Genomic DNA, 57,671 nt, shown 5'->3' on the forward strand with positions numbered 1-57,671 from the left:
ACGAGTTGGCGTGTCATACTCAACGTGTGAAGTTGAGATGGTGATACCACGCTCTTTCTCTTCTGGCGCGTTATCGATGGCTGCGAAGTCTTTCGCCGCACCACCATAGACTTTAGCCAGAACTGTCGTAATAGCAGCGGTTAAGGTAGTTTTACCGTGGTCAACGTGACCGATGGTGCCGACGTTTACGTGCGGCTTCGAACGTTCAAATTTTTCTTTAGACATTGCAGCCTCTCTAACAAAATTCTGTTGGGTGTACCTAGCAACAAAGTTGCATACCGGAAACGGTTAGAGAGTAGCCTATGATGACGTGGTGCTGATAGGCGGATTTGAACCGCCGACCTCACCCTTACCAAGGGTGCGCTCTACCAACTGAGCTATATCAGCACTGGATTGTTTGGAGCGGGTGGCGGGAATCGAACCCGCGTCATCAGCTTGGAAGGCTGAGGTAATAGCCACTATACGACACCCGCTGAAACATTGGGCCACCTCAAAACCAAGAATTGCGTGGTGGAGGGGGCAGGATTCGAACCTGCGAAGGCTGAGCCGTCAGATTTACAGTCTGATCCCTTTGACCGCTCGGGAACCCCTCCCAAAAAGTGCAATTTGAATTGGTGCCGGCAGAGAGAGTCGAACTCCCGACCTACTGATTACAAGTCAGTTGCTCTACCAGCTGAGCTATGCCGGCACCCCGGTTAGGTGGAGCGCATTCTATGGTACTAAATTTGATAGTGCAATAGCTTTGCGCGATTTTTTTTAAGTTTTTGATGCGATTGGTTAGTTTTTGCCTGATTCGGCGATTTTGTAACCAGAACTTAAGAGATTTTGCCTTGTTTCAGTCATTACTGCAACAAGGCAAATCAATTTATTTTGCGAACGGATGACGCAAAATAATCGTTTCTTTACGGTCGGGACCGGTTGAAATAATATCAACGGGCACTCCCGTTAGTGCCTCAATACGTGAAATATACGCAAGCGCTTGCGGTGGCAACTGATTATGTTCAGTAACGCCGACCGTGCTTTCCTGCCAGCCAGGCAATGTTTCATAGACCGGCTCTACCGCTTCATAGTCCTCGGCGGCCATTGGTGGGTATTCACTAATGGTCCCATCGGGTAGTTTGTAGCTGGTACAAATTTTTAATTCATCCAAACCATCTAACACGTCGAGTTTAGTTAGGCAGAATCCACTCACTGAATTGATTTGTACTGCGCGACGCATCGCGACCGCATCTAACCAGCCAGTACGACGCTTACGACCTGTCGTTGCACCAAACTCATGACCTTTAACGCCAAGATGTTGTCCCACGTCACAATCTAATTCAGTTGGAAATGGCCCACTGCCTACACGTGTCGTATAGGCTTTAACAATACCCAGTACGTAGTCAATGTATCGAGGACCAAAGCCAGCGCCTGTCGCAACACCACCCGCTGTCGTGTTGGATGATGTCACGTAAGGGTAAGTACCGTGATCAATATCAAGAAGGGTGCCTTGAGCGCCCTCGAACATAATTTCTTCACCGCTCTTACGCGCTTTATCAAGCAATGCAGGCACGTCTGCGACCATCGGTTTTAGCAACTCGGCAAATTCTTTGCATTGTTTTAAGACAACATCAAAATCAATCGCGGGTTCGTTGTAGAGCTTAGTCAATGCGAAATTATGGAAGTCGGTTAACTCTTTCAGCTTATCTTCTAAACGCGTGGCATTAAAAAGATCGCCGACGCGTAAGCCTCTGCGCGCGACTTTATCTTCATAAGCAGGGCCGATACCTCGACCTGTAGTACCAATTGCTTCTTTACCTAACGCACGCTCACGCGCTTGGTCTAAAGCGATGTGGAAAGGCAAGATTAATGGGCACGCCTCACTGATACGTAGACGTTCTTTTACTGGCACATTCCGCGCCTCTAACATCTCCATTTCTTCCATTAAGGCTTCAGGCGAAAGTACCACACCATTACCAATCACACATTGTACGTTGGTGCGTAGTATGCCCGACGGAATTAAGTGAAGTACGGTTTTTTCACCATCAATAACCAATGTATGACCGGCATTGTGACCCCCCTGATAACGCACCACGAGCGATGCTTTATCTGTCAGTAGATCAACAATTTTACCTTTACCCTCGTCACCCCATTGGGTGCCTAGAATCACGACGTTTTGACTCATGTTTGCCCCGCTTAAAAAAAATCGACGTAATTTTACCCTGTTGCGTTCGGTTTGTATATGGACATAAAAAAGCCCGCGATGACGCGGGCTTCAATTTGTTTGAGCTTACTCTTTCGGCTCGCCTTGAAGATCCTGAAGGTAGCGGAAGAAATCACTCTCCGCATCAAGCACCAGTACATCCGATCCCGAACTGAACGATTCGCTGTATGCTTGCATGCTACGAATGAATGCAAAGAACTCTGGATCTTGTTGATAAGAGTCCGCATAAATCTTCGCAGCTTGCGCATCACCTTCACCTCTTAGTTGGCGAGATTGGCGCTTAGCATCCGCTAACATAACGGTTACGCGTGCATCCACATCAGCACGGATAATTTCCGCCTGCTCACGGCCTTCTGAACGGTGTTCAGTCGCGACAGCTTGACGTTCAGCGCGCATCCGCTGGTAGATAGACTGACTGACTTCATCAGGCAAGTTAATCTGCATCACACGTACATCAATAACTTCGACGCCTAAGTCAGACGCACTCTCAGCACCTTTAATGAGGGCTTCACGCATCAACTCGTCACGCTCACCAGACACGATATCGGAAATGGTGCGGCTACCAAACTCACTACGTAAGCCACTGTTAATCCGTCGAGTCAGCAAGGCCTCAGCCTGCATCTTATTACCACCATTGGTACTCAAGTAGAAAGTAGAAAAGTCATTGATGCGCCACATTACGTAAGTATCAACGATCAAATCCTTTTTCTCACTGGTAACAAAACGGTCAGGGTCACCATCAAGCGTTTGTAAGCGAGCATCTAAGCGTTTTACTTGCTCGATAAATGGTATTTTAAAGTGCAAGCCAGGTTCAAAAACCATCGCCTCGCCAGTCTCAGCATTACGCTCAACCTTACCAAATTGAATAAGAATGGCACGCTCACCCTCTTTAACAACATAAAGAGACGACAAACCCAAAGCGACGAGTACTACTACAATAATTGCGATTAAATTTTTCATAATTATCGACCCCCGCCACGCGTATTTGTACGACCCGAATCAGTCGAATTGCTCGAGCCATTTGCGCTGTTGCGCGATTGATTCATGTTTGAGTCGGTTGGTACACGCAAAGGCGATAGGTCATTGACCTTTCTTCCTTGCTTTTCAAGAATCTTGTCGAGCGGTAGGTACATCATGTTATTGCTACCCTCAACATCGACCAACACTTTCGGTGTTTTTGCGTAGAGGTCTTGCAAGGTATCTAAGTAGATACGCTCACGCGTTACCTGCGGCGCGTTTTCGTACTGCGGTAACAGTTCGTTAAAGCGAGCCACTTCACCTTGAGCCTCTAGGATGATCTGCTCTTTATACGCTTGCGCTTCTTGCAGCATACGACGTACTTGACCACGTGCCAAAGGCTCGACTTCACGTGCATACGCTTCCGCTTCACGGATAAAGCGTTCTTCATCCTCTTGCGCAGCGATTGCGTCATCAAATGCTTCTTTAACCTCTTCTGGCGGACGCGCTGGGAGCAGGTTAATATCTACGATTTGCAGACCCATTGAATACGGGTCGATGGTACGTTCAAGTAAGTCAAGCGTACGCGCACGAACATCCTCACGACCGCGTGTTAAGACTTCATCCATGGTCGTGTGACCCACCACGTAACGTAACGCACTGTCCGTCGCACGCGACAAGACTTGATCCGCGTTATCAACGTTGAACAAGTAGTTACGCGGATCGACGACACGGTACTGCACGTCCAGTTGTACTACCACGACGTTTTCGTCTTGGGTCAACATAAAGCCTTCGGTGCTATCAGAGCGAATGTTGTTAACGTCCACATGCTCGACTGTATCAACGAACACAGGGCGCCAATGCAGACCCGACTCGACAAGCGTATGGAAGTTGCCAAAACGCAATACAACGCCTCGATCAGCCTCTTTTACTGTATAAAAACCTGCAATAAACCAGATGATGACAGCGAGTACTGCGATAATGCCGATGCCCTTCGCTGGGATGCCCGACTTACCACCACCACTGCCTTTATTTCCACCAAGACCTAACTTGGCAAAAAATTTTCGCAGCGCCTCATCAAGATCTGGGGGTCCCTGATCGTTCCCCCCTTGGTTTTTCCATGGGTCGCGGTCTTTGTTACCGCCATTCCCCGGTTGGTTCCATGCCATGGATGACTCCGTTAAAGTTAAAAAAATCGTTTACTGAATATAGTTATCGAGTCGATTGTCGTATTCTTTCTGTAATTTATTCCAATCCACTACCGACATTTTAATGTCGAGCTCTAATTCGCCTTGCTCATCTATTCGTTCTGCCGAAACGCTATTGAGTTGATACAGCGTACCACGCAGTTTACCCATAGATGGTGGCAATTTTAAGCTTAAATTGACCATTTGCGGTCCGAGTCGCTCTTTCAGAGCCTCGAAAATAAGCTCGGTGCCGATATTGTCTTGCGCTGAAACCCAGACTCTAACGGGCTTCCCTTCATCGTCTCTATCAATACGCGGCGCAGAGTCCTCCAGTTTATCAATTTTGTTGCAAATCATTAACTGCGGTACTTCACCTGCACCAATTTCACCCAGCACTTCACTCACTTGTTCAATATTGCTTTGTTGATGCTCATCGGCGACATCAACAACATGCAACAGAATATCCGCTTCCTGCGTTTCTTGCAGCGTTGCCTTAAACGCAGCGACTAAGTCGTGCGGTAAATGCCGAATAAAGCCCACAGTGTCAGCAAGAATAATGCGCCCAACATCTTCTACTTCGAGCTTTCGTAACGTTGGATCGAGTGTGGCGAAGAGCTGATCCGCAGCATACACCCCCGACTCTGTCATGGTATTGAACAAAGTCGACTTACCTGCGTTAGTATAGCCAACAAGACTCACGGTTGGAATTTCTGCTCGTTGGCGCGCACGACGCCCCTGCTCTCGCTGCTTTTGTACCTTCTCTAGACGGCGCAAAATATTTTTAATACGCCCTCGGATGAGTCTTCGGTCAGTTTCTAGCTGCGTTTCACCGGGCCCTCTTAGCCCAATGCCACCTTTTTGTCTTTCTAAGTGTGTCCAACCACGTACTAGGCGAGTGGATATATGGCGCAGTTGCGCTAATTCAACCTGCAACTTACCTTCGTGAGTCCGCGCGCGTTGCGCAAAAATATCGAGTATTAAGCCGGTACGGTCTAAGACTCGACACTGACAAATTTTTTCGAGGTTTCGCTCTTGAGTGGGTGATAACGCGTGATTAAAAATGACAATATTGGCGTCCAACGCCTGCACCTGCTCAGCAATTTCTTCCGCTTTACCACTTCCCACGAAGTACTTAGGACTAGGCGCACTGCGAGAGGCCGTCACTACTCCAAGCGGTTCGACACCTGCTGAGCTAGCTAAAAGATGAAGTTCAGAGAGGTCTTCTCTATCGACTTCGGCGGGCAAGTCCATATGGACCAATACGGCATAATCGCCACCTTCATATCTGTCGAACAACGTTTCTAGACCTCCTCAATATTGCTTATTCTTCAATGTCACCTTGGTTGTGCACACCTTGCTGAGGCAAATAGTTTTGCGGAATACGAGCAGGCACAACGGTTGATATTGCATGCTTATAAACCATTTGGCTCACCGTGTTTTTTAATAACACAACAAACTGATCAAACGACTCAATCTGACCTTGCAACTTGATTCCGTTTACAAGGTAAATTGAGACGGGTACTCTCTCGCGACGTAACGCGTTTAAAAACGGATCTTGAAGCGTTTGCCCTTTCGCCATGGCGGATTCCTTTTTTTGTTATTAATATCCAAGTCAATGGGGTGGCCAGTTAAATGGTAGAACCTATTAATCACCCTAGACCAACGGTAAAATTTTGCAACTTAAACATGCCATAACATACGCTGCATTCCCAGTCTTTGATCTTAGGGCGAATCTTTATTTTTCAATCTTTTACCGAAAACTTTTCGGTTGGCTGTTGCAACCGCGATCGTACCTGATCGAGTTTATCATGGGCGAAAGTATCCAGCCAGTGCACATCTGGCCAACCGCGTAGCCACGTTAACTGCCGCTTTGCAAGCTGTCGTGTCGCAATAATCCCGCGCTCTTTCATCGCTTGATAAGTCAATTCACCCGTTAAATAGTGCCACATTTGACGGTAACCCACACTGCGGATAGCGGGTAAATCCGGATGTAAGTCGTTACGCTTAAACAGCGCTTCTACTTCTTGCTGAAAGCCCTCCGCTAGCATTTGATCAAAACGCTGAGCAATGCGCTCGTGTAATAGTGCGCGCTGCTGTGGCGCAACCGCAAATTGGTAAATAGGATAATTTAAGGCACCTTGCCGTTGTTGAACTAGCTGCGTCATTGGTTTGCCAGACAACTGATAGACCTCTAAAGCACGCAATGTACGTTGCGGGTCATTGGGATGAATTCTCGCAGCCGCCTCAGGATCGACTTCGGCTAACCTTTGATGAAGTGTCGCTAAACCATGCGTATCGAGTTCAGACTGCAGTTGCTGGCGAACATTGGCATCGGATTCTGGCAAAGCCGACATGCCTTCCAACAGCGCTTTAAAATAAAGCATCGTGCCACCGACCAAAATAGGAGTGTGACCGCGTGCTAGAATCTTTTCGATTAAGCTCGTCGCATCTCGCTGGAACTCCGACGCTGAGTAAGTTTCTGCGGGATCACAAATATCAAGCAAATGATGTGGGATACCTTGCCTCTCGGCGAGACTGGGCTTTGCTGTGCCAATATCCATCCCGCGATAAATCAACGCTGAATCGACTGAAATAATCTCGCCGTCGAGTTGCTTTGCAAGTTCAATGGATAAGGCCGTCTTACCCGCGGCGGTTGGTCCGTATATGCATATCACGGCTGGACAGGTATTAAGTTTCATTGACTTCTGGCACCTTAATTTGTTGAAGCAATGTCGATGTGCTGTCTAACTGAGTCTGCCACTGCTGACACCAGTAATCCGCTTGTGACTTTGACAACATCGTGTCGACTGCAGCGTCAGCAAGAAACTCGATAATCGCCTGGTCGCTGAGCTTGCACTGTTCGAGTAACGACAGTACGCTGCTTGCAATATGCTTGCGTCGTAACATGGAGGGCACCTGAGTTACGATAAACGACGCGCCTTGCCAGTAGAAACTAACACCTGATTGAGCAAGTTCAGAACTGTACTGTGAGACCTGCTTTTTAGTCCACTCTGTTTCCGATAAGTTGATTTTTTGCTCGACAAGCAGCGGTTGCCCAGCCATGCCCTGCTGATATTGTTGCTTTATCTGTGGCTCGAGTAATCTTCTTTGAACATTAACTAAATCTAGCCAGGCTGGCTGTTCGTCGCGCCTAATGAGCGCAAAACGCCCATGGAATACGTCAACAATTCGCCACTGTCGAGCGTCGACCGTAAGCTCCACCGCATTAGGTAGTATCGACGCGCCTAATCTTGACCGGTTCGCCGTATTGGATTGAGCGTGGGCACTATAGTCTCGAACAGATGGATTTGACGTTACGTGTTTTTTTGAACCACCCGTTTGGTATAAATGGTGCGGTTGCTGAGTTGCGTCTTCCACACGGGTCGACGTGCTATTCGTATCCTCTTGATGTTGACCTAGTAATAATTGTTTGACGGTATTGAGAACGAAGTCATGCACTTGCCGTTGCTGATGAAAGCGAACCTCGTGTTTGGCGGGATGCACATTCACATCGACTTGATCCGCCGGTACCGTCAGATAAATTGCAAATGTGGGTACCCGCTCCGCCGTTAAAAACGAATCATAAGCTTGACGAATCGCATGATTGATAAGCTTATCTTTCATCATCCGCCCGTTTACAAAGCTGTACTGTACGTCGCCTTGATGTCGGCATTGTTCGGGCGCCGCAAGCCAACCCTCGATATGTATATCATGTGCGTGCTGTTGAAAGTACAACGCATCTTGAGCAAAGCCTGAGCCACAGACTTTTGCTAATCGGCGTCGCCAATGCAGTTGATCATGTTCGCTAACCGCAGGATAGTATCGGACACGTTTGCCATTGTGATTGAGAGTAATATCAATATCCCAACGGCTCAATGCGATACGCTTAATGACTTCATCAATATGGCCAAATTCAGTTTTATCTGTACGCAAGAACTTTCGTCGAGCCGGTGTGTTGTAAAAGACATCTTGGATATCGACGGTCGTACCATCAGGGTGTGACGCAGGTTCGATGCGTACCTGCATATCTTTGCCTTCCGACCAGGCTTGCCACGCCGCCGACTGTTCGGCCGGTTTGGATACCAAGCGCAGCCGCGATACCGAGCTAATACTCGCCAATGCTTCACCGCGAAAACCTAAACTCGTAATCGCTTCTAAGTCATCAATGTCAGCTATTTTACTGGTGGCATGCCGACTGAGCGCAAGCGCTAACTCGTCACGCGGAATGCCGAGACCATTATCTCTTATACGAATGCGCTTAGCGCCACCTGACTCAATATCAATGACTAATTCTGACGCCTCTGCATCGAGCGCGTTTTCAACCAGTTCTTTGACGATTGAAGCAGGACGCTCAACCACTTCACCTGCAGCAATTTGGTTGGCTAGTTCAACCGGTAATTGTTTAATTGGCATTAGTCTCTCGGAATCGTCAGCTTCTGCCCAATTCTAACCACGTCACTTCGCAACTGGTTTTCACGCTTGATAGCTTTAACCGTTGTTCCATAACGTTCAGCAATTTCAGATAGGGAGTCACCCGATTTCACGGTGTACTCCATCGATGCTTGCTGAGCCAACAACGTGTTTTCGATTGGGTTATTGATAAAGTAACGTCTAATGCCGTTATAAATTGCACGCGCTAGCTTTTGTTGATGAGCGTTGCTCAGTAGTAACCTTTCTTCACTTGGATTAGAAATGAACCCGGTCTCGACCAAGATGGAAGGTTTATCCGGCGACTTAAGTACTGCAAGGCTAGCGGCTTGAGGGGCTGTTTTGTGCATTTTTGTCACACTACCCATTTCATCAATAATATGGCGAGCCGCACTGTAGGCTCCGGCAATCGACCGGTCCATTGACATATCGAGTAACGTTTGTGCCAAAAAAGGCTCGTGGCTATTACTTTGAATGATGGCCTCAGCGCCGCCGAGCAATTCAGACTGACGCTCTCGCGACTCGAGCCAACGACCGATTTCAGAGTCTGCGCGACGTTTCGATAGCACCCAAACAGAGCCGCCTCTAGGTTGAGGTGTTCGAAACGCATCTGCATGCACCGATACAAAGAAATCCGCTTTTGCATCCCACGCTTTTTGGGGCCTATCGTTTAAACCTAAATAATAGTCCCCCGTTCGCACTAAATAGGCCTGCATACTCGGATCGTCATTAATCATTTTTGCAAGTGCTCGGGCAATTTTTAGCACTACGGTCTTCTCGTAGGTTCCGCTAGGTCCAATAGAGCCGGGATCATCGCCGCCATGTCCAGCATCGACGGCAATCGTAATTTTACGATCTTTAAGTTCCTCAATCGACTTAGCAGGGCCACTGCGCTCTATCGATTTACCTTTAATATCAACCACCAGACGATCGTTATAGCGGTCGTTAGCCGGCAACGGAAAAACCTCAAACTCTGCTTGCTTATTCAGTTCAATGACGATGCGCGTTGACTGCGAGTTTTTAGGGCTACTTGTGCGTACTTTGTCTACCAACAGTGATTCGTTGGCTAAGTTTTCTAACTCAGCATTGAGCTGAGTCGCGTTGAAATCGATCACAATTCGATAAGGTGTGCCCTGGTACAACTTAAAGTAGCTATAATCCGGCGCTTGGCTTAAATCAAATACAATGCGCGTCTTATCCGGAGACGGCCAGACACGGACACTCTCAATTGCATTCTGACTCGCCCAGACCGGGGTTATTAGGCAAAAAAGTAAGACAGCAGTGATCGAACGATATAGCGTTTTTATCATTATTTTAGTTGCTTAACAATGTGTTCACCGATAGGCGTACGAGCAATACATTCAAGCTGGCGGCCCTCGTTTTCATAAGCTACATTAATCACAATATCGGCTTTCGGCAACCATCCCTCGCCACGTTCTGGCCATTCGATAAGACTCATGCTTCGTTGTGAGAAATAATCGCGAATGCCCATAAACTCGAGTTCTTCTGGATCAGCGAGTCGATATAAATCAAAATGATATACCGCAATGTCTCCCAGATCGTAAGGCTCTACCAGTGTGTAAGTCGGGCTTTTCACAGCGCCTGCATGTCCTAATGCTTGAATAAATCCTCGACTCAACGCCGTTTTACCCGCGCCAAGAGGACCATTTAAGTAAATCACCAAAGGCGCTTTCGCCAACTGTGCTAGACGTTTAGCCCACGTTTGCGTAGCGGCTTCATCAGCTAAGTATTGTGTTAATGTTTGATTCATGGTTTACGACTACTCCGGTATCCAACCGTTCACTAATTTACGAATAATTGGCATTAAGTCACTCGCTAAAGTACCCCGTGGCGCTTTTGAGCCAGCCACCTCTCCCGCGACGGCATGCCAGTATACTCCTGCGGTCAGCGCCTGTGCAGGTGCTAAACCTTGTGCGACTAAGGCACCTATTAGTCCAGCCAAACAGTCTCCCATGCCGCCAGAGGCCATTGCCGGCGAGCCGCGGTCGATCAGCCAATTGCCCCGGGTTGAACTGATTAAACTGCCTGCGCCTTTTAATACGATCTGTGCATGATACTGATTATGCAGCGATAACGCATGTTCGAATCGGTTGGCCTCGATATCTCGCGTGTTGCATTTTAGTAAGCGCGCGGCTTCTCCAGGGTGAGGCGTTAGAATCAGCTGCGAACTATGCACAGGGTCTTGCGCCAACCAGTATAGCCCATCGGCATCAATAACTTTGCAGGTATTGACGGCCATGCATGCTTGGTAAATTTTATACGCCCATTCATCACGCCCAAGTCCCGGGCCGACAACCAGCGAGGTTGCTGCGTTTAAAAGGTGGTTAAGTTGCTCTGGCGCTTCAACGCCGTGCACCATTGCTTCCGGTTGTTGACTCGCGATAATACCTACATTACTCGGATGACACGCAACTGACACTTTACCTGCGCCCGCTCGTAACGCCGCAACCATGGCTAGGATAGCCGCACCGGGCATACCAGGGCCGGCACCGACAATCAGCACATGACCATGCGTTCCCTTATGAGAGTGGGCAACACGATCACCTAACCAGCTGTACGGATTTTCTGTCACACGTCGCCACGCTGGCTGCTCTAATCGTTCAAAGTACTTACCAGCCCCCAAATCTGCTAACACAATTCGTCCGACGTGACCTGGGCTGGCGCCCGTAAAGAGCCCTCGTTTGTACGCAATCATTGTGACCGTAACCTGCGCGACAATTGCCTCACCCATAATACAGCCACTATCGGCATTAATGCCTGATGGAACGTCAATCGCAAGTACTGGTACGCGAGACTTGTTAAGTGCTCTGACCCATTCCGCGAGCACTCCTTCAACAGGTCGACTTAAACCAATGCCAAACACCGCATCGACAATCAGGTCGTAATCATTTGCTGTGCAATCAGTTAGCGGTCTTTCCTCAAGTCCCAGCTCACGACACGCGCGTCGCGCTTGCACAGCAGGCTCATGGCTAGTCTGCTTCAGCTCAGCTTTTGCGTTCAATGCATACAGAGACACTTTGTAACCTGCTTGATGGGCTAAACGCGCGACGATATAACCATCACCACCGTTGTTGCCCTCTCCACAGCAGATTGCAATAGAAGCCCCCACGCCCACTATTCGCTCGAGTTCCTCAAACACAGAACGACCTGCCAGAGACATCAACTGCCCTAGGCTGTATCCTGCTAACTCGCCAGCACGCGCTTCACTGCGTTGCAGCTGTTCTGCACAGTATAGATTCTGTGCTAAGCTGATGGACTGTGACGTTTCCATGCTAAAGCTCCCAACATGTCGAATTCTTCAATGTATTCTAGTTTGTCTTACACCGAACTTGAACAATTAGCCCAAAAAATCAAGCAATGGGGCCGAGAACTAGGCTTTCAGAAGGTCGGCATTGCCGATCTTGATTTACAAGAGCACGAGGCCACTCTACAGAACTGGTTAGATAAAGGCTATCACGGAGAAATGGGGTTTATGGAGCGCCACGGGATGCTACGCGCACGACCTGCTGAACTTCACCCAGGTTCGGTCAGAGCCATCTCAGTGCGTATGAACTATTTACCGGCCGAGGCAGGCTTTGCAAAAACACTCAATAATGACCGACTGGGCTATATTTCACGCTACTCACTGGGTCGTGACTATCACAAACTACTACGAAAACGTCTCAAGCAATTAGGCGACAAAATAAAGTCAGAGTTCGCTGACACAGATTTTCGTCCATTTGTCGATTCCGCCCCCATAATGGAGCGCCCTCTCGCCGAAAAGGCGGGATTAGGCTGGACTGGCAAACACACTTTAATACTCGATAAAGACAGCGGTTCTTGGTTTTTCTTGGGGGAGCTATTAATCAACTTACCACTTCCAATTGATAGCCCAGTCGAAGAGGCCTGTGGTAGCTGTTCGGCGTGTATGACCATTTGCCCTACCCAAGCCATTGTCGCCCCTTATGAACTCGATGCTCGACGCTGTATTTCTTATTTAACTATCGAACTAAAAGGTAGCATTCCTGAGGATTTGCGCCCGCTTATGGGAAACCGTATCTACGGTTGTGACGACTGTCAGCTTATCTGCCCATGGAATCGCTACGCACAACTGACTGACGAAGCGGACTTTAATCCACGCCATTATTTGCACACACCGGAACTGCTTGCGCTGTGGCAGTGGGATGAGGAGACCTTTGACCAACGGTTACAGGGGTCTCCGATTCGGCGCATTGGTCACGAGTGTTGGTTACGTAACATTGCGGTTGCGCTGGGTAATGCACAAGCAGACGCTGAAGTTATTGAAGCGCTCGAATGGCGCAGTGGTCAAGTCTCGGAAATGGTACAAGAGCATATTGATTGGGCGCTCGACCGGCAACGCAGCGGCGCAGCGCAAGTGACACAACAACTTAAGCGTTTAGTGCGAGCCGTCAGTAAAGGACTACCTCGCGACGCTTAACTTACTCGGGCTTAAATACACCAATCACTTGATCGAATTCGCGCTCGCTCCCCGTGCCCTGCTGCTTGGGTTCACTAAAGCGGTGTTTACACTTCACGCACTCGACTTGTTCAACATCGTTCTCAATGAACAGCATCAAGGTGTCCATACTGTCGCACTTGGGACAGGTCGCACCGGCAATAAATCGTTTCTTTTGACGTGCCACGACAGCTCCTATGTCATAAACTACTCGGTCAATGTTACCATAGTTAAGTTGGTCAGCCCATGAAATTGGCAGACGCCCATTCACGCTCGCAGTTGAGGATTGAATAGACATTAACCATGATAAAAGCCAATCACATTTCATTAATGCGCGGCGGAAAAACGCTGCTTTCGGATACCAGTTTTACGATCTTTCCCCAACACCGGATCGGTTTGATTGGTAAAAATGGCTGTGGTAAATCCTCGCTATTTGCGCTTTTTCGTGACGAGTTACAACTTGAAGAGGGCGAGTTGCAACTACCCAACGAATGGCGAATCGCTAGCGTTGCTCAGGAAACCCCCGCCCTAGCGCGTTCAGCTATTGATTACGTGATGGACGGCGATCAAGGTTTTCGGGCGGCCGAGCAAGCTCTGCAAGCAGCCGAAACTAAGGGAGATGGTCATGCCATTGCGCATAGTCATGAGCAATTGGCTCAACTCGGCGCGTACGATATTCGTTCGCGCGCAGCGATGTTGCTCGATGGCTTAGGCTTTCTACCAGAGCAGATTGAGCAGCCGGTAAGTGCCTTTTCTGGTGGATGGCGTATGCGTCTTAATTTGGCGCAAGCATTGATTGCCCCATCTGACCTGATGTTGCTGGATGAGCCTACTAACCACTTAGATGTTGATGCTATTTTTTGGCTCGAATCATGGCTAAAAAGCTACTCAGGCACTTTGGTTATCATTTCGCATGATCGTGATTTCTTGGATAATGTCGCCACTGATATTCTGCATGTGGAGAACCAAGGTATCTCGAGCTACACCGGTAACTACTCACAATTTGAGCACCAGCGCGCCGAACACCTCATGCAACAGCAAAGTGCATACGAAAAAGCACAAGCCATTAAAAAACATATGCAGGCTTATGTAGACCGGTTTCGTTATAAAGCGAGTAAAGCCAAGCAAGCACAAAGCCGCTTAAAAGCGATTGAGAAGCTGTCAGTCCAAGCCCCCCTGCAGGCCGAGCGGGGTATCGACTTTGAATTCTTGCCGCCGACTAAATTACCTAACCCGCTCATTAATATGCGTGAAGTAAAAGCGGGCTATGGCGAAACCGTCATTCTTGAGAACATTAAACTCAATCTAGTGCCCGGCACCCGAATGGGGTTGCTTGGGCGTAACGGAGCGGGTAAATCGACGTTAATTAAAACCCTATCTGGCGCGCTCGAACCGCTTGCAGGCGAGCGAACCCTCAGCCAGGGTGTCTCTATCGGCTACTTTGCCCAGCATCAACTCGAAGCACTCGATCCCGAAGCTTCCCCATTGTTACATCTACAACGTTTGGATAGTCATGCCACGGAACAACAGCTACGCGACTTTATTGGTGGCTTCGGTTTTTCAGGTGACCAAGCGCTGGCACCTGTCGCTCCCATGTCTGGAGGCGAAAAAGCAAGATTAGCTCTGGCGCTTATCATTTATCAAAAGCCTAACCTTCTTTTGCTCGATGAGCCCACCAACCATTTAGATATTGGTTTACGCGACGCGCTCGTTAACGCTTTGCAAGCGTTTGAGGGAGCACTTATTGTAGTATCGCATGATCGTCACCTACTCCGCACAACGGTCGACGAATTCTATCGCGTACACGATGGAAGCGTAGAGCCATTTCCAGGCGACTTAGATCAATACCACGAGTGGCTCGAGCAGCAAGCGAAACAACGGCGTGACAAAAGCACGAGTAACACGAGCACACACAGCGATACTAAGCTCGATCGCAAAGAACAAAAGCGACGCGACGCCGAGTTTCGCAAGGAGACAAAGCCCCTCCGAGACACTATCGCCCAATCTGAGACACAGCTAGAAAAAATCGCTGAAGCATTGGCAGAGGTTCATCAGTCACTCTCCGAGAGTACGATTTATGAGACCGAAAATAAGCATAAATTAAATAAGTTACTTGATGAGCAACGTAATTTACAGACCGAACAGGACCGACTCGAATCGCGCTGGATGGAAGCTGAAGAAGCGCTTGCTGAAATGACTGAAAAGTTTGAACAGGACACGCTCGGATGAGCACTATCGAATCATTCAACCCAAGTGCCTGGCTGCGACCGCCACACATTCAAACATTACTTCCTCGCTTGGTTTTCCGTCGCCGCCAATGGTACGGTCAATGGGAGACTTTTGCGCTCAACGATGGTGACTTCATCGAGTTGTGCTGGCATCCCCACGCAACTCCTGATAGCCAACGACCGCTGGTGGTGTTGTTTCACGGTCTCGAAGGGTCTGTAGACTCCCCCTATATTTGGCAAACGATGGAGGAGCTTGCGGAGCACGGCATCGACTCAGTTGTTATGCACTTCCGTGGGTGTGGTAAAACACCGATTAATCGCTTGCCGCGAGCTTATCACTCGGGTGATATCGGCGACCCAACAGCCGTCATCGTGGCATTGAGAGAGCGCTATCCTAACCGGTCAATACATACTATCGGTTTTAGCTTGGGCGGTAACATGCTTGTACAATTGATGAGTACCGAATTGGCTGATGTCCTGACCAGCGCTGCGGTGTGTTGTGCGCCACTTGACTTGATGAGCTGCTCAAAGCGAATTGATCGCGGTTTTTCACGTCTCTACCGAAAGTACCTCCTGACTCCACTTAAACAGAAGTTCACAATTAAACAGCAACGTGGCATGTTCAAGGATTGTACGGAGCTTAATAGCCTAGATGTGAACAAAATGACGAGTTTTCTGGAGTTCGATGATAAGGTGACGGCACCACTGCATGGATTTAATGACGTTGAGGATTATTATCATCGCGCCAGCGGAAAACAGTTTCTTAAACAAGTTAGGAAACCGACATTGATTGTGCATGCCAATGACGATCCGTTTTTAGGTCCCGATGTCGTACCTCATCTAGACGAAATGAACCCGCACGTTACTTATGAAAAACATCCACATGGCGGGCACATGGGATTTATTAATTATCAACATCGGTTTTACAGTTGGCTTCCAACGAGATTAGTGAAGTGGGTGAGTGAGAAAGAGGCAGAACAATTATGATGATACCGTGGCAAGAACTCGACGCCGAAACGCTCAACAATATTATTGAAGCCGTTATTTTGCGAGAAGGCACCGATTATGGTGAGCGCGAGCTTAGCTTAGCAACCAAAGTTGAACAATTGCATTCGCGCCTAAAAGAAGGCCAAGCAGTACTGGTTTATTCAGAGCTTCACGAGACCGTCGACATTGTCGATAAAGACGCTGTCACCGGCGATCTCAACGAAAGTTAGGTGGGTGAGCTATAAACACAGCTTGCCAGTCCACCTCAGGGTCGCCCAAAACATAAAAGTTAGGGTTCAGTAAACTTTCAGTTTCGTTATAAGTAATCGGCTCGAAATTTTCATTTAATAAACTGCCCCCTGCCTCAGTTACAATGACTTGAGACGCAGCAGTATCCCACTCACCGGTGGGTCCTAACCGCAAAAAGCAGTCTGCTTTTCCCTCAGCAATAAAGCAGGCTTTTAATGAACAACTCCCTGTTGGCAAAGGCTGAATATCGCGTTCGGTTTGAACACGCGCCATCACTTTGTGTCGCGGCTGACGGCGGCTTATAGCTAATATCAGGGGATCATGTTGAGGATCGTTCAGCTTTCGGACCGAAATCGCCTGCTTTTGTCCCAGTGCATGCTTGTAGGCACCCTGCTCTCTTATTGCTGAATAGAGTGTTTCACCTGGTGGCCAATAAATAACGCCAATGCTGGGCTGCCTTTCTTCAATGTAGGCAATGTTGACTGCAAAGTCTCCAGACCGAGCAATAAACTCTTGCGTCCCATCAATGGGGTCAATTAAAAAGTAAGAGGACCAGCCTGCCCGTGTACTGAGTTTCTCATGACGACTTTCTTCGGATAACACCGGAATATTTGGAAATGCCTTTTTGAGGGAGGCAACAATGAACTCGCTGGCTTTGATATCAGCAGTGGTAACGGGCGATTCATCGGCCTTTTCAGCCGTTGCAAATGCGCCGCTATCATAGAGTTCCATGACGAGTTTACCAGCATCACGAGCGACTTCGGCGAGTTTTTCAGCAATCTCAGTTAAACTAAATTGCACAGTTCGTACCTTTATTTTTTTAATTGGCGTAAAGTCATCAATAATGCCGCGACACTTCGCGCTTCTGTGAAATCCGGTTGTGCGAGGAGCTCATCTACGTTATCGAGTGACCAAACAATTTGCTCAAGGGGTTCCGGCTCGTCGCCAGCAAGCTGCTCAGGATAAAGTGAGCGTGCAGTAAACAACGTCATCTTAGCGGAAAAAAACTGAGGGGCCATGGTGACTTCGGCAAGTCGATTAAGTTCTTCACAGCCAAAACCAATCTCTTCTTTAAGCTCTCGTTGAGCTGCTTGCTCAGGTGTTTCGCCGGGATCGATGAGTCCCTTCGGAAAGCCAAGTTGGTAATCATGCAGGCCGGCTGCGTATTCCCGAATGAGCATAATGTGCTGGTCGTCAACAAACGGTACAACCATGACAGCGCCACGCCCGCTCCCCTGCATGCGCTCGAATTGTCGCTGCTCACCATTACTGAATTTAAGATCGACGGCTTCGATACGTAGCAAGCGACTTTGCGCAACTACTTCGCGTTTAAGTACTTTAGGAACTTGTCGTGATGCCATGTACTGCTCCTCCTATGCTCCCCCTACTATAACGTCTCAAAACGCTAACGCTAGTATTAAACCTGACAAAAATATTCACATTAGGCGCATAACTGCCGCTAATGTTATGATATAGAAAGCATTTCAAGCAGGATCAGCAGTGAGGTGGAAGGTGACTAAACATAAAGCAACCGAAGCAAATTTTGATGTTGCCGTTATCGGGACAGGTCCCGGCGGCGAAGGCGCTGCTATGCAGCTTGCCAAAAATGGTAAGAAAGTCGCGGTCATTGAACGTCACGATTCTATAGGTGGAGGCTGCACGCACTGGGGAACGATTCCCTCAAAGGCGCTACGGCACTCTGTAAGTCGACTGATTGAATACAATAATAGCCCACTATTTACTGGCGTGGGTTGGCAAAGTGGCATGACATTCTCGCAGATTCTGCATTACGCATCGGGCGTCATTCGCAAACAAGTTAAATTGCGGTCTTCGTTTTACGACCGCAACCATGTCACCGTTATTCACGGTAATGCATCGTTCATCGATCAAAATCGCCTTAAAGTGACCAAAAATGATGGCTCATTCGATTTTCTGAATGTTGACCAAATCGTCATTGCCACAGGCTCACGTCCTTATCATCCAACCGATATCGACTTTGACCATCCACGTATTTACGATTCCGACACTGTTTTAAGCCTTAACCATGATCCTAAAAATATTTTGATTTACGGTGCGGGTGTTATCGGAAGCGAATACGCAAGTATTTTCCGAGGCATGGGCGTTAAAGTTGATCTCATCAACCAACGTGAGCGCTTACTATCATTCTTAGATGCCGAAATATCAGACGCATTAAGCTACCATTTACGGAATAACGGTGTGGTCATTCGTCATAACGAAGAGTATGAAAGTATTCGGGGGTATGACGATAAAGTTATTCTTAAAACAAAATCTGGCAAAGTCATGCAAGCCGACTGTTTGCTGTTTGCTAATGGCCGCTCCGGTAATATTGAGGCGCTCAATTGCGACGCCGTCGGGCTAAAACCGAACTATCGTGGACAACTGGAAGTGGATGAAAATTATCGCACTCAGGTCGATAATATATACGCCGTCGGCGATATAATTGGCTATCCTAGTTTGGCGAGTGCTGCCTATGATCAAGGTCGCATTTGCGCCACCGCGCTATTACACGGTAGCTGTGATAAGGCGTTAATATCGAACATCCCGACCGGCATTTATACGATCCCCGAGATCAGTTCCGTTGGAAAATCTGAAGAAGAACTTACAGAAGCCAAAGTACCTTACGAAGTCGGTAGAGCACAATTCAAACACCTCGCGCGCGCGCAAATATCTGGTAACGATGTCGGTTGTTTGAAAATTCTCTTCCATCGCGAATCCCGTGAGATTCTTGGTTTGCATTGTTTTGGCGAGCGCGCTTCAGAAATCATTCATATCGGTCAAGCCATTATGGAACAGAAGAACGGTGGTAACACTGTTGATTATTTCGTTAATACAACGTTTAACTATCCAACCATGGCAGAAGCATACCGGGTAGCAGCTTTGAATGGTATTAACCGGCTCGGAAACTAACCCGAATGGGCTTTGCGTAGCGGCAAATCGATACGCACGCAGAGCCCGCCTTCATCTTGATTCCGCAGTGTAATACGACCATTGTGGCGGTCGACGATGCGCTTAATGATAGCCAAGCCTAGACCAGATCCCACTCCACCGCGCGCTTTATCACCTTGTGTAAAGGGTTGGAACAAGCTCTGTTGTTGCTCTTCAGGAATGCCCGGACCATCATCAGCGACCGAAAACCACACGGTTTTACTCTGCTTGTCGTATCCCGACCGCACACAGGCTTTGCTGCGCCCATAACGCTCTGCATTTTCTAACAAGTTCACGACCACTCGTTTTATCGATAGCGGACGTACCCAAACAAGAGGGCAATCGCCCAAATCAGCACTGAACGTTTTCTCCCAACTATCGGGCAAGTTTGCCAGCGTTTGCTCGAGCAACTCATTTAAAGATTCACGCGATGCCTTTTCTTGCTGATCAAGCCGCACATAGTCAATAAACTGATCGATGATATCATTCATATCATCGACATCCTCGACGATTCCTCTCGCCAAGTAATCTTCCGATTCGGGCATCATTTCCGCAGCTAAACGAATGCGTGTGAGGGGTGTTCTTAGATCGTGTGAGACCCCTGCCATCAACAGGTTACGATCATTTTCCAGCTCTTTAATCCCACGCGACATCTGGTTAAATGCCTTCGTCACTGACATGATTTCACTGGCGCCTTTCTCACTCAACTGCTCAGGGAACTCACCTCGCCCCACCTGTTGAGCCGCGTTTTCAAGCGCTTTGAGTGGTCGATTGAGCCAATTCGCAAACAGAATCCCGCCCAGAACGCTAAGTACACCAATTACGACAAGGTAGATAACTAGCGGTGAAAATTCGCCAGAGTGAAGACTTTCTAATGGCACTCTTACCCAATATCGCGGCGCTTGCGGTGGCTTTACCCAAATGAAAAATGCTTGCCCCTGCGAGACGCGTACCTCTGCCGGTCCATTTAAATGCTTTGACATTAAACTAGATAAGTAACCGTAATAAGTCGTCTTTTCTAAGCCTTCAACTTCTGCTTGTTCATCTGAAAATACACGAATGCCCGTAGCATTGTAAAACGCTACAGCAAGTGACTCATTTTGACTCGATAGAACGCGATCGCTAATAAACATAGTGCGTATTTGTTTAGCGACCAATTGCGACATTTGCTCAATAGACGGCTTTACAACGTAGTTACTTACCATCAAATACGACACTATTTGATTCAATAACAAAACCAGTGCAAGCAAACCGACCGTACGGGCAAATGCCGATTTAGGAAATAACTTCATTAATTTTTAAGCTTTCCATCGGGTACGAATACATAACCTAAACCCCATACCGTTTGGATGTAGCGGGGTTTAGCTGGATCCGTTTCGAGCATGCGGCGTAGACGAGATACTTGCACATCGATAGAGCGCTCGAGAGCACTGTAGTCTCTTCCGCGAGCTAAGTTCATTAGCTTATCGCGCGAGAGCGGTTCACGAGGATGACTCACGAGCGCTTTGAGTACGGCAAACTCACCACTGGTCAGTGGCATCGGTGTATCACCGTCAAACATTTCGCGAGTGCCGAGATTAAGTCGATAGGTTCCAAAGGTAATTTCTTGGTCATCTTGTGAAGGAGCACCTGGTGCTTCTACACCTCGGCGCCGCAGCACAGCACGAATACGCGCCAGCAATTCGCGCGGATTGAACGGTTTTGCTAAATAATCATCCGCGCCGAGCTCCAGACCAATAATACGATCGACTTCATCACCTTTGGCTGTCAGCATAATCACTGGAATCGTGTTATTCGCCTGACGTAGACGTTTGCAAATTGATAAGCCATCTTCGCCCGGCAGCATTAAATCAAGTACTAATAAATGATAGTTTTCTCGCGTTAACAGGCGATCCATTTGTTCAGCATCCGATGCAACGCGCACCTGAAAACCTTGTTCATTTAAGTAGCGCTCTAAGAGCGAACGTAAACGTGCGTCGTCATCGACAACCAATATTTTAAACGTTTCCTGACCCATGATGTTCCCTGACTTAAACCTTTCTAGACTGTTAAGATAGCGCGAGATCCATCACTAATGAAGCTCGCGTGTGTTAACAAATGTGTCAATCTTGCGCCAAAGAGCGGCTGTCTGCAAGCCAAGGGTAGAGTGCATAATAAAGTAACGGCACGACCACTAATGTCAGTAACGTTGATACAGCAAGACCAAAGATGAGCGATATCGCTAGGCCATTAAAGATAGGGTCACTCAGGATAAAGTAGGCCCCCACCATGGCTGATATCGCTGTTAAAGCAATCGGCTTTAACCTTACAGCTCCTGCGAGCACAACCGCCTTTTCCAACGCCATACCGCGGGCAATACGCTGTCGAATAAAGACCACAATCAGAATTGAATTACGCACAATAATACCTGCTAACGCAATCATGCCAATCATTGATGTGGCGGTGAACTCTTTATCCAGTAACCAGTGACCCGGCAGAATTCCGACTAAAGTCAGTGGTATTGGAGACATGATCACCAAAGGCATCAAATAAGAGCGGAATTGTGCCACGAGCAGAACAAAAATCATAAATATGCCAACACTGTAGGCGATGCCCATGTCGCGAAAGGTTTCATAGGTAATTTGCCATTCACCTTCCCATTTGATGGCGACTGGGCCTTCGGCACTCGGCTCATTAATAAAATATTGCTCGGGCGCGTTCTCCAGCTTAGACACCTGATCGGCGATGGCTAGCATACCGTAAATCGGCGAATCCGTTTCGCCAGCCATATTACCCTGCACATAAGTTACGGGTCGCAAATCTTTGTGGTAGATACTACCTTGCCATTGCTGCTGTTCAAATTGCGCAAAGCTACTCAGGGGAATCGAATCACCTGCTCGGCTGACAATAGGCAGGCTCAACCAGTCGTTTTGACTAGCTCGCATTTCCGATGGTAGTTGCAGCCAAATCGGTACGGCATACTTCGCGTAGGGATCATTTAAATAGCCGGCTGGTTTTCCGCCACTCAGCGTTTCTACCGTTTGCGCTGCGTTCGCTTGTGACAGCCCCGCTTTGGCCGCGGCGTCACGATCAATCGTCAATTGCCATTTAGGAGCCGACTCAGTTATCGAACTATCGACATCAACAACACCCGGTACACCCTGCATCAACTGAGTCAGTTTTTCTGCCAGCGCCGCTTGAGCGGCCATCGTGCCACCATAGATCTCCGCTACAATGGGTGCGAAAACCGGTGGCCCCGGTGGCACTTCGACCACTTTGACACGACCGCCATTATGCTCAGCAATCTCTGTCAACGTATTCCGGATAGCTAAGGCGATGGTATGTGAATCACGTTCACGGTCTGACTTATGCTGTAGCTGAACCTGTATATCACCTTGATAGGGTGCGCTGCGTAAATAATATTGGCGTACCAAACCATTGAAGTTGATAGGACTTGCGGTGCCAGCGTAGCGTTGCCAACCCTCGACTTCATCGACGGTATCTAAAAAATCTGTCATTTCGCCCAGTACTCGCTGAGTCTCAAGCGCTGAGCTTGACTCGGGCATATCTAATACAATCTGAAGTTCAGACTTATTGTCAAAGGGAAGCATCTTAAGGAGCACCGCCTGATTGACAGGCAAAAGAATACTTCCTATTAACAGCCCGAAAATACCTAATCCCAAGAAAAAACGTCGTTTGCGATATTGCGAACCTATAAATGCACCTAACACGCGATTAAACACATTTAAAACTTTATCGGGTGCACCATCCTCTGGGTCGGACGTATTATTGTTGTCATGACGCTGGCTCTTTAACAGACGCAGTGCTAACCATGGTGCAACGATGAATGCCATCAACTGGGAGAAAACCATACCGGCGGATGCATTAATCGGTATCGGACTCATATATGGACCCATCAACCCTGAAACAAACGCCATTGGTAATAACGCTGCAATGATCGTTAACGTTGCCATGATAGTTGGTGAACCCACTTCATCTACAGCTTGTGGAATTAACGTCTTAGCCGGCTGTTTTGAAAGCCCCAAGCGGCGGTGAATATTCTCGGTGATGACAATACCATCATCGACTAAAATGCCGATTGAGAATATCAGTGCGAACAAAGATACCCGGTTAAGAGTGAAGCCCCAAAACCAGCTAAAAACCAGAGTAAACAACAGCGTCACTAGGACGACAACACCAACAATTAACGATTGGCGCCAACCCATGGTCAATAGTACAAGTACAATCACTGAGACGGTTGCCGAAATAAGATCAGTAATCAGCTTAGTGGACTTTTCAGCTGCGGTTTGCCCATAGTTTCGGGTAATTTGTACATCGACATCTGCCGGAATCAGTCGGTTTTGCAACTTATCCAAACTTGATTTAACCGATTCTGCTACATCGATTGCATTTTCGCCCGGTTTTTTGGCAACTGTGATTGTGACTGCGGGTGCATCGACCGACCCTCCTGAGCTCAGTACTGAATGATGGACTTGCACATCCGAGTCACTCACATCTGCAACATCACTCAAATATACGGGCGCATTATCATAAGTGGCGACAACAACCTGTTTTAAGTCTTCGATTGAACTCAGTGGCTGGCCTACTTGTAATGGAATCGACTGCCCGTTGGCTACAATACGTTGCTCTACGCTGACCATATTGCTCTGCTGTAAGGCTTGCTGTAACGACTCAATCGATACCTTGTAGCGCGCTAACGCAGCAGGTTGAATGGTTAAGTTGACTGACCGGGCTACGCTGCCAAGCGTTCTTATGTCGCGAGTGCCAGGGATCTGCTTAAGCGCGATTTCAAGGCGGTGTGCGATCGCTGTTAATGATTGAGCGCTTTTTACCGAATCCTTCCCACGCAAAGTCAGCGTCATAATCGGCACGTCATCAATGCCTTTCGGTTTAATGATAGGTTGTCCAATACCTAACTGCGTAGGAAACCAATCGGCATTTGACTGCACTTTATTATACAAGCGCACTAAAGCTTGCTGTCGCGACAGTCCAACCTCAAATTGAACAGTCAGAATACCCATCCCCGGGCTAGCAACCGAGTAAACATGCTCGACATCGGACATTTCGCTGAGAACTTGTTCTCCAGGAGTGGTAATCAGACTCTCGACTTGCTGTCGACTCGCCCCCGGGAATGCCACCATGACATCCGCCATCGTGACATCAATCTGCGGTTCCTCCTCTTTCGGCGTCACCCAAACAGCGATAACGCCCAATACAACAGCTAATAAGATAATCAGCGGTGTCAACTGAGAATGCTGAAAAATACGGGCTATATGGCCCGACGGACCGAGAGAATCAGCGTTACTCATAATGGATCTGACTCCAATCTTCTAGCACACGTTCGCCCGCCTTGAGCCCGGCTTGAATCTCAACCTGTTGCTGATCCACACGTCCAGTGTACACTTGTCTTAATTGAGGACCTTTTTTGCTGTCCATTACGTAGACCGCTCGCAGCTCGCCGTCGATACGCACGGCCGACCGGGGAACTTCAATAACGGTGCGTTCACCTATTTTTAACCATACATCAACCGCAGAACCGGGTAATACACGCAGGCCTTGTGATGGCATCATCATACGTAGTCTAAAACTATGGCTAGGCAGTTCAGCGTAGGGAAAAAACGTCAATTGATTTGCGTCGATAAACGCGCCGTCGCCCAAGGCAATTTTTGCAGTCGAGAAATTTCTGGCTGTGGCATTAAACTGCTGAGGCACCTCAACCACGACACGGAGTTGTTCGAGTGATAAACCAGTGATCAAACGCTGCCCCGGTTGTACCGACTCGCCCAATTCAACCCAACGATCCGTCACGATGCCGGCATAGGGCGCTTTTACCCGAGTATAAGAGAGTTGTTTTTGCGCTTCTTCAACCGCTGCCTTAGCTTGCTTTACAGCTGATTGAGCTCGATCAAGTGCGGTTTTGGCCTGATCTAACTCCGAGGTGGACGCGACATTCTGCTCAAATAGTTGCTGCACACGTTCATATTGCTTCCGAGTCTGGCTCAGTGTCGCTTCAGCACTGGATAACCCGGCTTCACGTTGTTGCAAGCGCGCTCTTTGTTCTGAGTCCTCTAGTCGTACTATCAGCTCGCCTTGTGGCACCATATCGTCGACATCAAAAGGCAGCTCTACAACAGTTCCCGCTGTTTGTGCAGAAACCGTGGAGCGCTGCGTCGCTTCGACAACGCCATTTAATTTTAGCCACTCGGGCTGCTGTGTTGCCATCGCTTCTATCGATTGCTGCGCAACAGTAGTGAAGCTCAAAAATAGCGTAGACACTATCAAGAGGAAACGTAGGCTGGTCATTTCAACCTCTTACAATATGTTTTTAGATATAATGATAATATCAGTCTTTTCGCCAATGCGCTAGCGGCTCAGGTCGTCCTAGATAATAACCTTGGAGTTGCTTACAGCCCATTGCCACGAGTCTCTGTTGCTGCGCTTTAGTTTCTACGCCTTCAGCAATAGTTTCTAAGCCTAGACCATCTGCCAAAGCAATTACTGTCTTAACAATCGCCTCATCACTGCGATCTGACAAGAGATCTTTGACAAAACCTTGGTCAATTTTCAACCGTCTAAGCGGCAATAACTTGAGATAAATCAGAGAGGAATACCCCGTACCGAAGTCATCAAGAGCAAACTGAATACCGATTGACGATATCTCTCTCATCAATTGAGCAATTCCATCAATATCCTCAATCAATACGCTTTCCGTAACTTCCAGTTCGAGATGACGAGCAAGTCGAGGTTCAGTAGCAACGCGGTGCTTCAGATCGCTTAAGAAATTACTCGCTCTCAACTGGCTTGCGCTCACATTTATCGCCACTATCCAATCATCATGATCAAAGCAAGTCGACAGGTTATCCATATCAGCCATCACTTGGTTCATAACAACAAAATGAAGCTGTGACATTAAGCCATTAGACTCCGCAAGCGGAATAAAATCAGCGGGAGATACTTGCCCATGCTCGTCGTCATACCACCTGAGTAAGGCTTCAAAACCAATACAACGTGCAGGTCCTTCACCGTTATGTAAATATTGGGGTTGGTAATGAAGGGTCAACTGCTCGTGTGTTATTGCGCTTTTTAACGCGTCAAGAAGCAACTGACGCTGATTAAACTCTTGCTGCATATCTTCATTAAAGAATCTAATACACGCCCCACCTGAAACTTTCGCATGCTGAACCGATAAATCAGCGGCCTTCATGGCCTCAATGTAGTCCTTGCAATCGGCCAGGCGAACAACTCCGAAACTAAAAGAGACAAAAAGTTGAGTGTCATCCACTACGAATGGCGCACCGAGTTTAACTTCAAGTTGATTGAGCCACTCATCAAACCCGCTTAGGCGAGATTGATGACCCAGCGTTTGGCTCAGACAATAGAACTCATCGGCTCCTAAGCGACCAACAAATTCCCCAGCGCGGCAGTGAGACCTGATACGTTCACCCACTTGCTTTAATAGTTGGTCACCAATGTCGTGACCGTAACGGTCATTAAATGTCTTAAACTGATCAATATCAATGAACATGAGCCAGTCGGTAGATTTCGAAGAGTGTTTTGAATAACGGTCGGATAAATGCTCGATTAACGTTTGGCGATTGCCTAAATTGGTCAGAGCATCGAACTTCGCAAGCTTATTCACCTGTGATTTTAGCGCCTCGTACTCGGACACGTCGGTAGCGATACCACAAAGACCATTCAAATGTCCGTCAGGTCCGATAAGGGGCACTTTAACCGACCAGAGCAAGCGTTCTTCGCCGGTTTTTGGATCAACATGTTGCTCTTGATACGCGAGCCGTTTGCGTGTGCGAAGAACATGACGGTCCTTTTCAGTTAAAAAGTCTGCCAGCGGTTCTGCAAACAGCTCGTAATCATTGCATCCATAGATTTGCTCGACCGGGATCTGCAATAAATCGGCACAACGTTGGTTTGCGTATTGATATTTAAGATCAAGATCTTTAATAAAGATACAGCCATCAACACTATTGAGAATGACTTCAAGTCGCTTTTCACTCACCGCCAACTGACGTGTTTTGTCAGCGACGCGGCGTGTCAACATACGGTTGAAGATAATAAACCCGACCGTGGATAACAGGAGTGCGGCTATTATATACCATATCCAGTTGGGTAACTTGATAAAGCTTGCCGTAGGCGCGTACTGATCCAGTATCTGATAGTACGCTGATTTACTATTCGCTTTTAACGATTTGAGTCTGCTGTCTATCACCCTCAGTACATCTCGGTGTTGACCTTTAGGTACAGCGTAGTAAAGCTCAGTCGGCATAAATACGATTGGCGTGCTATCGAGCGCCTTATCCATCACATAGTTGTCACCAAAAAATTGGTTGCTCGCCACCGCATCCACTTCTGCATTTAGTACCTGTTCAAAGCCTTTCTCGAAGCTTTCCACGGGTACTAAGATAAGCGGTGTATCAAACCCCGTGGCGATATCTGTCAAATAGCTTTGCTGAACCGAATCTTTTACGACGGCAATCCGTTTATTTTCGAGATCAAAAATATCGCGAATATTGGCACCCGACCGAGTATATATTTTTGACCAACTAAGCAACGCGGGTTCACTATGGGTCGAAATGAATTGATTACGTGAGGGCGTCATCGCCACGTCAGGCAAAATATCAATGTGTCCGGCTTCAAGTAGCGCTAAGCAGTCGGCGAATCGACACCTCACAGGTGTCAATTGCCAGTCCTGTTGCTGACTAATGTGAACGAGTAAGTCACCCAAAATACCTGAGATGTTACCCTCTTCTGTTAGCATAAGCTTGGGCGGATTGTCGTACACCCCAACTTTCAGATGCTTTACGGAATCAGCAAAGACATCACTTGCCGGAACGTATAAACTGAGGCCAATAAGAAACGTGAGTACTCTGCGCAACTGATGGTCCTTTGCTAAAGATTAGGTCGAATGACAACACGCATCTACAGGCAGCGTGCATACTTATTAATCTATATATAACATTCATTAAATAATTATGAAAACCAATCTTATCACTCGACGTGGCTTTGATATGTTGCAACGTGAACTCAACCAACTATGGCGAGTAGAGCGGCGCGAAACTGTGGAAAAAGTGTCGTGGGCGGCAAGCCTTGGCGATCGAAGCGAAAACGCCGATTATAAATACAACAAACAAAAATTACGCCGGATAGACAGTCGTATTCGCTACCTGACAAAACGTCTTGACCAACTCAAAGTGGTTGACTATTCACCTCAACAAGACGGGCAAGTATTTTTTGGCGCATTTGTTGAGATAGAGGACGAGCAAGGTACAATCCGTCGTTTTCAGATCGTTGGTCCGGATGAAATCTATGATTCGAAAGACGTTGTGTCTATCGATGCGCCAATGGCAAGAGCACTTTTAAAAAAACATGTTGATGATGAAGTCACTGTTGTGACCCCGAAAGGCGAACAATGTTGGTTCGTCAACAAAATACAATATCATGCCTTTGATGAGTCGTGCGGCGACAATAAAGCCCCGAACTAATAAAGGTCCGTTGGATTGAGAAGTAGAGCACCTTATGGAACGAATTAGTCTGCAAATCGCGCAAGAACTTAATGTGCAACAAAAGCAAATTGCTGCCGTCATCAAATTACTTGATGAAGGCGCGACCATCCCGTTTATTGCGCGTTATCGGAAAGAGCTTACGGGGGGTCTCGACGACACTCAGTTACGCCAAGCGCATCAAAGGTTGAATTACCTAACAGAGCTTGAGGAACGTCGGGGCGTAATCCTTCGATCAGTCGAAGAGCAAGGAAAGCTCAGTAACGATCTGGCGGCAAAAATTAATGCCGCGGAAACCAAAACTGAACTTGAAGACCTGTATTTACCCTACAAACCGAAGCGTCGAACTAAAGGCCAAATTGCGATTGAAGCAGGCCTAGAGCCTCTAGCCGATAAACTTTGGCAGAATCCCGACTTAACGCCCGATGAGACCGCTACCGAGTTTCTTAATGCAGAACACAAAATTAATGACGCGAAAGACGCCTTAGATGGCGCGAGAGCCATTCTGATGGAACGGTTCTCGGAGCAAGCCGAATTGCTAAAGCAGCTCAGAAACCATCTTTGGACGCACGCTCATTTGCGCGCGCAAGTGGTTAAAGGCAAAGAGACTGAAGGCAGTAAGTTCAGAGACTATTTTGACTTTACTGAAGCCTTTAACCATATACCATCTCATCGCGCCCTTGCGTTATTTCGCGGACGCAATGAGGGTATCTTACAACTATCGTTAGATCCTGCACCCACGCTGGAAACACAAAAAGATGCTGAGGTCGAGCAGATGATTGCCGATTTTGTCGGCTTTTCTGATCAACGTCGCCCCGCTGATGCTTGGCGTGGTCAAGTCGTACAGTGGACATGGAAGGTCAAACTATCACTCCACTTAGAAACCGAACTCATGGCGCGCGTGCGTGAACAGGCCGAAACCGCGGCGATTCAAGTGTTTGCTAATAACTTAGCGGATCTACTCATGGCAGCACCCGCTGGAGCGAAACGCACCATGGGACTCGACCCAGGGGTTAGAACAGGTGTTAAAGTCGCTGTCATCGATGAAACGGGCAAAGTGCTCGATACAAATACGGTGTTTCCTTTCCAGCCACAAAATCAAAAAGATAAAGCAATACGCACACTTGCTGGGCTATGCAAGCAACACAAAGTCGAACTGATCAGTATAGGTAACGGCACTCACTCTCGTGAGACCGATAGCTTAGTCGCAGAGATGCTAAAAGGGAACGCTGACGTGAAAGCGACTAAAGTGATGGTCAATGAGGCGGGCGCTTCCGTTTATTCTGCCTCCGAACTTGCTGCACAAGAGTTTCCTGAGATGGATGTTGCACTGCGTGGCGCTGTCTCGATCGCCCGCCGTTTACAAGACCCTCTTGCAGAGTTAGTAAAAATAGAGCCCAAATCAATTGGTGTTGGTCAGTATCAACATGACGTGAGCCAAGCTCAACTCGCGCAAAGTCTTGATGCCGTTGTAGAGGACTGCGTAAACGCTGTCGGCGTCGACGTTAACCGTGCTTCAGCAGCGTTGCTGCAACGTGTGGCAGGTCTGTCGAAAACGTTAGCGAAAAATATCGTCGAGTTTCGTGACATGCATGGTGCCTTTTCTTCTCGTAAAATTTTAATGGACGTACCTCGCATGGGCCCTAAAGCATTCGAACAGAGTGCCGGCTTCATGCGAATAAATGAAGGCGAGCACCTACTCGACGCCTCGGCTGTCCACCCAGAGTCTTATCACATTGTTGAGGCGATGGCTAACAAAGCAGGCATTGCACTTGACCAGCTCGTTGGTAACAAGTCAGCAATAGAGCAACTCGATCTAAATGCCTTTGTCACCGATACCGTCGGCTTACCAACGTTGCGGGATATCGTGCGTGAACTCGAAAAGCCGGGACGCGATCCTCGCCCTGAATTCAAAACAGCACAGTTCAAAGAAGGGGTTGAAAAGGTTTCAGATCTCGAGCCCGGCATGACGTTAGAGGGTGTTGTAACAAATGTCGCTAATTTTGGTGCGTTTGTTGATATCGGTGTGCATCAGGACGGTCTGGTACATATTTCTGCACTTGCTGATACCTTTGTCAGTGATCCACGAGATATCGTCAAAGCGGGTGACATTGTTACCGTGCGCGTCGTCGAAGTCGATATCGATAGAAAACGTATCGGCTTGAGCATGCGTAAGGATGACCAGCCTGCGCCCGTGAAAAAACCGACTTCAAAGAATAAGTCGGGTGCACCTTCTAAGCCGAAGAAAAAGCCTGTCGACAACGCATCCTCCGCAATGGGCAGTGCGTTTGCAGATGCCTTTGCCAAAGCAAAAAAAGGTTAGGCAACAACTTGAAAGCCCGAGTCTACACTCGGGCTCGTTGCTTTCTGATACTTAGCCTCAACCACACGTTGCGTTGTTTCAGACGCTGCAACTGATTTCTCTTCGTCAGAGTCTTTATCTTCTGCCTCTGTACTCGTCTCTGTTTGACGCGACGATTTAGGTTTTGAGTCTTGTTGATTCAATTCCGCGCGTGCTTGAGCCTCTTTTTGTGAAGCCTCAGCCGCAATAGCCCTATCAGCGCTAGACGGTTGCGCAGGTGCAAGTGCAGCACGCCTTACAACCGCCATTTTTTCGATGGTTGCTTGTGGGTTGCCTTCGACGACGCTGACATCAATCTGAACCTCTCCGGCGACAGCGTAGGACTTTCCATTACTGCCGCGCTCGTATTCATAGCTAGGGGCGCCAGCATAACGACCTCCTATGGCCGCATGCGCCTGCTCGTGCACTCGGACTTCTTGGTCTCGTCGCTCCAGTCGCTGCAGTTCTTCAAGCGCCTGAATCTCCTCATGACTTGAGCGTTGATTTACCCCTTGCTGGACATCATCACGCTTACCCTCAGCCTGTGACTCGGTACCATGCTCACCTTGAGTCGGTTCAGGTTGAGTAACCGCGGGACGCTGTTGGTTGTCTCCTGCTAATTGCTCTCTGGCTGGAGGAGATAAAGGAGGAAACGATGGCAGTGCAGGTGAAATATTCAAAAAATGATCACACCTTAGTGTCTATCATTGTACCCAACATTTCATCAGCGGTTTGCACACTTTTCGTGTTGGCTTCAAAGCTTTGCTGCCCTTGCTTTAGCGAGACCAGGGCATCGGTTGCCGTATTGGCGGGGACACTATTAAGTGTTTCACTCGCGGTTTCCGAACCAGACGCTACATCTGCAGCACTCTGTTGCCACCGCTGATTCGTTTGTTGGGGATCGGCAAGTTCAGCGCTTGCTTCAGTCACTTGCTGACTTGAACGTTGCATGCCTTGCATGCCAGCTGAAAGTACGTTGCTAATTTCCATGAGCACTCCTCGAAAAAACCCAAGCAGTGCTCATTATTGTTTACTTTTTACTCAATATCAAGCGTAACGCTTTATTTCTGATAATAACGAACGCCAATGACGCTGTTGCTCATCAAGATTCTGTTTAAGCTCATCAATACGATCTTGTAAGCCGTCAAAATGTACCTGCTCTTTCAGTTGCTTAGCTTTAGCATCTAGCAACTTTTTGCGAGTTTGATAATACTCGCGTAAACAGGTCGCCATTTGCTGATAATGCTCGTGTGCGCTATCAATCAACACTTGAGGCGCCGACTTCGCCTTTTTCGACGCTCGCGTCAGCTGCATCGTCAATTTCGCCCGCTCAATCTGATACCCCGACGTACGCTTCAAGTCGCTCGTCAGCTTCGCGTAGGATAACCCGCGAATTAACCACTTGGTTGGGTCGAATTGATACCAACGGATGCCATTTCGATAATCTGCCGAAAAAATATGATGGTAGTTATGATAACCCTCGCCAAAGGTCAAGAAGGCGAGCACACCATTATCGCGCGCAGTATTTTTATCAGTATACGGTTGCGAGCCCCAAATGTGGGCAAGCGAATTAATAAAGAACGTCGTATGGTGATTCAGTACAAGACGCAATACGCCGACAACCAATAAGCCACCTAGCACATCGCCCACCATCCAGCCAAATAATAGTGGCCAACCAAAGTTAGTGAGCAAGGTGAGTGACAGATAGTGCTTGTGTTGCCACATGACAATCGGATCTTCTTGTAAATCTTTAACGTTGTTGTAATCGCTATAGCGACTGGCTTGATACTCACGTAGCATCCAGCCAATGTGCGAATACCAAAAACCACGTTTCGCTGAATAGGGGTCTTTGTCATTATCGTCGACATGTGTGTGGTGTACACGATGGTCACTCGACCAGTGCAGCACACTATTTTGCAACGCAACGGCACCACCAATTGCGAACAGGAAACGCACAATAGGGTGCGCTTTATAGGCTTTGTGGGACCATAAGCGGTGATAACCGGCAGTGATCGAGATGCCTGCAAAACAGGCGGTTCCTATCATTGCCCACCAAAGACTGGAATCAATGCCATGTACATAGGCATAAACAGGTACACCGATCGCTGCAATAGCGAAGGTGATTGCGAACACCCAAACGTTTAACCAGATGATTGGGGGTTTTGCATTAATCGAATTCATTCGTAACTCACATTTAGTTAATTCTTACCACGCCAAGCATTTTTTGATCCTTTTGACTGATCAGCTAACACTTGTACGCTGAATTCTACTTCTTTAATAAAAAAACTCAAGCGATGATTGTCTTTTAAGCTATGTTATTATCTTGAATCAGATATAAAGCACAGTTTTGGAAAAAATTTTGGCAAAATCTCAATCGATTGGTGTGCGCGCGCAACAAAAAGAGAAAACAAGGCGTGCTCTCATTAACGCAGCGATGAATCAATTAAGCGCGGAAACTGGTTTTTCGAGTCTGAGTTTGCGTGAGGTTGCACGCGAAGCCGGTATCGCACCGACCTCATTTTATCGGCATTTCCGTAACATGGATGAGCTCGGACTCACCCTGGTCGACGAGTGTGGCTTGACTCTTCGACAACTGCTCCGACAAGCGCGACAACGTATTGATAAGGGTGGCTCGATTATTCGTGTTTCAATCGAGACCTTCATGCAGTTTGTAGCTGATAATACGGCTATTTTTCGACTGCTATTACAAGAGCGAACAGGTCGCTCCCGCGAGTTCCGTAAGGCAGTTGAGCGTGAACTAGAACACTTCAAAGCTGAACTTATCGAGTATTTACGCGATGAACAGGGCTTCAACGCTGCGCTCGCCGATCTGCAATCGGATGCAATCGTAAAAATCGTATTTAGTGCAGGCGCTGACTGTTTCGACGTCGATAATACACAACGCTTACGAATAGCGGAGCAAACAATACAACAAGTGCGTCTTGTCGCTCGCGGTGCAGAAGCCACTCGACGTGCTAGAGTAGAATAAATTACAACAACCTTAACTGGAGAACACCATGATAGCGAGAACGCTCGGAGCTGTCAGCTTGCTTGGCTTAGCCGTCACTGGCCAAGCGCGCGATATGACACTAATGGAAACCGTGACTGCACAATCAGTTGTCGATGTTAATTTGTCACCTAACGGTCAATTCACGGCTATTACCAAGTATTACCCTGCGCACCCGTATACCGATAAAGAAGACAGCGGTAAAACTGAGTTAGTTATTCGCACCGCGAACGGCAAAGAAACGGTTTATTTAAGCAAAGAAGAGTCTTTTTCTGACGTTGAGTTCGGTCCTAACAGCGAATATATTTATTTTACCGCTAAGCGAGACGGCGATGATTACAGCGAACTCTATCGTATCCCGCTCGCAGGTGGTGGCGTCCAATCTGTTTACGAATTCGATGGTTCAATCACAGCCTATGATTTAAGTTCAGATGGCCAGTCATTGATTTTTCTATCAACGGGTAGTCGCGATAAAGACGCCAAAAAAGAGGCTGAGTACGGTTTCAAAGCAGAAGTCTATGAAGAGGATCTTACCTACCGTCATTTATACCAAGTCGACTTGAGCCAAGCCGATGCAGAAGCCAAGCAAGTGACGGCTGATGATGTTCAGGTCATCTCTGCTCAATGGAGTCCAAACGACGAGCAACTGCTGGTGCGTACTGCACCCACACCGTTGATTGATGACTACTACATGAGCAGTCAGTACCACATCATGTCTTTAAATGGTGAGACTGTTGCGAGTATTCCTACTGAAGGAAAGCTGGGCAAAGCTGAATTTTCACCAAACGGTCAGTATGTTGCATTGATCAGTGCCGCTGATTACAACGACCCATCAGCCAGCGTACTCAAGGTATACAATACGCAAAACGCTACCATCCGTCGTGTATTACCTGATTACCAAGGTTCAATTCAAGACTTTACCTGGCGTACTGAGCAGGAGTTAGTTTGGTTAGGTCACCGGGGCACCGAATCAGAAGTCAAAGCGTTAACTCTTCAGTTCCTGGAGAATCGCGACTTGATTGACGCGGGTGAAGCGATCTTTACCGGTTTAGACGGCTCTGCTGGCGTGGATAAAATTGTGTTACGAGGCAACCGCCCTGCCCATCCTAATGAAGCATTTGAGTTGACCTCGCGTGGTTTAGACCGTTTAACCGTTTCTAATCCATGGTTAGAAGAAGTGACGATGCCTAAGCAGGAAACTATCACTTATAAAGCACGCGATGGTCTTGAACTCGAAGGAATCCTTGTTTATCCAACTGACTATCAAGAAGGTGAAAAATACCCTTTGATTATGGTTATTCATGGAGGTCCTGAGTCACATTACTCTAATGGCTGGCTGGATCGTTATTCATCGCCAGTGAAACACGCGGCAGCGCAAGGTTACGCGTTATTCTTCCCTAATTACCGTGGTAGCACAGGCCGTGGTGTTGAGTTCTCTAAACTCAGCCAAAATGACTACGCAGGAAAAGAGTTTGACGATATTGTTGATGGCAAGCAGCATCTGGTCGATATGGGTCTAGCTGACGAGACTCGCGTTGGGATAACGGGTGGCTCTTACGGTGGTTATGCTTCGGCTTGGGGCGCGACCGCTCAAACTGAACACTTTGCCGCAAGCGTTATGTTTGTTGGTATCAGCGATAACCTCTCTAAGTTTGGTACGACCGATATCGCCAAAGAAATGAACGCGGTACACGCTCGCAGCTATCCGTGGGACAAATGGCAGTGGTACCTCGAGCGTTCACCCATTTATCATGCGGAAAAAGCGCGCACGCCTATCCTTATTATGCACGGTAAGGAAGACACCCGTGTGCATCCTTCGCAGTCAATGGAGCTTTATCGTTACCTTAAGACGCATGGCAATGTGCCCGTCCGCTTGGTGTTATACCCAGGAGAAGGACATGGTAACCGTCATATGGCGGCGCAACTCGATTACAGTATTCGTCTGATGCGTTGGATGGACTCATTCTTAGTCGAGCAAGCAGAAGAAAAGCCACCTTTTGCTATCGACCATATTAAGCAAATCAAGTAAGTCTTGAGTCTCATAAAAGACGCCGCATTCTGCGGCGTCTTTTTAGTTTAAGTATTAACCTCGTATAGCATTCCAAATATCTTTCCAACTGGGCTCTTTACCATAGAATTGTATTCCCATCGTAAACAAACGAGCCGCAACGTTCCGCATCCAGATAAGACTGACCACTAACAACGCTAAACTGAGGCCTATTTGCCACCACGCTACATCAGTTTGTGCCAAACGCGCGGGCATCATCATGAATGATGAAACGGGTAAAATACTCATAATTTGTGCGAGCGTACCGTCTGGACTATCGACAACGCTGAAACTTAGGAATATCGGCAATAACGGGATAAGCATAAATGAGCTACGTGATGAATGGTTGGGATCATCAATCGTGGCCGAGAAACCTGCCAGCATTGCATTAATCATCAGTAAGCCGAGCAACACAAACACAAACGATGCGATCACAACAAAGGGATCAAAAGTAAAACTTATGGAACCCTCGCTACTAAAGCTTGCAGCAAGCAGTGCGATAGCGCCAAAGAATAAACCGATGAATACCATCGCCTTCAAACTGTGTAAGGTGATCCCAACAATTTTCCCATCCATCCACTCGCGTGGCGAAATAATCGTTAGTAGTTGCTCAGTCACTCGCTGCTGTTTCTCCGCCGTAATCGACATCATCATCAAACCAAAACCGGTAAATACGCCGACAGAGATGCCAATACCTAAGAACATTCCCAGCTCGCTACTCCCTTCGTCATCAGTTGCCGACTCATCAACGTCGACTTGCGCAATATCAAGCGTTACTTCGGGTTTAGAGTCGAGGACTGTGCGCTGTTCATCGGTAAGCTCTAATCCGGCAACGCGTAACGTTTGTAAGTAGTTTTGTAGTGAGTTGGTTAAATCGCTTTGCCAATCGTCACGTTTATGTACGCGCAGTGTCGCTGTGTTATCAGGATGCACGATCACCACGACGTCGAGCGTCTCTGGTAGCTGCGACTTCCACTTCTCAACCTCCATCGAGCCTGCGTCACGCAAAGTGATATCTTTAGGGGCTTCATAGTCGCCGGGGTTAGCGCGTTGCTCGAAATAAATTGCGCCATTATATTGCTCTTCGAATACTGCGCTGATAGCTCCCCAGCCTGTACTCACTGCCATAATGACAACCAGTAAGCCTATCGAAATGAGCTCTTGCTTCCATTTAAAAAAGCGGCGGAATTCCCACCATGCGATTTTCGATACTTTGCTGCTAAGCAGACTCATGCTGAACATCCTTTGATTTGTTATTGTTTTGCTCAATGGTGTTGAGGTACAACTCATGCAATCCAAGCTGTAGCGGTGAGAAGCTGCGCATGGGTACATGCTGATTTAACTCAGGCCATAAATGCTGAACATCAACATAAGGGTCCACCGTCACATGCGCTAGATCGGTGTCGACCACAGACACATCAACGATTGCCTCGTGCTGACCCCATTGGTTGCGAGCCACTTCAGCGTCACATTCGATACGATAAACCCGCTGAGGCTGAAGTTTGGCGCGAATTTTCGCCAACGTACCCTGCGCTAGCGCGCGACCATGTGACATTAACAACATCTTATCCGCAAGACGTTCCACTAATGCCATTTGATGAGCACTCAGTAATACCGTTTTCCCCCTTTGCTTCAAATCGGTTAACACGTTCATCACATGTTCTTGGTTCACCGGGTCAAGACCTGAAAATGGCTCATCTAAAATGACCAAATCGGGATCGTGTATCAATGTCGCGATCAACTGAACTTTTTGTTGGTTACCTTTAGAAAGCTGTCGCATGGGCTCCTTTTTGCGTTCAGTAAGGTCAAAGTAATCCAACCATTGGTCAATGCGCTGCTGCGCCAATGATTTATCCAGACCTCGTAGTTCGGCAATAAAACCCAGATTATCCACAATCGTTCGATCTTGATATAACCCTCGGTCTTCGGGTAGATAAGCAAAGTCCTCAGGGCTGAGCTGAGGACGATGACCGCTAGCATCGGAAATTTCAATACTGCCCTCGTCAGCTTGGGTCAGCCCCACCAACATACGCACTAAAGATGATTTGCCGGCGCCGTTGGGTCCGAGCAATGCGTATATTTCACCTGAGTTGACCGTAAGCGATATATTGTCAACCGCGGTGACGGTTTTATAACGCTTGGTTAGGTTTGTTATTTGTATATTCATGATTCTCGCAGCGTTTAGATAAATGTAAAAATTAAGTAACCAATTGAGTATATATTACAGAGCAAAAAAAACCCGCAACAGCCGTTGCGGGTTTTTATTTTGTTTCAATTTGTAAGTTGCGTGTTTACTTAACACTCGGTCCTGCAGCGACTAACGCTTTGCCGTTTTCTGTATCAGTGAACTTCTCAAAGTTCGCTACAAAACGCTGCGCGAGATCTTTCGCTTTTAAGTTCCAGTCTTCTGCATCCTCGTAAGTATTACGTGGATCGAGGATAGCGCTATCTTCAACACCCGCCAATTCAGTTGGCATAGCCAAGTTGAAGTATGGCAACTGATGGAATTCAGCATCTTCAATTGAGCCGTCGAGAATGGCATCGATGATCGCGCGCGTCGCTTTAATCGAGATACGTTTACCAGTACCATTCCAGCCGGTATTTACCAAATATGCCTCGGCGCCAGCTGCTTCCATACGTTTTACTAATACTTCAGCGTATTGGGTAGGATGCAATGTCAAAAAAGCCGCGCCAAAACAGCTTGAAAACGTTGGCGTAGGTTCCGTAACACCACGTTCAGTACCCGCCAATTTAGCCGTAAAGCCCGATAAAAAGTGATACTGCGCCTGCTCTTTAGTGAGTTTCGATACTGGCGGCAACACGCCAAACGCATCGGCAGTTAGGAAAATCACTTTCTTCGCGTGGCCCGCTTTTGAAACAGGTTTAACGATATTATCGATGTGATAAATAGGATAAGAAACGCGCGTATTCTCGGTTTTGCTATTGTCATCAAAATCAACGCTGCCATCTTCGCGCACGGTCACGTTTTCTAATAACGCATCGCGACGAATGGCATTATAAATATCAGGTTCCGCTTCTTTCGACAGGTTGATCGTTTTCGCATAACAACCGCCTTCGAAGTTAAATACGCCATCGTCATCCCAACCGTGTTCATCATCACCGATAAGGGCGCGCTTTGGATCCGTCGACAATGTTGTTTTGCCCGTTCCCGATAAACCGAAGAACACTGCCACATCACCGTCTTTGCCCACGTTAGCCGAGCAGTGCATCGAGGCCATACCTTGTAGCGGCAAGAAGTAGTTCATCATCGAGAACATACCTTTCTTCATCTCACCGCCATACCACGTACCGCCGATTAACTGAATTTTTTCGGTCAGGTTAAACGCTACGAAATTTTCTGAGTTAAGACCTTGCTCTTGCCAATCTGGATTAATGCATTTTGCTCCGTTCATCACCACAAAGTCAGGCTCAAACGTTTCTAACTCTTCGCCTGAAGGACGGATAAACATATTCTTCACAAAATGCGCTTGCCACGCCACCTCAGTAATAAAGCGCACCGCTAAGCGTGTATCTTCATTAGCACCACAATACGTATCAACGACGAACAAACGCTTGTTTGATAGCTGGTTAGTCACTAATCCTTTTAAGTGGGTCCAAGTTTCTTGTGACATCGCCTTGTTGTCATTTTTGCCTTGATCTGCCCACCATACAGTGTCCCGTGTCGTGTCATCTTTAACGATGTATTTATCTTTTGGTGAACGACCGGTAAAGATACCCGTGTCGACTGCAACGGCACCGAGCTTGGTCACGGTTCCTTTTTCAAAACCATGCAGGTCATTGCGAGTTTCTTCCTCAAATAACACATCATAAGAGGGGTTATGAACAACTTCTTGGACATCATTGATGCCGTAGCGGCTCAGATCCAAATTTGGCATGACAAGGGCTCCTGAGATACGGTCTTGCATTAAACGAACGTTACTTCTTGCGGCACACGCATTAATCCCTTTACGCACTCGCCACAAGCATAAAATTTGGTCGCGAATGTTACCTTTAATTGACAAAAAAAGATAGGGCAAAATTTTCTCAGTCCGTTAGAATGCCCCCTCTTTTACTTAATATTTAACTAAAGTTGTTTTGTCCTTATGCGTGACTCATTTAAGTCAAGAATCGGATTTGTGCTGGCAGCAGCAGGATCGGCTGTTGGTTTAGGTAACATTTGGGGGTTTCCAACCCAGGTTGCTAACCATGGTGGCGGCGCTTTTTTGCTGGTTTATTTGTGTGTGATTTTTGTCCTTGCTATTCCCGCGCTTTATAGCGAAATGCTGATTGGTCATCATGCCCAAGCCAACCCTGTTCGCTCGCTCAAACAACTTAGCGAAGGACGCATGCGCCCTGTTGGTGGGACGATGGGACTACTCAACGTCATTGGCTCATGTTTAATGTTAAGTTTCTATCACATCGTTGCCGGTTGGATGTTAGTTCACGCACTAGGCTATCTTGCCACAGCCATGGGCTTGTCAGGCGTTGCTGAATTTTTACTTACCGGCAGCATGGTACGCGATTTAGTTTTTACTTCGGTGTTTTTGGTTCTCACCGCATCCGTCGTACTTAAAGGTGTCGAACAAGGTATCGAACTCTGGTCAAAACGCTTGATGCCGCTTCTGGTTGTTCTATTAGTCGGGCTCATCGTTTACATAGCCAGTTTACCGGGTGCGGGTGAAGGTTTTAAAACCTATCTGATCCCAGAGGTTGAACAATTCACTGATCCCGATATCTATATCGCCGCCATGGGTCAGGCATTCTTCTCTTTATCGATTGGCTTGGGTGGCATGATGATTTACGGATCGTATTTGCGCCCCGGAGCACAGTTGGGTCGTTTAAGTTTATCTGTAGCCGCGTTAGATACGTTGGTCGCATTTTTAGCAGGCTTGCTGATTATTCCTGCATTATTTGTGGCTATTAAATTGGGCGTTTCCGTTGAACAAGGTAACCAGTTTATTGGTGAGGGACAGCTGATATTCGCTGTTTTACCGGAGCTGTTCGGCAGTATGGGCTTTGCCGGTTTATGGGTTGGCTTTGGCTTCTTTATTTTACTCAGCATCGCGGCACTCACATCGACTATGGCTCAGGCTGAGGTGCCCGTCTCTTATTTATTAGAAGAGCACGACTTACCTCGCCCAGTCGCCGTTGCCATTGCCATGCTCGTAATCGCGTTGCTCGCACTATCCTTGGTGCTTTGGTTTGAGCCGCTGTTTGGCTGGGTAGTTACCGCTGTAACCCAATTCCAATTACCGCTGTCGGGATTGTTTTACTTGCTGGTTGTTGGGTGGTTCTGGAAACGTAGTAACCATGTTACAGCGCTGGCAGCGCAGGGCTTGCGCTACCGATTACTACGTTGGCACTTACGGTATATTTGCCCAGTCTTAATGGGGCTGGTTTTTTACCAAAGCGCGATTGCTTAGCTGATTAAGGGCGTTGTCCAGCAAATTTTTGTTGCAGCGCCTCAGCCACACGCCCATCCACAAACTCGCCAACGTCGCCGCCATGCAAAGCAACTTCTTTAACTAGAGTCGACGAAATAAAGGAGTTTTCTTCAGCGGGTGTTAAAAACACACTTTCCAGCTCGGGGAATAGTCGTCGATTCATATTGGCAAGTTGGAATTCGTACTCAAAATCCGAGACCGCGCGCAAGCCACGAATCAATACCGATGCATCATGGTCCTTAGCAAAATTAACTAACAGTCCTGAAAAACCCACCACACGCACATTGTCCAACTTCTCAGTCACTTGTTGAGCTAATAGTACCCGTTCTTGCAAGCTAAATAACGGCTTCTTACTTGGACTTTCCGCTACACCGACGATGATCTCACTGAACAGGCTTGCAGCGCGCTCGATAAGGTCGGCGTGGCCATTGGTTATGGGATCAAAAGTGCCAGGGTAAATAGCTCTACGATGCATAGGTTCCTCGTTTTAACGTTGTGCAAACTTTACAGTACATCCTCAAAACTGGCTCATCTTTATAGCTTTTGCAAATTAAGGATGCGGCTTTCAGTGAACATGCGTAAAATACAGGGTAATGTTAAGAAAGCCAAATGACTGAACAGGATTTCGTAATGAACACAAATTTTTATCAGCACCTTAATGAGCAACTCGAACAGACCAAATCAGACGGTCTGTACAAAAAAGAACGTATTATCACTTCTGATCAAAGTTCTGAAATTACCGTTAATGGCCAACAAGTGTTGAACTTTTGTGCCAACAATTACTTAGGCCTTGCCAATCATCCGGACCTAATTAAAGCGGCTAAGCAAGGTCTTGATGAACACGGCTTTGGTACTGCGTCGGTGCGTTTTATTTGTGGTACGCAAGATATTCACAAAACACTGGAAACTAAACTGAGTGACTTTCTGGGTACCGAAGACACGATTCTTTATTCTTCGTGTTTTGACGCCAATGGGGGTCTATTTGAGACCTTGATGGGCCCAGAGGACGCTATTATCAGCGATGAGTTAAACCACGCCAGCATTATTGATGGCATCCGTCTTAGTAAAGCAAAACGCTACCGCTACAAAAACAATAACCTTGATGACCTTGAACAACAACTTAAACAAGCCGATGCTGATGGCGCACGTTTTAAGTTGATTGCGACCGACGGTGTATTCTCGATGGACGGTGTTATTGCCGATCTTAAAGGTATCTGTGACTTAGCAGATAAATATGACGCCTTGGTGATGATGGATGACTGCCACGCAACTGGCTTCTTAGGCGCTAATGGTAAAGGTACCCATGAATACTGCGACGTTTTGGGTCGCGTTGATATCATCACCGGAACGTTGGGTAAAGCTTTAGGCGGTGCTTCCGGTGGTTACACATCGGGCAAAAAGGAAGTGATCGATTGGTTACGTCAGCGTTCGCGTCCTTATTTATTCTCTAACTCGGTAGCACCGGCTATCGTTCAAGCATCCATCAAAGTACTTGAAATGCTTGAACAGGGTAACGAATTACGTGAACGACTCTGGAATAACGCAACCTATTTCAGAACCGAAATGGAAGCGGCGGGCTTTACCCTCAGCGGTGCTGACCATGCGATTATTCCGGTCATGATTGGCGACGCTCGCCTTGCTTCTGAAATGGCTGATCGTTTGCTCGAAGAAGGTATCTATGTCATCGGATTCTCGTTCCCTGTCGTACCTAAGGGCAAAGCGCGTATCCGTACGCAAATGTCTGCGGCACACACACGCGAACAACTTGACCGCACTATTGAAGCATTCACACGTATTGGTAAAGAGCTCGGCGTTATTTAACGCCGAGTCTGGGGACTGATTATGAAAGCACTAGCGAAACTGCATTCAAAGCCGGGTATTTGGATGACCGACGTCGAGAAGCCGGAATTTGGTTATAACGACGTACTCATCAAAATTAAGAAAACCGCGATTTGCGGTACCGATGTTCACATTTATAAATGGGACGATTGGTCACAAAAAACGATTCCAGTGCCTATGGTTGTAGGCCACGAATACGTGGGTGAAGTAGCCGCCATGGGTGATGGCGTGCGCGGCTTTGAAGTCGGTGATCGTGTATCCGGTGAAGGGCATATTACCTGTGGTCACTGCCGCAACTGTCGTGCTGGACGCCGTCATTTGTGCCGCAATACCTATGGTGTTGGGGTCAACCGCCCTGGTGCCTTTGCCGAGTACCTCGTTATCCCGGCTGACAACGCATTTAAGTTGCCGGACGACGTCACCGACGATATGGCGGCCATCATGGATCCTTTGGGTAATGCGGTACATACCGCCCTTGCCTTTGATCTCGTTGGCGAGGATGTTCTGATTACCGGCGCAGGTCCTATCGGTATTATGGCGGCGGCAGTGGCTCGCCATGTCGGGGCACGTCATGTAGTGATCACCGATGTGAATGAGTACCGACTTGAGCTAGCCAAAAAGATGGGTGTAACTCGTGCCGTTAACGTGGCTGAAGAGAGTCTCAAAGACGTTATGTCAGAGCTGGGCATGAAAGAAGGCTTTGACGTTGGGCTAGAGATGTCCGGTGTACCGTCAGCATTCTCGCAAATGCTCGCGACGATGAACCATGGCGGTAAGGTGGCAATGTTAGGAATTCCACCTGAAAACGTTGCCATTGACTGGAACGAAGTTATCTTTAAGGGACTGGTCATTAAAGGTATCTATGGTCGTGAAATGTTTGAAACTTGGTACAAAATGGCCAGTTTGCTGCAATCAGGCTTAGATATTTCACCTATATTGACCCATCAAATGTCAGTTGATGACTACGAGGAAGGGTTCGAAACCATGGTTTCGGGTCAGTCCGGTAAAGTTATTCTTAATTGGGACTAACGATGACTCAGTCTGTTCGTCATATTTCATTGGTAGAAGCCCACCAAGCATGGGCTTCGGATGCCTCTCCTGTGTTCGTTGATATTAGAGATCCGCAATCCTTTCAAGCGGGTCATATCCCCAATGCACAACCACTCAACAACGACAATATCAGTGACTTCTTAGCGAATACCGATAAAGACACGCAGGTCATTGTTGTGTGTTACCACGGTATAAGCAGTCAACAAGCCGCGCTGGTGCTGGAATCGCAAGGCCTCACGCAAGTGAGTAGCATGGATGGCGGCTTTACCGCTTGGCAAACGGCCTACCCAGAAGCGGTCGAGCAGGGCTAAATTAATGAAACGCTTACTCACAACTCAGGATGGTCCTTACCTTCAGCAGTTATATGCGTGGCTTCGTAGCCAAGGTATCCCTGTCAGTGTGAGTGAGCGAAATGGCAAACTAGATTTGTTACTGCATCAAAGCAGTTACGAGGCACGGGCTCGCCAACTTATAGACGAGTTTAAGGCTGACCCAGACATCATTGCGGTTCGTGAACAGACAAAAAATCGTGAATTGCTAAATGACCTGATGAAAAATACAGGTTGGTTAACCCGCATCATTGCCGTGGTTTGCGTGCTTATGTTTATAGGCATTATGGCGGGCGGTGATACTTTTGTTCGTTACTTTATCATTAGTGATAGCTTTTCTCAGCTCCCGCTCGATGCCCCTTGGCGATTTATAACGCCCGCCTTTCTTCACTTTTCCGCTACCCACATCGTTTTTAACTTATTTTGGTGGTGGTATTTAGGTGGTCGGATAGAGGTCTATTTAGGGACACGTTGGTTGTTTGCCTTGTTCGTACTTACCGCTGTCAGTGCTAACGTGATTCAATTTCAGGTAAGTGGTCCTAATTTTGGCGGGATGTCTGGTGTGGTTTACGGTTTATTGGGTTTTTGTTGGCTATATAGTGGGCAGCGCAATACTCCACTTAAACTGCCACCTGCACTCATTCTATTTATGCTGGGTTGGCTGATACTTGGCTACACCAATGTACTCTGGGTCAACGTGGCAAACGAAGCTCACCTAGCTGGGCTGATAGCAGGTTGCATTGCAGGGATCACCGTTCGCAAACTCACGCCCAAACCGCGCTATTGATAAATATATTTCGTGAAAATGACTTGCTTGATCACCGTACTGCCGGTCTCCTTCGCCATCAATCGCTGTGCTTGTTCAAAACACTTAAGTCGCAACTGATCTCTGCCCGTCATTGTTCTGATTTGCTGTTCACTCGCTGTACTTAGGATCTGAATAAAAGCATCTCTCAACAATGGAGCGTGATGCTCTACCACGCTCACATTTTGTGGATTATCGACCATGACCTCTACAGCAACCCGAATAAAGCCAAGTCGATACTCTTCTTTATCCTTAATAAAATTTGTAATGATATCTGGCTCAAATCCATAGTAAGCGACATCCTGAGCTCGCGCGGCGCTTGCCGAGAATAGCGTAAGACTGAAAAGTAACAAAATGCTGAACAACCAACGTTGCAAGGTCATAATTCATTAGCCTTTATAATGTTTAACGGCAGTGGCTTTGGTATGATAGCCAAAGAATATCATGAGCACCAATCACTATGTCTATTGAATTTCTCAGTACCGAACCTTGTTGTTGGCAGCGTGCCTCCGATATCCAACTAGAGCCAACCGTCCGAGATTGGTTACTAGACGAGAGTTCACTTACAGCCAAGTTACGTTCGTTACCAGGCTCTTTTGCGGTGGAACTCATCGGTCAAACTGCGGCATCACCCTTTGCCAATGAACGTTCAAAGTTTCCACAGCAAACTCTTTTTGTTGTTCGGGAAGTACTACTCACTCTAGACGAGCGTCCATTCGTATTCGCTCGTAGCGTTTTTCCTATATCGGCGGCAGACCGGCATAACCTTAATTTGGGTGAGCTCGGGACACAGTCGTTAGGTCAGTCATTATTTAACCAGCCCGATTTAACTCGCTCGACTTTTGAAGTTACTCAACTACCCTTAAACCATGGTATCAACGAAATTAATCAGCACTTTTACCAGCAAAAAGGCCCTCTTTGGGGACGACGGAGCCTGTTCGAAACCCAGGGACAAAGTGTTTTAGTAAGCGAGTTTTTCTTAAGCCCTGTACCGATATACTGAGGTAATCAATGAATAAACTTAACAGCTATTGGCGTTTAATGCGCGCTGACCGTCCTATTGGTACTTATTTGCTCGCATGGCCAACGTTATGGGCACTTCTTATTGCCGGTGACGGTAATCCACCGCTCAAAATCGTGGTCATATTTATGTTAGGTACATTTTTAATGCGCTCAGCAGGCTGTGTGATTAATGACTTCGCAGACCGTAATCTTGATGGTCATGTGGAGCGCACAAAATTACGCCCTCTTGCTGCCGGTGAGGTCAACAGCACCGAGGCCATCCTGTTATTCTTTGGACTTTTGATACTCGCATTTCTGCTGGTGCTTCAGTTTAATACACAAACCATTATGCTGGCTTTTGCCGCAGCCGGTGTGGCATCTCTCTATCCATTTTGCAAACGCTGGACACAACTTCCTCAAGTCGTGTTAGGTATCGCGTTTAGCTTCGGTATTTTGATGGCATTTAGTGCGCTGAATAGCGATCAATGGTGGCTTGCGGGTGGCTTATTTATTGCTAATATCGTTTGGACCATTGCCTACGATACCGAGTACGCTATGGCGGATCGAGCAGATGACCTCAAAGTAGGCATAAAAAGTACAGCCATCCTGTTCGGTCGTTACGATAGACTCATTATCGCTGTCTTGCAGGTTGTGACTTTAATTATTCTCGCCGTGGTTTGGCATCACCTCAATGTGCAGTGGTACGCTTGGCTCGGTCTCATAGCCGCCGCTTGTCTGTTTAGTTATCAACATTGGATGATACGAGAACGAGCACCTAAGGCCTGTTTCCAAGCCTTTCTGCATAATCACTACATTGGAATGGTTATTGGCGTCAGCCTTGCGCTTCACTACTGGTATTAATGAGTCGAGCGGATGGTCAACGCATTTAGTCTGCGCTGACCATCAACTGTTGCACCGATTGACGAATCGTCTGCAAGATTGTCGGATCGAGCAACTCATCTATGTCGTCACTTAATGGACCTATTTCAGGCGCAGCCACTTGATCGCCATCATCGTTGACTTGCAAGAGAGATTGGGCCTTAAGGCTTGCGATAAAACTTGTCATGACTTTCTTATCATAGAACTCTGGCGCATCAATGCCATGAATCGAGCTGAGTCGTTCAGCGAGCGTTATCGACTGACGCTCAAGTTCGGCACGCTTAATCGGCTGCGCTTGCTGCAACAACTCTAAAACGATTGCATAACGCTGTAACGTCTCGCTTGCGCTGCCCGCCAATAATTTAAGTTGTAACCACGCCGCCGTTTCGCGGTTTGCTGCGCGCACCATCTCACCATCAAGGCTAATAAGCTGTTGGCGTTCTAATTCTTCTACGATAGCACGCACCCAAGTATCTAAATCCTTGTCGCTGTGTGACAAAAATAACTCAGCCTGCAACATGGGGTATACCGCGCTACAACGCTCGATAATAGTTGTGACGTTCACTTTTTGCTTGGCATGAATCAAAGATGCAATCACACCGGGTAATATCATTAAGTGAAGTACATTATTTCGGTAATACGTCATTGCAATAGCATTCGCTGCGTGCAAGGAGATGACCTGCCCCATTGAGTCATCTTCTACGTCAAACTTATCGGTGCGTAGCGCCAACGACAACAGCTCTTCTGCTGACTGCTCAGGTACGTTGACGTGATGCGTATATGGCACCTCGCGTAGTAAATTCAGGTAAACATTGATTTGGGCAATCAGTTCTTCTCGCGTTAGCGCATTATGCTCCGAACTTAATAGCGCCAATGCCGTGAGATTAACGCTATTGGCAGCCGCACAATCATTGATACCGCGCATGACTTGCTCGGCTAAGCCATTGACCGTCGGTGTTAACCAACTGGGTCTTTCGGGCTCTTCTGCGCCTCGTGTGACAGAACGCTGCCAGTCATCAACATGGTCATCCATATAGGCTTTTAAATCGATGGGCGAGCCGAAAGTAACAAATCCCTGACCAAAGTTTTTCAGCTTAGTGACGGACTTCAAAACTTGGAACAACGATTCTTTCTCTTTATTTTTACCTTTGAGCTCTTTGAGGTAAGTTGCTACCTCCATTACGTGCTCATAACCTAAGTACACGGGTACAATCGAAATCGGTCTTTGCTGACCTCTCAACATACCTTGCACGGTCATGGCAAACATACCCGTCTTAGGCGGCAATAAACGCCCCGTACGTGAGCGTCCACCCTCGGTAAAGTATTCGACCGGGTAGCCTTTCTGGAACAACCAGCATAGATACTCACGAAATACAGATGAATAGAGCTTGTTGCCGCGAAACGAACGACGAATAAAGAATGCGCCGCCACGGCGGAAAATCGAACCCACAGGGAAAAAGTTTAAATTAACCCCTGCGGCGATATGCGGAGGTACAAGACCTTGCTTATAGATAACGTAACTTAGCAGCAAGTAATCCATATGACTTCGGTGACAAGGTACATAAATGATTTCATGCCCTTGCTGAGCAAGCTTACGCACTTCATCGGCGCCGCGTACATCGATACCGTTATAGATTCGACTCCACATCCATGTCATAAAGCGATCTAATACACGTACCAGGGTTTCGCTGTAGTTTGCGGCAATTTCGTTTAAATAGCCTTTAGCCTTTTTTAAGGCTTGCGCCTCATCCACTTTATTCGAGCGTTGCTCATCTTTTATCGCCTTTTTAAGCGCCGGTGTTTTCAGAAGCTGGTTCAAAAGTTCATTGCGATCGCTCAATTTAGGACCCGCAACCGCATAACGCATGCGCACAAAGTGGACCCGTGCCACACGCGCTAGTTTATGCGCGATACGATAATCGGCGCCACTTTGACGACTCATCTGGCCTAAGCTTACAGGACGCGACATGCGGCATAGAACTTGACGCCCGGAGAACATGATCAACCAGAACTTACGCAAATGCCCCGGGTTATCTAAGTCACCGGTCATGGCATTTCCCGCGTGGGCCTCTTGTCCGGGCTTGCGGCCCCAAAATATCCCCACTGGGAGTAATTGTACATCCAGCTCAGGATCGGCTTGATGCGCTTCTAGTAGCGCTTGAAATTGCGAAAGTGCTCGTGCTGAAGCGGCGTCATCGCGCTCCGGTAACAGTAGCACTCGATCAAACGACTTTCCGTTGATGTACAGGGGCTGTTGAGGATCGGGTAGCTGATTTTCACGCGCGGAACGCTGCAAAATGGCGAAGTCAGACTTGGCATTTGAGCGCATCACGTACACTACAGGTGCTACCGTGATATCCGCCTGATCGGCCTCAGGCTTATCAATTATGGTCATTGCTCGTGTCATCCAACGGATAGGATGTTTAAAGAGCGCGTAACTCCAACTCACCGCGGTCATGATATTCCTTGCTACCCTTGCGTTTAAAACAGTAAGACAATAATCATAACAATTCCGTTCGAAAAAGTCGTCGAATAAAATGACTTGCATCTCAACAATACCTGTATATACTCACAGTATACTGTACAGATAAACAGGTAATTGCTATGCGTCCACTGACTCCCAGACAAGCCGAAATTCTTGAGTTAATTAAAGATAACTTACAAGCAACCGGTATGCCGCCTACGCGCGCCGAAATCGCGAGTCGGTTGGGCTTTCGCTCAGCCAACGCTGCTGAAGAGCATTTAAAAGCGTTAGCCAAAAAGGGCGTGATTGAAATCATGCCGGGCATGTCTCGCGGCATTCGCTTAGTGGCTGAAGATATAGAAGAAGAGCTTGGCTTGCCGCTCATTGGTCAAGTGGCAGCTGGTGAGCCCATATTGGCCCAAGAGCATATCGAACGCCATTATCAACTCGATGAATCAATGTTTTATCCCAGTGCACAATTTTTGCTTCGTGTTAACGGGATGAGCATGAGAAATATTGGAATTTTGGACGGTGATTTGCTCGCTGTCCATAAAACTGAACAAGCGCGCAATGGGCAGATTGTAGTCGCCCGCGTTGAAGACGAAGTCACGGTTAAACGGTTTGAACAAAAAGGTCGTCAAGTACTATTGCATCCCGAGAACGAAGAGTTCTCTACGATTGTTGTCGACCTTGCCCAGCAAGTATTTGCTATCGAAGGACTTGCCGTTGGCATCATTCGTAACGGAGCATCTTTATGAAAAGACTACAATCAAACAGCAGCAATCACCCTGGACTATGGACATACAACAATCAACAGGCCGAAGTGATTACGCCTAATGTTGTTCCGCCTAGCTTATCAGCGGCACTTGAAGCGGCAGTACACAGCATCGGACAGCGCTGGATTACAGTTATCGGCGGACAGGCGAGTTTTGTACAACAACTTGTTAACGCAGGTATTCCTCGCCAACGTATTCGTTGGCTACGCCCAGGCAAGACGGACGATCGCGCATGGGCACTCGAACAAGCCGTATTATCAGGAACCAGTGACGTTGTGGTCGCTTGGGTTAGTGGCTTCGACAAGCGCGCTGCGCAGCGTATTCGTCTATCATCTCGAGTGAGCCAAACCCAGAGCTTCATGTTTGAAGAGGATGTATTAACCCCCCACCTGCACTAATCCCCCAACAGGGTTAATACATTTCTGGCTGCTTCGGCAGCCTTTTTTTTAACATTTATGGACACTTTTTAACCATTTAACGTTTTTGATCTAGATCTTTGTGTAGATTTTAGTTAATAAATGATACTACCCAACTATATAAATTAGTATAACTTATAAACTACAACAAAGAGTTGGTAGAGAAAGTGATTTCTGGGGAGAAGCTGTTCCTTTTTCTGCTTACCTCTTTGTTCTTCCAAGCTAGCATTTTGCTCAAGCAGAGAAGAATGAGAGGAGAAGTCACGTGAAAATGAAGCCGTTATGGGCACTACCCCTGTTGTATAGTGCATCTGCGCTTTCCCAAGAGCGCAGCCTCAACCTCACGAAAGGTGTAACAGAAGTCAGTCGGGACGTTTACGACTTGCACATGACGATATTTTATATCTGCTGTGTAATCGGTGTTGTCGTTTTTGGACTGATGTTCTATTCAATGATTAGACACCGCAAATCCCGCGGTCGTGAGCCCGCGAAGTTCCATGAGAATGTAAAGGTTGAAATTCTTTGGACGCTGATTCCGTTCCTTATTTTGGTGGGTATGGCGATACCTGCAACATCGACCTTAATAGCAATGGAAGATACATCAGATGCTGACGTAACTATTCAGGTCACCGGATCCCAATGGAAATGGCACTACAAATATTTTGATCGCGAAGTAGAATTTTTTAGTCGCTTAGCGACTCAACAACAACAAATAGATAATAAGTTTGATAAGAGTGAAAACTACCTTAGAGAGGTCGATAACCCACTTGTTTTGCCGACGGGTCAAAAGGTTCGTTTTCTCGTCACCTCTGACGATGTTATCCACAGTTGGTGGGTACCTGATTTTGCCGTTAAAAAGGATGCCAATCCCGGCTTTATTAACGAAGCCTGGACTCGAATTGATGAACCCGGTATTTATCGCGGTCAGTGTGCCGAGTTGTGCGGCAAAGACCACGGCTTTATGCCCATCGTTGTAATTGCAAAGACCCCTGAAGACTACGCTAAATGGATCGACGAGACAGAAGCAAAGCAAATTGCCGAGCAAAAGCGCCAGCAAGAATTGCTTGATATGGAAATGTCGATGGACGAGTTAATGGCGATGGGTGAGAAAATTTATAACAGTACGTGTGCTGCATGTCATCAGCCTAACGGTCAAGGCATTTCAGGCACCTTCCCTGCGCTTGCAGGCAGTCCGATTGCGTCTAAGCCAGAAAATATCGATAAGCACATTGATATTGTTTTGCACGGTGTCCAAGGATCAGCGATGCAAGCTTTTGCCCAGCAATTAACAATGCAAGAGCTGGCTTCTGTTATTACATACGAGCGTAATGCCTGGGGTAATGATACGGGCGAGATGGTACAAGCCGCCGACATTAACGCAGCAATGAATAAATAAGGAGACGGTGATGAGCACAGTAGTGGACGATCACAATCACGAAGCACACCACGATCATAAGCCGTCTGGCATTACTCGTTGGTTGTTTACCACAAACCACAAAGATATTGGTTCGATGTATTTGTGGTTTAGTTTAATTATGTTTTTTGTTGGCGGTGCAATGGCGATGGTCATTCGTGCCGAACTTTTTCAACCGGGTTTACAGCTGGTGGAGCCTCAGTTTTTTAACCAGATGACCACCGTGCATGGACTCGTTATGATTTTTGGCGCCGTAATGCCGGCCTTTACGGGACTTGCGAACTGGATGGTGCCGATGATGATTGGCGCACCTGATATGGCATTGCCACGCATGAATAACTGGAGCTTTTGGATTCTTCCATTCGCCTTCGTGATTCTTTTGTCATCATTATTCATGGAAGGCGGCGGTCCCGACTTTGGCTGGACGTTCTACGCGCCGCTCTCAACAACGTACAGTAATGACTCCACAGCGCTGTTCGTATTCGCCGTACACATCATGGGTATTTCATCCATTATGGGCGCGATCAACGTTATCGTAACCATATTCAACATGCGCGCGCCGGGCATGACTTACATGAAGATGCCTTTATTTGTCTGGACGTGGTTAATTACTGCCTTTTTATTGATTGCCGTCATGCCTGTACTTGCAGGCGCTGTGACGATGGTCCTCACCGATAAGTACTTTGGCACCAGCTTTTTTAATGCCGCCGGCGGCGGTGATCCGGTCATGTTCCAGCATATTTTCTGGTTCTTCGGTCACCCCGAGGTCTACATTATGATATTGCCGTCTTTCGGCATTATTTCAGCGATCATACCGACTTTCTCAAGGAAAAAATTATTTGGTTATTCCTCGATGGTGTATGCAACCGCCTCGATTGCCATTTTATCGTTTCTGGTCTGGGCACATCATATGTTTACTACAGGTATGCCCGTTTTCGCCGAGCTCTTTTTCATGTACTGCACGATGCTAATTGCTGTACCGACAGGTGTTAAAGTCTTTAACTGGGTTGCCACGATGTGGCGAGGCGCGATTTCGTTTGAGGTTCCCATGCTATTCGCACTCGCATTCGTGATTTTGTTCACGATTGGCGGCTTCTCCGGTGTCATGCTTGCGATGACCCCTGTCGACTTCCAGTATCATGATACTTACTTTGTCGTCGCTCACTTTCATTACGTGTTGGTAACCGGAGCAATCTTCTCTGTCATGGCAGCAAGCTATTATTGGCTGCCGAAGTGGACCGGACACATGTACGATACAACATTGGCAAGGCTGCACTTCTGGTGCTCTCTCATCTCGGTTAATGTGTTGTTTTTCCCAATGCATTTCGCGGGATTAGCCGGTATGCCTCGTCGTATCCCCGACTACGCGGTGCAGTTCGCAGATATCAACCAAATCACCAGTATCGGCGGCTTCGCCTTTGGTTTATCACAACTCATCTTTTTATGGTTGGTGATCAAATGTGCGCGTGGTGGCGAAAAAGCAGCAGCCAAGCCATGGGATGGCGCGGAAGGCCTCGAGTGGACCGTTCCGTCACCAGCTCCCTATCACACGTTTGAGACACCACCCAAAGTGGAGTGATCTTATGTCTGATAAACGTGCTAACAATAGTAAAATCGTCAAACGCCTGCTACTCACCGTAGCAGGCATGTTTGCCTTTGGTTTTGCGCTGGTACCGTTGTATAACGTATTTTGCGAGGTCACCGGATTTAACGGACGTACCAACAACGAACCTGCTGCGGTCAGTCAACATGAGGTCGATAAAAGTCGTACCGTCAGAGTGCAATTTATTACGCGAACAGCACAGGGCATTCCGTGGAAGTTCGAACCGGAAATTAAAGAGGTGCGCGTTCATCCTGGCGAAGTACGTGTCGTAAACTTTCTTGCCGCGAACCCAACGCCTGATGATATGGTCGCTCAAGCGATTCCTTCTATCGCGCCAGCAGAGGCATCACTTTATCTTAATAAAGTCGAATGTTTTTGTTTCAATCAGCAACCGCTGGCCGCCGGCAACGATGCCAAAATGCCAATGCAGTTTTATATTGACCCTGACATTCCAGCCCATATCACCACCTTCACCCTGTCATACACGCTGTATGATATGACAGCCAACGCGACGCCAGAAGCTCTGGCTTTGCTTGAGTCAACAGAATAAGGAATACGTCGTTATGGCAGAACAACAACAAAGTTATTATGTACCACCGTCAAGCATTTGGCCCATCGTGGGAGCGCTTGGCTTAGGATTAATTGCATGGGGCGCCGCCCATACCGTTATTGAAGCAACCAGCGATACGCAAGGTTGGGGGTCGCACGTTCTTTTCGCCGGATTTGGTGTCATTGCGGTGATGCTGTTCGGTTGGTTCCGCGATCAGATCAATGAAACAATGAGCGGACTTCATAGCGATCAACTCGACACCTCTTATAAGCAAGGTATGAGTTGGTTCATCTTCTCTGAGGTGATGTTTTTTGGTGCCTTTTTTGGCGCGCTTTTCTACGCGCGAATGATTGCGGTGCCTTGGTTAGATGGCGCCAGCAATAACGTCATGACAGGTGAAGTTTTATGGCCTCAGTTCGTTGCTCAATGGCCTCTCGTTGAAACACCGGGTGGAACCAAAACACAAGCGATGGGCTGGTACGGATTACCATTGATTAATACCGTCATCTTGATCACCAGTTCGATAACCTGCCATTTTGCCCACGTGGGTCTGGAGAAAAACAAACGGACCCAACTCACTGCAATGCTTGGCCTAACAATAGTGCTCGGCATGATATTTCTCTATTTGCAAGGCACTGAGTATGTGCATGCTTACGAGGAGTTGGGACTCACCTTACAATCTGGCGTTTACGGAAACACCTTTTATCTGTTAACAGGCTTCCATGGCATGCATGTCACGCTAGGCACACTGATGTTGATCATTATGTTTTTACGCGTGCTTAAAGGACACTTCACGCCACAAAAGCATTTCGCCTTTCAGGCAACTAGTTGGTACTGGCACTTCGTTGACGTGGTGTGGATTTGCCTATTTGTAATTGTGTATGTCCTTTAAGGCTTAATAGGGCCTTGGATGAAACGGTAAAAAGCCTGCATACGCCGCGATCACCATGAGCAGTAAAACGATCGCGGCGATACCCACCCGACGTCCTAAATAACGCGACATCGGCGGTTTTTCTGGGTCATTGCTCAACATCACGAACAGAGCGCGAAATAAATTAAAAATCATATAAAGAAGAAGCGCGACAATAATGAGTTTGAATAGAAGTAACATAAAAATCCCCTTAGTAGCGTCAATAGTTACTGTGATTGCTATTGCCATTTTGGTCAAGTTGGGATTCTGGCAACTCGATCGCGCTCAACAGAAACAACAGCTGTTCACCGACTTTGCGCAGGCACAAAATCAGCAGGCTCGCCCACTGACAGACAAACTATCGGATCGCAACTCCCTAAACCGCTTCGAGTTAATTAGCGTTACAGGACAAATCGATACTAAACGCTACTTTTTGCTCGATAATCAAATGGTTGAAGGGCAACCTGGCTATCACGTCATTGCTTTACTCAAAAGCACTCAATTAAGTGAGCTGTTACCTGTTAACTTAGGTTGGATAGCGGCGCCACGGTCCCGCTCAGAAATTCCAACCGTCGAGTTACCGCAACAGGAATTAACAATAGAAGGTTTAGTTCGCATCCCTCAGGCGAATCAATTTATTTCTCAAGTATTTGAGGAGCAACACACGAAATGGCCAAAACGCGTCCAAGAGTTTATCCCGCAAACCATTAGTGAGCACACGGGGATAGCGCTAAAACCTTATGAGCTATTGTTGGTTTCGCCACAACTGAAAGGTTTTCGGCAACAGTGGGAGCCTCAAGTCATGGCACCGGAAAAACATCAGGCTTACGCGGTGCAATGGTTTTCACTCGCTATTGCCTGCTTAGTGGTATACCTTGTAGTGCTATACAAATTAAATAAATCAAAACAAGAGGAGACACCATGAGCTCCCTCACACGCTCACAACGCACGTTGCTCATTGTTATTGCAGTATTCGCTCTGCCCGTCATAGGCGCATGGCTGACCCTTAAAACACATTGGTATCAGCCCGCTACCAATAAAGGCGTGTTGCTTGAGCAACCGCTCGCGTTATCGCAACTCGAAGTGTTACCGGAAGGTTGGCGCGTCGCTTATCGAATGCCGGACGAGTGCAGTCAGCAATGTAAGAATACATTATATGTGCTGGGTCAGCTCGATGTGGCTTTGGGAAAAGATAGCGACCGCGTGACCCCCGTCGTGCTATCACCACACACGGTGTCCAAACAACGCGAGTTGCCTCATTGGCAGGATATTGTAGCCATACAGTCACCCGAGATCATAAACGCCGTGAAGGTCATTCCGTCAGATCATGTATTTATCATCGATCCACAAGGCCACGTCATGCTGCACTACCCCACTTATGCCGATCATGAAACGATGGTTTTAGAAGGCAAGAACATCTTGGCTGACCTTCGCAAAATGTTAAAGCTTTCTCGGATTGGGTAGGATTGACTCATGCGTACACTCGTTAAAATCAGTTTGCTTTTAGCATTTTGTGTAATTGTTCTCGGTGCTTATACCCGACTTACCGAGGCGGGTTTGGGGTGTCCTGACTGGCCTGGCTGCTATGGGTTTATGAGTGTTCCTACTCAAGAGCATC

General features: G+C 47.5%; 54 protein-coding genes and 4 tRNA genes (1 of these 58 running past the window's edge). 25 read left to right on the top strand and 33 right to left on the bottom strand.

Annotated features, from left to right (window positions below; genetic code table 11):
* The 15 genes from AWU56_RS07570 to AWU56_RS07640 all read right to left on the bottom strand — a co-directional run.
* Positions 1-225, bottom strand: a 225-nt coding sequence (locus AWU56_RS07570) for a GTP-binding protein (RefSeq protein WP_286682158.1), incomplete at its 3' end; no start/stop codon positions are given.
* An 86-nt stretch (positions 226-311) separates the two neighbouring features.
* A tRNA-Thr gene (locus AWU56_RS07575) sits at positions 312-387 on the bottom strand.
* Between the two features lie 11 nt (positions 388-398).
* Positions 399-473 (bottom strand) — tRNA-Gly (locus AWU56_RS07580).
* A gap of 35 nt (positions 474-508) precedes the next feature.
* Positions 509-593 (bottom strand) — tRNA-Tyr (locus AWU56_RS07585).
* Between the two features lie 19 nt (positions 594-612).
* Positions 613-688 (bottom strand) — tRNA-Thr (locus tag AWU56_RS07590).
* A 177-nt stretch (positions 689-865) separates the two neighbouring features.
* Entirely contained in the window at positions 866-2,164 is a 1,299-nt protein-coding gene (locus AWU56_RS07595; protein WP_286682159.1) for an adenylosuccinate synthase, read from the bottom strand.
* Between the two features lie 105 nt (positions 2,165-2,269).
* Positions 2,270-3,163, bottom strand: coding sequence for a protease modulator HflC (gene hflC / locus AWU56_RS07600; protein ID WP_286682160.1), 894 nt, complete (start codon positions 3,161-3,163; stop codon positions 2,270-2,272).
* A 2-nt stretch (positions 3,164-3,165) separates the two neighbouring features.
* Positions 3,166-4,329 (bottom strand): FtsH protease activity modulator HflK, encoded by a 1,164-nt coding sequence (hflK, locus tag AWU56_RS07605; RefSeq protein WP_006953798.1) that lies wholly within the window; start codon positions 4,327-4,329, stop codon positions 3,166-3,168.
* Positions 4,330-4,359: 30 nt separating this feature from the next.
* On the bottom strand, positions 4,360-5,643 hold the full coding sequence (gene hflX, locus AWU56_RS07610; RefSeq protein ID WP_286682161.1) for a ribosome rescue GTPase HflX: 1,284 nt from the start codon (positions 5,641-5,643) through the stop codon (positions 4,360-4,362).
* A 25-nt stretch (positions 5,644-5,668) separates the two neighbouring features.
* The gene (gene hfq / locus AWU56_RS07615; RefSeq protein ID WP_006953800.1) at positions 5,669-5,926 is read right to left on the bottom strand and encodes an RNA chaperone Hfq; all 258 of its coding nucleotides are present in this window, start codon (positions 5,924-5,926) and stop codon (positions 5,669-5,671) included.
* Positions 5,927-6,089: 163 nt separating this feature from the next.
* Positions 6,090-7,046 (bottom strand): tRNA (adenosine(37)-N6)-dimethylallyltransferase MiaA, encoded by a 957-nt coding sequence (gene miaA, locus AWU56_RS07620; protein ID WP_286682162.1) that lies wholly within the window; start codon positions 7,044-7,046, stop codon positions 6,090-6,092.
* Positions 7,036-8,760, bottom strand: a complete 1,725-nt coding sequence (gene mutL, locus AWU56_RS07625) for a DNA mismatch repair endonuclease MutL (RefSeq protein ID WP_286682163.1) — start codon at positions 8,758-8,760, stop codon at positions 7,036-7,038. The genes miaA and mutL overlap by 11 nt, the downstream gene beginning before the upstream one ends.
* On the bottom strand, positions 8,760-10,085 hold the full coding sequence (locus AWU56_RS07630; RefSeq protein WP_286682164.1) for an N-acetylmuramoyl-L-alanine amidase: 1,326 nt from the start codon (positions 10,083-10,085) through the stop codon (positions 8,760-8,762). Before AWU56_RS07630 ends, mutL begins: the two co-directional genes overlap by 1 nt.
* Complete coding sequence (tsaE, locus tag AWU56_RS07635) at positions 10,085-10,546, bottom strand: tRNA (adenosine(37)-N6)-threonylcarbamoyltransferase complex ATPase subunit type 1 TsaE (protein WP_006953804.1); 462 nt, start codon at positions 10,544-10,546, stop codon at positions 10,085-10,087. Before tsaE ends, AWU56_RS07630 begins: the two co-directional genes overlap by 1 nt.
* Before the next feature lie 9 nt (positions 10,547-10,555).
* Positions 10,556-12,067, bottom strand: a complete 1,512-nt coding sequence (locus AWU56_RS07640; protein ID WP_286682165.1) for an NAD(P)H-hydrate dehydratase — start codon at positions 12,065-12,067, stop codon at positions 10,556-10,558.
* A 15-nt stretch (positions 12,068-12,082) separates the two neighbouring features.
* On the opposite strand from AWU56_RS07640, the gene queG reads away from it, so the two are divergent.
* Positions 12,083-13,234: a tRNA epoxyqueuosine(34) reductase QueG gene (gene queG, locus AWU56_RS07645; RefSeq protein ID WP_286682166.1), complete on the top strand. Its 1,152-nt coding sequence runs from the start codon at positions 12,083-12,085 to the stop codon at positions 13,232-13,234.
* 1 nt (position 13,235) lies between these two features.
* Here the strand turns inward: queG and AWU56_RS07650 are convergent, their stop codons facing one another.
* The gene (locus tag AWU56_RS07650; RefSeq protein WP_040487456.1) at positions 13,236-13,439 is read right to left on the bottom strand and encodes a YheV family putative zinc ribbon protein; all 204 of its coding nucleotides are present in this window, start codon (positions 13,437-13,439) and stop codon (positions 13,236-13,238) included.
* A gap of 116 nt (positions 13,440-13,555) precedes the next feature.
* Here AWU56_RS07650 and AWU56_RS07655 point away from each other — a divergent pair, with 116 nt between their 5' ends.
* From AWU56_RS07655 to AWU56_RS07665, 3 genes are read left to right on the top strand one after another with little or no spacing between them, the layout of a single operon-like run.
* Complete coding sequence (locus tag AWU56_RS07655) at positions 13,556-15,481, top strand: ATP-binding cassette domain-containing protein (protein ID WP_286682167.1); 1,926 nt, start codon at positions 13,556-13,558, stop codon at positions 15,479-15,481.
* Positions 15,478-16,467, top strand: a complete 990-nt coding sequence (locus AWU56_RS07660) for a hydrolase (protein ID WP_286682168.1) — start codon at positions 15,478-15,480, stop codon at positions 16,465-16,467. The genes AWU56_RS07655 and AWU56_RS07660 overlap by 4 nt, the downstream gene beginning before the upstream one ends.
* The gene (locus AWU56_RS07665; RefSeq protein ID WP_006953810.1) at positions 16,464-16,697 is read left to right on the top strand and encodes a YheU family protein; all 234 of its coding nucleotides are present in this window, start codon (positions 16,464-16,466) and stop codon (positions 16,695-16,697) included. The genes AWU56_RS07660 and AWU56_RS07665 overlap by 4 nt, the downstream gene beginning before the upstream one ends.
* Here AWU56_RS07665 and cysQ read toward each other — a convergent pair.
* Together cysQ and nudE are read right to left on the bottom strand one after the other, a co-directional pair.
* On the bottom strand, positions 16,684-17,517 hold the full coding sequence (gene cysQ, locus AWU56_RS07670; protein WP_006953811.1) for a 3'(2'),5'-bisphosphate nucleotidase CysQ: 834 nt from the start codon (positions 17,515-17,517) through the stop codon (positions 16,684-16,686). The genes AWU56_RS07665 and cysQ overlap by 14 nt on opposite strands.
* 11 nt (positions 17,518-17,528) lie before the next feature.
* Positions 17,529-18,077 (bottom strand): ADP compounds hydrolase NudE, encoded by a 549-nt coding sequence (gene nudE / locus AWU56_RS07675; protein ID WP_006953812.1) that lies wholly within the window; start codon positions 18,075-18,077, stop codon positions 17,529-17,531.
* 151 nt (positions 18,078-18,228) lie between these two features.
* On the opposite strand from nudE, the gene sthA reads away from it, so the two are divergent.
* Entirely contained in the window at positions 18,229-19,644 is a 1,416-nt protein-coding gene (sthA, locus tag AWU56_RS07680; RefSeq protein ID WP_040487486.1) for a Si-specific NAD(P)(+) transhydrogenase, read from the top strand.
* Here sthA and envZ read toward each other — a convergent pair.
* The 5 genes from envZ to AWU56_RS07705 all read right to left on the bottom strand — a co-directional run bounded on the left by envZ (position 19,641) and on the right by AWU56_RS07705 (position 28,552).
* Entirely contained in the window at positions 19,641-20,954 is a 1,314-nt protein-coding gene (gene envZ, locus AWU56_RS07685; protein WP_286682169.1) for a two-component system sensor histidine kinase EnvZ, read from the bottom strand. The two genes, sthA and envZ, sit on opposite strands and share 4 nt — an antisense overlap.
* A complete protein-coding gene (gene ompR, locus AWU56_RS07690; RefSeq protein ID WP_286682170.1) occupies positions 20,954-21,679 on the bottom strand; it encodes an osmolarity response regulator transcription factor OmpR in 726 nt (241 codons plus the stop codon). The genes envZ and ompR overlap by 1 nt, the downstream gene beginning before the upstream one ends.
* A gap of 85 nt (positions 21,680-21,764) precedes the next feature.
* Positions 21,765-24,971 carry an efflux RND transporter permease subunit gene (locus AWU56_RS07695; RefSeq protein ID WP_286682171.1) on the bottom strand — a complete coding sequence of 1,069 codons (3,207 nt, stop codon included), beginning with the start codon at positions 24,969-24,971 and terminating at the stop codon, positions 21,765-21,767.
* Positions 24,964-25,965 (bottom strand): efflux RND transporter periplasmic adaptor subunit, encoded by a 1,002-nt coding sequence (locus AWU56_RS07700; protein WP_286682172.1) that lies wholly within the window; start codon positions 25,963-25,965, stop codon positions 24,964-24,966. Before AWU56_RS07700 ends, AWU56_RS07695 begins: the two co-directional genes overlap by 8 nt.
* A gap of 40 nt (positions 25,966-26,005) precedes the next feature.
* Entirely contained in the window at positions 26,006-28,552 is a 2,547-nt protein-coding gene (locus AWU56_RS07705; protein WP_286682173.1) for an EAL domain-containing protein, read from the bottom strand.
* A gap of 97 nt (positions 28,553-28,649) precedes the next feature.
* On the opposite strand from AWU56_RS07705, the gene greB reads away from it, so the two are divergent.
* The gene (greB, locus tag AWU56_RS07710; RefSeq protein WP_286682174.1) at positions 28,650-29,159 is read left to right on the top strand and encodes a transcription elongation factor GreB; all 510 of its coding nucleotides are present in this window, start codon (positions 28,650-28,652) and stop codon (positions 29,157-29,159) included.
* A 34-nt stretch (positions 29,160-29,193) separates the two neighbouring features.
* Complete coding sequence (locus AWU56_RS07715; protein ID WP_286682175.1) at positions 29,194-31,500, top strand: Tex family protein; 2,307 nt, start codon at positions 29,194-29,196, stop codon at positions 31,498-31,500.
* On the opposite strand, the gene AWU56_RS07720 is transcribed toward AWU56_RS07715, so the two are convergent.
* The 3 genes from AWU56_RS07720 to AWU56_RS07730 are packed head-to-tail and all read right to left on the bottom strand — an operon-like array spanning position 31,497 to position 33,699.
* Entirely contained in the window at positions 31,497-32,198 is a 702-nt protein-coding gene (locus AWU56_RS07720; protein ID WP_286682176.1) for a putative metalloprotease CJM1_0395 family protein, read from the bottom strand. The genes AWU56_RS07715 and AWU56_RS07720 overlap by 4 nt on opposite strands.
* Before the next feature lie 7 nt (positions 32,199-32,205).
* Positions 32,206-32,508, bottom strand: a complete 303-nt coding sequence (locus AWU56_RS07725; protein ID WP_006953822.1) for a flagellar basal body rod C-terminal domain-containing protein — start codon at positions 32,506-32,508, stop codon at positions 32,206-32,208.
* A 57-nt stretch (positions 32,509-32,565) separates the two neighbouring features.
* Complete coding sequence (locus AWU56_RS07730) at positions 32,566-33,699, bottom strand: fatty acid desaturase (RefSeq protein ID WP_272978271.1); 1,134 nt, start codon at positions 33,697-33,699, stop codon at positions 32,566-32,568.
* 178 nt (positions 33,700-33,877) lie between these two features.
* Between AWU56_RS07730 and fabR the strand changes: the two genes are divergently transcribed.
* Together fabR and AWU56_RS07740 are read left to right on the top strand one after the other, a co-directional pair.
* The gene (gene fabR / locus AWU56_RS07735) at positions 33,878-34,507 is read left to right on the top strand and encodes an HTH-type transcriptional repressor FabR (RefSeq protein ID WP_348671179.1); all 630 of its coding nucleotides are present in this window, start codon (positions 33,878-33,880) and stop codon (positions 34,505-34,507) included.
* A gap of 28 nt (positions 34,508-34,535) precedes the next feature.
* On the top strand, positions 34,536-36,554 hold the full coding sequence (locus tag AWU56_RS07740; RefSeq protein ID WP_286682177.1) for a S9 family peptidase: 2,019 nt from the start codon (positions 34,536-34,538) through the stop codon (positions 36,552-36,554).
* A 54-nt stretch (positions 36,555-36,608) separates the two neighbouring features.
* Here AWU56_RS07740 and AWU56_RS07745 read toward each other — a convergent pair whose 3' ends face one another.
* The 3 genes from AWU56_RS07745 to pckA form a co-directional block, all read right to left on the bottom strand.
* Positions 36,609-37,805, bottom strand: coding sequence for an ABC transporter permease (locus AWU56_RS07745; RefSeq protein ID WP_286682178.1), 1,197 nt, complete (start codon positions 37,803-37,805; stop codon positions 36,609-36,611).
* Positions 37,792-38,739, bottom strand: a complete 948-nt coding sequence (locus tag AWU56_RS07750) for an ABC transporter ATP-binding protein (protein ID WP_286682179.1) — start codon at positions 38,737-38,739, stop codon at positions 37,792-37,794. Before AWU56_RS07750 ends, AWU56_RS07745 begins: the two co-directional genes overlap by 14 nt.
* A 124-nt stretch (positions 38,740-38,863) precedes the next feature.
* Positions 38,864-40,468, bottom strand: coding sequence for a phosphoenolpyruvate carboxykinase (ATP) (pckA, locus tag AWU56_RS07755; protein WP_006953829.1), 1,605 nt, complete (start codon positions 40,466-40,468; stop codon positions 38,864-38,866).
* A gap of 207 nt (positions 40,469-40,675) precedes the next feature.
* Between pckA and AWU56_RS07760 the strand changes: the two genes are divergently transcribed.
* A complete protein-coding gene (locus AWU56_RS07760; protein ID WP_272978276.1) occupies positions 40,676-41,995 on the top strand; it encodes a sodium-dependent transporter in 1,320 nt (439 codons plus the stop codon).
* A 4-nt stretch (positions 41,996-41,999) separates the two neighbouring features.
* On the opposite strand, the gene coaD is transcribed toward AWU56_RS07760, so the two are convergent.
* The gene (coaD, locus tag AWU56_RS07765) at positions 42,000-42,491 is read right to left on the bottom strand and encodes a pantetheine-phosphate adenylyltransferase (RefSeq protein ID WP_006953832.1); all 492 of its coding nucleotides are present in this window, start codon (positions 42,489-42,491) and stop codon (positions 42,000-42,002) included.
* Between the two features lie 155 nt (positions 42,492-42,646).
* On the opposite strand from coaD, the gene AWU56_RS07770 reads away from it, so the two are divergent.
* Genes AWU56_RS07770 through AWU56_RS07785 form a run of 4 tightly spaced genes read left to right on the top strand, consistent with a single transcriptional unit; the run spans position 42,647 to position 46,021 of the window.
* Positions 42,647-43,837, top strand: coding sequence for a glycine C-acetyltransferase (locus AWU56_RS07770; RefSeq protein WP_006953833.1), 1,191 nt, complete (start codon positions 42,647-42,649; stop codon positions 43,835-43,837).
* Between the two features lie 21 nt (positions 43,838-43,858).
* Entirely contained in the window at positions 43,859-44,884 is a 1,026-nt protein-coding gene (gene tdh, locus AWU56_RS07775) for an L-threonine 3-dehydrogenase (RefSeq protein WP_006953834.1), read from the top strand.
* A 2-nt stretch (positions 44,885-44,886) separates the two neighbouring features.
* Complete coding sequence (glpE, locus tag AWU56_RS07780) at positions 44,887-45,216, top strand: thiosulfate sulfurtransferase GlpE (protein ID WP_006953835.1); 330 nt, start codon at positions 44,887-44,889, stop codon at positions 45,214-45,216.
* 4 nt (positions 45,217-45,220) lie between these two features.
* Complete coding sequence (locus AWU56_RS07785; protein ID WP_006953836.1) at positions 45,221-46,021, top strand: rhomboid family intramembrane serine protease; 801 nt, start codon at positions 45,221-45,223, stop codon at positions 46,019-46,021.
* Here AWU56_RS07785 and AWU56_RS07790 read toward each other — a convergent pair.
* Positions 46,015-46,422: a flagellar basal body-associated FliL family protein gene (locus AWU56_RS07790; RefSeq protein WP_006953837.1), complete on the bottom strand. Its 408-nt coding sequence runs from the start codon at positions 46,420-46,422 to the stop codon at positions 46,015-46,017. The genes AWU56_RS07785 and AWU56_RS07790 overlap by 7 nt on opposite strands.
* A 77-nt stretch (positions 46,423-46,499) precedes the next feature.
* Here AWU56_RS07790 and AWU56_RS07795 point away from each other — a divergent pair, with 77 nt between their 5' ends.
* Entirely contained in the window at positions 46,500-47,042 is a 543-nt protein-coding gene (locus AWU56_RS07795; protein ID WP_006953838.1) for a chorismate--pyruvate lyase family protein, read from the top strand.
* 8 nt (positions 47,043-47,050) lie between these two features.
* Positions 47,051-47,902 (top strand): 4-hydroxybenzoate octaprenyltransferase, encoded by an 852-nt coding sequence (gene ubiA / locus AWU56_RS07800; RefSeq protein WP_006953839.1) that lies wholly within the window; start codon positions 47,051-47,053, stop codon positions 47,900-47,902.
* Positions 47,903-47,927: 25 nt separating this feature from the next.
* On the opposite strand, the gene plsB is transcribed toward ubiA, so the two are convergent.
* The gene (gene plsB, locus AWU56_RS07805) at positions 47,928-50,378 is read right to left on the bottom strand and encodes a glycerol-3-phosphate 1-O-acyltransferase PlsB (RefSeq protein ID WP_286682180.1); all 2,451 of its coding nucleotides are present in this window, start codon (positions 50,376-50,378) and stop codon (positions 47,928-47,930) included.
* Positions 50,379-50,524: 146 nt separating this feature from the next.
* Between plsB and lexA the strand changes: the two genes are divergently transcribed.
* From lexA to AWU56_RS07835, 6 genes are all read left to right on the top strand, one after another.
* Positions 50,525-51,142: a transcriptional repressor LexA gene (gene lexA / locus AWU56_RS07810; RefSeq protein WP_006953841.1), complete on the top strand. Its 618-nt coding sequence runs from the start codon at positions 50,525-50,527 to the stop codon at positions 51,140-51,142.
* Entirely contained in the window at positions 51,139-51,558 is a 420-nt protein-coding gene (locus AWU56_RS07815) for a hypothetical protein (protein ID WP_286682181.1), read from the top strand. The genes lexA and AWU56_RS07815 overlap by 4 nt, the downstream gene beginning before the upstream one ends.
* A gap of 289 nt (positions 51,559-51,847) precedes the next feature.
* The gene (coxB, locus tag AWU56_RS07820) at positions 51,848-52,972 is read left to right on the top strand and encodes a cytochrome c oxidase subunit II (protein ID WP_040487493.1); all 1,125 of its coding nucleotides are present in this window, start codon (positions 51,848-51,850) and stop codon (positions 52,970-52,972) included.
* A gap of 10 nt (positions 52,973-52,982) precedes the next feature.
* Complete coding sequence (ctaD, locus tag AWU56_RS07825; RefSeq protein ID WP_286682182.1) at positions 52,983-54,569, top strand: cytochrome c oxidase subunit I; 1,587 nt, start codon at positions 52,983-52,985, stop codon at positions 54,567-54,569.
* A gap of 4 nt (positions 54,570-54,573) precedes the next feature.
* On the top strand, positions 54,574-55,143 hold the full coding sequence (locus AWU56_RS07830) for a cytochrome c oxidase assembly protein (RefSeq protein WP_006953845.1): 570 nt from the start codon (positions 54,574-54,576) through the stop codon (positions 55,141-55,143).
* A gap of 13 nt (positions 55,144-55,156) precedes the next feature.
* Positions 55,157-56,035, top strand: coding sequence for a cytochrome c oxidase subunit 3 (locus AWU56_RS07835; protein ID WP_006953846.1), 879 nt, complete (start codon positions 55,157-55,159; stop codon positions 56,033-56,035).
* 3 nt (positions 56,036-56,038) lie between these two features.
* Here AWU56_RS07835 and AWU56_RS07840 read toward each other — a convergent pair whose 3' ends face one another.
* Entirely contained in the window at positions 56,039-56,254 is a 216-nt protein-coding gene (locus tag AWU56_RS07840) for a DUF2909 domain-containing protein (protein WP_006953847.1), read from the bottom strand.
* Here AWU56_RS07840 and AWU56_RS07845 point away from each other — a divergent pair.
* The 3 genes in view from AWU56_RS07845 to AWU56_RS07855 are tightly spaced (at most 9 nt apart) and all read left to right on the top strand, a layout consistent with a single transcriptional unit that may run on beyond the window.
* Positions 56,232-56,978 (top strand): SURF1 family protein, encoded by a 747-nt coding sequence (locus AWU56_RS07845; RefSeq protein WP_286682183.1) that lies wholly within the window; start codon positions 56,232-56,234, stop codon positions 56,976-56,978. The two genes, AWU56_RS07840 and AWU56_RS07845, sit on opposite strands and share 23 nt — an antisense overlap.
* Complete coding sequence (locus tag AWU56_RS07850) at positions 56,975-57,517, top strand: redox-active disulfide-containing membrane protein (protein ID WP_286682184.1); 543 nt, start codon at positions 56,975-56,977, stop codon at positions 57,515-57,517. The genes AWU56_RS07845 and AWU56_RS07850 overlap by 4 nt, the downstream gene beginning before the upstream one ends.
* 9 nt (positions 57,518-57,526) lie before the next feature.
* Positions 57,527-57,671, top strand: the 5' portion of a protein-coding gene (locus tag AWU56_RS07855; RefSeq protein ID WP_006953850.1) for a COX15/CtaA family protein. 848 nt of this gene lie beyond the right edge of the window; the window shows 145 of its 993 coding nt (coding positions 1-145); the start codon lies at positions 57,527-57,529; its stop codon lies off the right edge, out of view.

It is taken from the genome of Idiomarina sp. T82-3 (assembly GCF_001577655.1).
In the GTDB taxonomy this organism is placed as follows: Bacteria; Pseudomonadota; Gammaproteobacteria; order Enterobacterales; family Alteromonadaceae; genus Idiomarina; species Idiomarina baltica.

What these genes read in the sequence shown, in the direction of transcription:
- AWU56_RS07640 (WP_286682165.1), bottom strand. Translation starts at nt 12,067, where the DNA reads ATGGAAACGTCACAGTCCATCAGCTTAGCACAGAATCTATACTGTGCA.
- miaA (WP_286682162.1), bottom strand. Translation starts at nt 7,046, where the DNA reads ATGAAACTTAATACCTGTCCAGCCGTGATATGCATATACGGACCAACC.
- AWU56_RS07790 (WP_006953837.1), bottom strand. Translation starts at nt 46,422, where the DNA reads ATGACCTTGCAACGTTGGTTGTTCAGCATTTTGTTACTTTTCAGTCTT.
- AWU56_RS07660 (WP_286682168.1), top strand. Translation starts at nt 15,478, where the DNA reads ATGAGCACTATCGAATCATTCAACCCAAGTGCCTGGCTGCGACCGCCA.
- AWU56_RS07595 (WP_286682159.1), bottom strand. Translation starts at nt 2,164, where the DNA reads ATGAGTCAAAACGTCGTGATTCTAGGCACCCAATGGGGTGACGAGGGT.
- AWU56_RS07785 (WP_006953836.1), top strand. Translation starts at nt 45,221, where the DNA reads ATGAAACGCTTACTCACAACTCAGGATGGTCCTTACCTTCAGCAGTTA.
- envZ (WP_286682169.1), bottom strand. Translation starts at nt 20,954, where the DNA reads ATGAAGTTATTTCCTAAATCGGCATTTGCCCGTACGGTCGGTTTGCTT.
- AWU56_RS07770 (WP_006953833.1), top strand. Translation starts at nt 42,647, where the DNA reads ATGAACACAAATTTTTATCAGCACCTTAATGAGCAACTCGAACAGACC.
- mutL (WP_286682163.1), bottom strand. Translation starts at nt 8,760, where the DNA reads ATGCCAATTAAACAATTACCGGTTGAACTAGCCAACCAAATTGCTGCA.
- pckA (WP_006953829.1), bottom strand. Translation starts at nt 40,468, where the DNA reads ATGCCAAATTTGGATCTGAGCCGCTACGGCATCAATGATGTCCAAGAA.
- AWU56_RS07795 (WP_006953838.1), top strand. Translation starts at nt 46,500, where the DNA reads ATGTCTATTGAATTTCTCAGTACCGAACCTTGTTGTTGGCAGCGTGCC.
- tsaE (WP_006953804.1), bottom strand. Translation starts at nt 10,546, where the DNA reads ATGAATCAAACATTAACACAATACTTAGCTGATGAAGCCGCTACGCAA.
- coaD (WP_006953832.1), bottom strand. Translation starts at nt 42,491, where the DNA reads ATGCATCGTAGAGCTATTTACCCTGGCACTTTTGATCCCATAACCAAT.
- AWU56_RS07835 (WP_006953846.1), top strand. Translation starts at nt 55,157, where the DNA reads ATGGCAGAACAACAACAAAGTTATTATGTACCACCGTCAAGCATTTGG.
- AWU56_RS07750 (WP_286682179.1), bottom strand. Translation starts at nt 38,739, where the DNA reads ATGAATATACAAATAACAAACCTAACCAAGCGTTATAAAACCGTCACC.
- AWU56_RS07745 (WP_286682178.1), bottom strand. Translation starts at nt 37,805, where the DNA reads ATGAGTCTGCTTAGCAGCAAAGTATCGAAAATCGCATGGTGGGAATTC.
- tdh (WP_006953834.1), top strand. Translation starts at nt 43,859, where the DNA reads ATGAAAGCACTAGCGAAACTGCATTCAAAGCCGGGTATTTGGATGACC.
- AWU56_RS07840 (WP_006953847.1), bottom strand. Translation starts at nt 56,254, where the DNA reads ATGTTACTTCTATTCAAACTCATTATTGTCGCGCTTCTTCTTTATATG.
- AWU56_RS07695 (WP_286682171.1), bottom strand. Translation starts at nt 24,971, where the DNA reads ATGAGTAACGCTGATTCTCTCGGTCCGTCGGGCCATATAGCCCGTATT.
- AWU56_RS07730 (WP_272978271.1), bottom strand. Translation starts at nt 33,699, where the DNA reads ATGAATTCGATTAATGCAAAACCCCCAATCATCTGGTTAAACGTTTGG.
- AWU56_RS07815 (WP_286682181.1), top strand. Translation starts at nt 51,139, where the DNA reads ATGAAAAGACTACAATCAAACAGCAGCAATCACCCTGGACTATGGACA.
- ctaD (WP_286682182.1), top strand. Translation starts at nt 52,983, where the DNA reads ATGAGCACAGTAGTGGACGATCACAATCACGAAGCACACCACGATCAT.
- AWU56_RS07700 (WP_286682172.1), bottom strand. Translation starts at nt 25,965, where the DNA reads ATGACCAGCCTACGTTTCCTCTTGATAGTGTCTACGCTATTTTTGAGC.
- greB (WP_286682174.1), top strand. Translation starts at nt 28,650, where the DNA reads ATGAAAACCAATCTTATCACTCGACGTGGCTTTGATATGTTGCAACGT.
- AWU56_RS07665 (WP_006953810.1), top strand. Translation starts at nt 16,464, where the DNA reads ATGATGATACCGTGGCAAGAACTCGACGCCGAAACGCTCAACAATATT.
- AWU56_RS07760 (WP_272978276.1), top strand. Translation starts at nt 40,676, where the DNA reads ATGCGTGACTCATTTAAGTCAAGAATCGGATTTGTGCTGGCAGCAGCA.
- AWU56_RS07715 (WP_286682175.1), top strand. Translation starts at nt 29,194, where the DNA reads ATGGAACGAATTAGTCTGCAAATCGCGCAAGAACTTAATGTGCAACAA.
- nudE (WP_006953812.1), bottom strand. Translation starts at nt 18,077, where the DNA reads ATGGCATCACGACAAGTTCCTAAAGTACTTAAACGCGAAGTAGTTGCG.
- hflK (WP_006953798.1), bottom strand. Translation starts at nt 4,329, where the DNA reads ATGGCATGGAACCAACCGGGGAATGGCGGTAACAAAGACCGCGACCCA.
- ompR (WP_286682170.1), bottom strand. Translation starts at nt 21,679, where the DNA reads ATGGGTCAGGAAACGTTTAAAATATTGGTTGTCGATGACGACGCACGT.
- glpE (WP_006953835.1), top strand. Translation starts at nt 44,887, where the DNA reads ATGACTCAGTCTGTTCGTCATATTTCATTGGTAGAAGCCCACCAAGCA.
- AWU56_RS07830 (WP_006953845.1), top strand. Translation starts at nt 54,574, where the DNA reads ATGTCTGATAAACGTGCTAACAATAGTAAAATCGTCAAACGCCTGCTA.
- AWU56_RS07845 (WP_286682183.1), top strand. Translation starts at nt 56,232, where the DNA reads ATGAGTTTGAATAGAAGTAACATAAAAATCCCCTTAGTAGCGTCAATA.
- coxB (WP_040487493.1), top strand. Translation starts at nt 51,848, where the DNA reads ATGAAGCCGTTATGGGCACTACCCCTGTTGTATAGTGCATCTGCGCTT.
- lexA (WP_006953841.1), top strand. Translation starts at nt 50,525, where the DNA reads ATGCGTCCACTGACTCCCAGACAAGCCGAAATTCTTGAGTTAATTAAA.
- ubiA (WP_006953839.1), top strand. Translation starts at nt 47,051, where the DNA reads ATGAATAAACTTAACAGCTATTGGCGTTTAATGCGCGCTGACCGTCCT.
- AWU56_RS07740 (WP_286682177.1), top strand. Translation starts at nt 34,536, where the DNA reads ATGATAGCGAGAACGCTCGGAGCTGTCAGCTTGCTTGGCTTAGCCGTC.
- AWU56_RS07655 (WP_286682167.1), top strand. Translation starts at nt 13,556, where the DNA reads ATGATAAAAGCCAATCACATTTCATTAATGCGCGGCGGAAAAACGCTG.
- queG (WP_286682166.1), top strand. Translation starts at nt 12,083, where the DNA reads ATGTCGAATTCTTCAATGTATTCTAGTTTGTCTTACACCGAACTTGAA.
- hflC (WP_286682160.1), bottom strand. Translation starts at nt 3,163, where the DNA reads ATGAAAAATTTAATCGCAATTATTGTAGTAGTACTCGTCGCTTTGGGT.
- AWU56_RS07850 (WP_286682184.1), top strand. Translation starts at nt 56,975, where the DNA reads ATGAGCTCCCTCACACGCTCACAACGCACGTTGCTCATTGTTATTGCA.
- AWU56_RS07630 (WP_286682164.1), bottom strand. Translation starts at nt 10,085, where the DNA reads ATGATAAAAACGCTATATCGTTCGATCACTGCTGTCTTACTTTTTTGC.
- plsB (WP_286682180.1), bottom strand. Translation starts at nt 50,378, where the DNA reads ATGACCGCGGTGAGTTGGAGTTACGCGCTCTTTAAACATCCTATCCGT.
- hfq (WP_006953800.1), bottom strand. Translation starts at nt 5,926, where the DNA reads ATGGCGAAAGGGCAAACGCTTCAAGATCCGTTTTTAAACGCGTTACGT.
- AWU56_RS07725 (WP_006953822.1), bottom strand. Translation starts at nt 32,508, where the DNA reads ATGGAAATTAGCAACGTACTTTCAGCTGGCATGCAAGGCATGCAACGT.